Raw genomic sequence first — 56423 nt, 5'->3', positions numbered from 1 at the left:
TCAGCGACGCAATCGCGGCCGTTTTGCTGGCCGCGGATCTGGTCGTCGTCTGCGGTTCCGTGGTGCTGCGCTTCTGCTTCAACGCGCCGGTGGAGTGGTCCGATGACGTGGCGCGCGGCCTGATGGTCGGCTCGGCCTTCTTCGGCGCGGCGAGCGCGCTCGCGCGCGGCGAGAATGTCGGCGTCTCCTTCTTCCGCGACCTGGCGCCAGTCCGGCTGCGCGCGCTGGTCGATGCGGCCAGTGCATTGCTGGTGGTGCTGATTTCGGCCTATGTCGCCTACAATGCCATCAAGCTCGGCTCGCTGACGGCGGGGCAGACCACCGGGTCGGGCCTGCCGCTGGAGCTGACCTTCTACCCGATGGGCGCCGGCGCGCTGTTCATGACGGTGTTTGCGATCGACCAGCTCTGCGCCAGGCCGCTTCCCGATATCGTCAGAGGTCTCGTTGCGGTTGCCGTCGTGACCGGCCTCTATCTCGCCTGGGATTATCTGTCGCCCGCCACGGTGCCCTCGGCGGGCACGCTGATGCTGATCGGTTTCTTCGCGACGTTGGTCGGCGGGTTGCCGATCGGCTTTGCGCTGGCGCTGGCCGCGCTGATCTTCATCTGGGTCGAGGGCGCGCTGCCCGGCGTGATCTTCGCCCAGCAGATGGCGCGCGGCATCGACAATTTCGTGCTGCTCGCGATTCCCTTCTTCATTCTCGTCGGCTACCTCATGGAAGCCAACGGCATGTCGGTGCGGCTGATTGAGCTGTTGCAGCGCGGGGTCGGGCGCATGCGCGGCGGTTTGAACGTCGTGATGGTGGCCTCGATGGTGCTGTTCTCCGGCATCTCCGGTTCGAAGATGGCTGACGTCGCGGCGGTCGGCTCCGTGCTGATTCCGGCGGCGCGCCGCTCCAAGCAGAATCCGGGCGGCGCGGTGGCGCTGCTCGCGGCCTCCGCCGTGATGGCGGAGACCATTCCGCCATGCATCAATTTGATCATCCTGGGCTTCGTCGCGAACCTGTCGATCGGCGGCCTGTTCGTCGCAGGGCTGTTGCCGGCGGCGCTGATGGCGCTGGCCTTGATCGCCGTCTCGATCATCTTCGGCAAGACTCCGGCTGAGACTGCGGCTGATGCCGAGGAGGTCGCGCCGCAGATGCCGGTGTCGGGCCTGTGGAGCGGCGCGATCGCCTCGTTCGGCCTGATCTTCATGATCTTCTTCGGCTTCAAGAGCGGCTTTGCCACCGCGACCGAGATATCCGCCTTCGCGGTGGCCTATGCGCTCGTCGTCGGCAGTGTCGTGTTCCGCGAGCTCAGCTTTACATCGGCCGCGCACAGTTTTGTGCAGGGGGCGACGCGCGCGGGGCTCGTGCTGTTCATCGTTGCCGCGGCGCAATCGCTGGCGTTCACGCTGACCCTGCAGCAGGTGCCGCATGCGGTCGGCGATTTCATGCTGGGATTGTCCAAGACCAGCGGCACCTGGCTGTTCATCCTGCTCGCGATCGGCGTGCTGATCGTGATGGGCTCGGTGCTGGAGGGCGCGGCCGCGCTGATCATCTTCGGGCCGTTGCTGCTGCCGGTGGCCGTGCAACTCGGCATCGATCCCCTGCATTTCGGCGTGGTGCTCGTGATCGCGATGGGCATCGGCCTGTTCGCGCCGCCGCTCGGGCTCGGGCTCTACGGCGCCTGCCTGATCGGCAACGTGCCGATCGAGCAGACTGTGAAACCGATCATGGGCTATCTCGGCCTGTTGTTCCTTTGCCTGCTCGTGATCGCGTTCGTGCCATGGCTCAGCACGGCATTGCCTCGCGCGTTCGGCTACTGAGGGAGTGTTGCCGTGAAAGTCCTGCTGGCCCACACGCCGGAGATGCGCCGCAATTACTACGGTGATCGCAGCCTGAACGGTTTGCGCGCGGCCGCCGAGGTGATCCTGCACGAGAGCGAAGAGACGCTGGTCTCAGCCAGCCTCGTGCGCGCTGCGCAAGATGTCGACATCATCGTGGCCGATCGCATGACCGAGGGACGCGGCGAGATCTTTGCGCAACTGCCGCGTCTGCGCGCCTTCGTGCGTTGCGCCGTCGACATCCGCAATGTCGATGTCGAGGCCGCCTCGAACGCCGGCGTGCTCGTGACCCGCGCCGGGCCCGGCTTCGTGCAGGCGGTCGCCGAGCTCGCGCTCGGCTTCATGGTCGATCTTTCCCGCGGCGTGTCCCGGGCGACGGCCGACTACCACGCCGGCCGCGAGCCGGAAGCGCGGATGGGCCGTCAGCTCGCCGGCAGCAAGATCGGCATCATCGGCTATGGCAGCATCGGGCGTTACCTCGCCGACATCGCCAAGGTGATGCGCATGGAGGTGCTGGTCGCAGATCCGTTTGCGGCCGTGAGCGACAGCGCCATCCGGCAGGTCAGTCTCGACGAGCTCCTCGCCGCGTCCGACTATGTCCTCTGCCTTGCCATCGCCAATGAGCAGACCGAAAATCTGATCGGCCAGGCGGCGCTGGCGCGCATGCAGAAGCATGCGGTCTTCATCAATCTCTCCCGCGGCAATCTCGTCGACGAAGCGGCGCTGGCGAAGGCGCTGCTCGAGAATCGTATTGCGGGTGCCGCGATGGATGTCGGCCGCGCGCCCGACCAGATGCCAAGTCCTGAGCTCGCGAAGCTTCCCAACGTCATCGCCACGCCCCATGTCGGCGGACTGACGCCGCAGGCGATCGAATATCAGTCGCTGGAAACCGTGCGCCAGGTCGAAGCGATCGTCAAAGGCGAGATCCCGCAAGGCGCCGTCAACGCCGAGCGCTGGACGCGCCGGCCGTGATCCGGCTCTACAGCCGGTCCACCGCTTTGAACGTCCCGTCCTTCTGGATCACCGTCAAAAACACTTTTGGTGGCGCGTCGAGCATGCGCATGCCGACCGTGATGGTGCTGCCGCTGATGTCGAAGCGGCCGACATCGTTGATGGCGCGCAGCAGGCCCGCGCGCGTCGGTTGCGGTCCGGCTTGTTCCAGCGCCGCGGCCGCGAGACGGCCGGCGATATAGCCTTCGAGCGACACGAAATTCGGCGTCAGCGCCGGGTCGAACGCCGTCTGCGCCGCCTGGTAGTCGGCGACCAGCTTGAGCGAGCGGTCCCAGGGAAACGGCACGACCTGAGAGACGACGACGCCTTCGCCCTCGGGGCCGAGCTCCCGGGCGAGCGCCACGGCCCCGACGAAGGAGATGTTGACGAAGGTCGGACGAGCGCCGCTGCGGTGCGCGAGCTTGATGAACTCCGCGCAGGGACCGTAGGTCCCGACCATGACGATTGCCTCGGGTTCGACGCGCTTGATCGTGCGCCAGGCCGAAGCGACCGCGCGGGTGTTGCGCTCGAAGGTGCCTTCGGCGGCGAGCTCGAGGCCGCGTTTGGCAAGCGCGCGCTTCACGCCGGAAAGACCGTCGCGCCCGAAGGAATCGTCCTGGTAGAAAATGGCGATGCGGGTGAAATGGCGATCCTCCGTGAGGTGCTTGACCCATGCCTCGGCCTCGGCGCCATAGCTCGCACGGATGTTGACCACGTTCGCAAGCTCGAGGTCGCGCAAGAATTCAGCGCCGCTGAACGGACCGATGAAGGGCACGTTCCTCGCGCTGGTGATCGGTATGGTCGCCACCGCGGTCGGCGTGCCCACCGCGCCGATCAACGCGAACACCTTGTCCTCCTCGATCAGCCGCAGCGTCTGCGCCGCCGAGCGGTCCGGATCGTAGCCGTCGTCGCGGCTGATGAGCTGGAGCTTGCGGCCGTGGACGCCGCCCTTGGCGTTGACCTCGGTGAAGGCTGCGACGATGCCCTGCCGCATCCGCTGCCCGAGTGCGGAGGAGGGACCTTCGAGCGCTGCGGCCTGGCCGAACAGGATCGCATCCTCGCTGACGCCGATCTCGTCGGCTTTCGCCGGGAGCATGGTTGCTGCCAGGAAGACGACGGTCGTGACGAGGCATGTCGCAGATCGAGATCGATACATCAGGAAAAGTCTTGCCGGGTGCGGGGAGTGGTTTCGGGAAAGCTATCTCCGCAGGATGAATCGGCGATGTATCGGCTGCTCCGTACTACTCCGGGGAAAACCGGCAACTTATTGCGACAAAGTCCGCATCATCCTGCATTTCATTAACTAAGGCGGGTCATGCGGAACAGCCGTGTTCTGAAATTGTGCAGTTCTTAACCGCGGTCCTGTTCCGATAGTGGCTCCGGCGGCTCAACCAGAGGTTCGGTCGATCGGGAAGAGGGGACGGCGGTTTCTGGAATGGGCGGTCGGGATCAGAACGATCAGGATCGGAGGCGTATGACCGGATGGTGGCGTGCCGCGCCGCTGCTCGGGCTCTATCGTCCTGCGCTCGTTGCGGTCGGAATCGGTCTTTTGTTCTCGGTGGTGGCTGCGGCCGCCGTGGCGCGATGGGAAGGCCGCGTCAACAAGATCGAGTTCGAGAACGCGGCCGAGACCGAAGTGATCGTCATGCAGAACGGCATGAGCGAGTACATCTCCAGGCTCGTCGCGCTGCGCACGCTGTTCGAATCGACCAACCAGGAGATCACCCGCAGCGAATTCGAGACCTTCAGCGCCCGCCTGTTCGAGCGCCATCCCGGCATGCTGCGCATCTCCTGGGTCCCGCGCGTGAACCGCAAGGAGCGCGCCGAATACGAGGCCGCGGCAATCACGGATGGCGTGTCCGGCTATCGCATCAAGTCGCTCCAGGGCGATGCGTTCGCGACCGCGCCGCAGACCGACGAATATTTTCCGGTGCTCTACTCGACCCAGCCGAAGACGTCTCCGGTCTACGGCATGGACTACGCGACCGTTCCGGAGCGCCGCGCGGTCCTCGAGCGCGCGCGCGACACCGACCGCGTCTCGGCCATTCGCACCCGCCTCTACGAGCCGAAGGCGGGCGGCCGGTTGCCCGACGTACTCGTCGCCATTCCCGTCTACGCCAAGGGAACGTCGCGCGACACGGTCGTGGACCGGCGCCGCAATCTCGCCGGCTTCGTCGTCGGCGTCTTCGACCTGCCGCTGCTGATTCAGTCCATTCGCGTGACGACCGGGGCAAGCCCCGCGGTCAGCGTGAACGTCTATCCGCCGTTTACGGGGCAGATCGTCGGCCTGGAGGACATGCTGCCGGATTATTCGTCGGCCCCAACGGCGCCGCAGTCGATGCGGGACGTCGCGCGCGCCCTGCACTGGTCGGGCAATCTCAAGATCGGCGACATGGATTGGCAGGTGCGGGCGGTTCCGGCTGCCGGCGGTCCGCTGGAGACGACCTACGATCGCGCGGGCGCGGTGCTGATCGTCGGCATGCTGCTGACGCTGTCGCTTTCGACCTATCTCGTGCTCGCAAGCCGCAATTCGCAGCGGCTGTCGCTGGCGAACCGGCGGGTGCTCGAACTCGCCCAGACCGACATCCTGACCGGATTGCCGAACCGCGCCTTCTTCCTTGCCCGGCTCGACGAGCTCAATGGCCGTTTGAAGGACGGCGGTCCGACCTTCTCGATCCTGATGCTCGACCTCGACCGCTTCAAGAACGTCAACGACTCGCTCGGTCACGGTGCCGGCGATGTGCTGCTGCGTCAGGTCGCACAGCGGCTGAAATCGGCGCTGCGCCCCAGCGACGTGCTGGCCCGGCTCGGCGGCGACGAATTCGCCGTCATCCAGGAAGCTTGCGAGGATCAGCGCGTCTGCTCAACCGAGCTGGCGGGGCGGATCGCCAAGCTCGTGGCCGAGCCGTTCCTTCTTCCCGGACACCGCGTCGAGATCGGCACCAGCATTGGCATTGCGATCGCGCCCGATCACGGCAGCGATCAGGAGCAGCTGCTGAAGAAGGCCGACCTTGCGCTCTACCGCTCGAAATCGTCGGGCCGCAACTGCTTCACCATCTACGACAAGGCGATGTCGGCCGAGCTCGAGGCGCGCAGCACGCTGGAAGGCGATCTGCGCGACGCCATCGCGCGATGCCAGCTCGAGGTGCACTACCAGCCGTTTGTCGACGCCCTCAGCGGCGCGCGGCGCGGCTTCGAGGCGTTGGTGCGCTGGCGGCATCCGACGCGCGGCTTGATTGCGCCGGACCAGTTCATCCCGCTTGCGGAGGAGACCGGGCTGATCGTGCCGCTCGGCGAGTTCGTGTTGCGGCGCGCCTGCGCGGACGCGGCCGGCTGGCCGTCCGACCTCGCGGTCGCCGTCAACCTGTCGCCGATCCAGTTCAAGGAGGCCGAGCTGTTCGAGATGATCAGCGCGGCGCTCGCGGATTCCGGGTTGCCGCCGCAGCGGCTGGAGATCGAGATCACGGAATCCGTGCTGCTGGAACGTGGCGTCGAGAACCATGCCTTCATGGAGCGGCTGAAGAGCATCGGCATCGCGCTCGCACTGGACGATTTCGGCACCGGCTATTCGTCGCTCAGCTATCTGACCGCGTTCCCGTTCGACAAGATCAAGATCGACAAATCGTTCATCCGCAACCTCACGCATCAGCCGCGTAGCTCCGCCATCATCTCCTCGATCGTGACGCTGGCGCGCGGGCTGGACATGTCGGTCACCGCCGAAGGCGTCGAGACCCGCGAGGAGTACGAGCGGCTGAAGGCGCTCGGCGTCAATTTCGCGCAAGGCTATCTGTTCGGCCGCCCGCACCCCATCGAACGCATTTTATTCGACGCGCCGGTCAAACCGTCCCAGCGCGACGCCGCCTGAGCGCGCGCCTCGTCCTTCGAGACGACCGCTTCGCGGTCTCCTCAGGATGAGGCTAGGCGGCATCGGTGCCTGTTGAACTGCTGCCGTACACTCCGTCCTCATCCTGAGGAGCCCGCCTAAAGCGGGCGTCTCGAAGGATGGCCGCGGGGAAACCGCTCTCGAATGCGATCGCGCTCTCGCTCAACGGGCATGCGCGAAAAACGCTTGACCCGGGCAGTCCCGGATGGTCGGAAGGACCGTCCAGGGATGAAATACACAATGCGGCTTCCGTTCTTCTACGGCTGGGTCGTGGTCGCGGTGACCTTCGTCACCATGGCGATCGGCGTCAACGCGCGCACCGCCTTCTCGCTGTTCTTTCCTCCCATCATCTCCGAATTCGGCTGGGAGCGCGGCGTCACCGCGGGCGCCTTTTCCTTCGGCTTCGTGGTATCCGGCATGGTCAGCCCGCTGATCGGCCGGTTGATGGATCGCGCCGGCCCGCGCGCGGTGATGGAGCTCGGCGTCGTTCTGATGGGTGGCGGGCTGCTGCTCGCGCCGCTCACGAGCGAGCCCTGGCATCTCTATGTCACCATCGGCGTCATGGTCGGCGCCGGCTCGGTGTGTCTCGGCTATTCCGGCCAGTCGCTGTTCCTGCCGAACTGGTTCATCCGAACGCGCGGCCTCGCCATCGGCATCGCCTTCGCCGGGGTCGGCATCGGTTCGGTGACGCTGCTGCCGTGGGTGCAGCACATGATCGAAGGGACCGGCTGGCGCACCGCCTGCACGGCGATGGGCTTGATGGTCCTGATCGTGCTGGCGCCGATCAATCTGTTCCTGCATAGGCGCCCCGAGGATATCGGCCTGCGGCCTGACGGCGATGCCGCGCCGGCCGCAGGCGCCGCAAAACCCGTCTCCAACATCGTCGATCCCGTCTGGGCCGGGACCGAATGGACACTCCGGAAAGCGGTCGCCACGACGCGGTTCTGGTGGATTGCGCTCGGCTATTTCTGCGGCCTGTACATTTGGTACGCAGTGCAGGTGCACCAGACCAAATTCCTCCTCGACATCGGCTTCAGCCCGGGTGTTGCGGTGTGGGCGCTCGGCATCGTCAGCCTGCTCGGCATTCCCGGCCAGATCCTGCTCGGCCATGTCTCCGACCGGATCGGGCGGGAATGGGTGTGGGCGATCAGCTGCGCGGGTTTTGCGATCTCTTTCGCCGCGCTGATCGCACTGAAATTCCAGCCGTCATTGTGGCTGGTCTACCTCATGGTGTTCACGCAGGGCGCGCTCGGCTACGGCCTGACCTCGATCATGGGCGCGGTGGTCTTCGAGATTTTTCAGGGCAGGCACCAGGGCAGCATTTTCGGCACGATCATGCTGGCGGCATTGGCCGGCGGCGCGGCCGGTCCCTGGGTCACCGGCTTGCTTTATGATCGGGCCGGCGACTACACGCTCGCCTTTGGCGTTGCCATCATCGTGAGCGGATTGTCGGCGCTCTCGATCTGGCAAGCCGCGCCGCGCAAGGTGCGCGCCGTCGCCGGCAAGCTTCCGGCGGGCGCAGGTGCCGAATAGGTTCCGTACGCACCGAATTACCTTCGCGTCTTTTGCGGAACGTTAAGCATGTCGCGTCTTGGCGCGGTGCGAGCGGACTGCAAAAACGTCTTGGACACCATCGCGGCGCTAGCCTCGGTTGCCATATCTTCCCGATGCCTCCGGGTCTAGCGATGTCCGCCTCCGATCGTGCCATGACAGAAACTCCGGAAGTGCTGTTGGCCGCGCTCGAACGCGCCGACGAGGGCATCGTCATCGTCGACAGCGCGCATCGCATCACGCATTTCAATGCCGGTGCAGAGCGGATCTGGAAACTCGCGCGCGCTGATGTGCTCGGCCGCGACGCCGAGATTCTCACCCTCAAATGCCTTCAGGCCGATCCGGTTGCAGAATTCCGTGACGAGATCAGCCTCGTGCGAAACGACGGCAGCCGCATCCGCGCGGCCATCTCGCTTTCATCCATTGCAAGTGAAGGCATTACCTACCGCATCGTGTTCGCGCGCGATGTCACCGCGGATGCCGAGCGCCGCGCCAGAATCGGGCTGCTCCACGCCGTCTCCGACCAGACCAACCGCGCGGTGCTCATCACCGACACCGAGCAGAACATCGTCTACGTCAATGCCGCCTTCACGACGCTGTTCGGCTACACCAGCGAAGAAGCCGAGGGCCGCCGTGCCAGGGGGCTGATCGCCGGCCGCCACACCGATCGCAAGGCCGTTGCGAAGCTCGTCAAGCGCCTGATGGATGGCGGCCACCGCGGCGAGGTCGAGATGCTCGCCTATGACAAGGACGGCGAGGAGATCTGGGTCTGCGCCCGCATCGATGCCTTCCGCGACAGGAAGGGCCAGGTCAAGCACATCTTCGCGCTGCTCGAGGACATCACCGAGACCAAGCAGCTGCACTCGCTGCAGCAGCTCATCATGGGCGCGCTCGCTGATGAGGTTCCGATCGGCGAGATCGCAGACCGGCTGTGCCGCCGTGTCGAGCAGATGGCGCCCGACGTCGTCTGTTCGCTGCTGCACGTCGACGCCGCGGGCCTGATCCATCCGCTGGGCGGCCCAAGCCTGCCCGAGGACTATTCCCGCGCACTGGAGGGCGTTGCCATCGGGCCCAATGTCGGCTCGTGCGGAACCGCGGCCTTCTACGGCGAGCCGGTGCTGGCGACCGATCTGGAGACCGACCCGCGCTGGCAGCCTTACAAGGCGATGCCGCTCGCGATGGGCCTGCGCGCATGCTGGTCGACGCCGGTCAAGGCCAAGGACGGACGGGTCATCGCCACCTTCGCCTTCTACTACCGGGAGCCGCGCGCGCCGAGCAATTGGCACCGCCGCATCGTCGAGGCCTGCGTCAATCTCGGCGCCTTCGCGATCGAGCGCAAGGAAGCGCGCGCCGAGATCGCGCGGCTCGCCTATCACGATATCCTCACCGGCCTGCCGAACCGCGCGCAATTGCGGCGCCTCATCACCACCGCCATCGATGCCTGCCCGACCGGCAGCCACGTCGCGCTGGCCTTCCTCGACGTCGATCATTTCAAGGACGTCAACGACACGCTCGGTCATGCCGCCGGCGACGAACTCCTGATCCAGCTCGCGCAGCGCCTGCGCGAGCAGATCGGACCCGAGGACATGCTGGGGCGGCTCGGCGGCGACGAATTCGTGATCCTGCTGCCGCGGCGCAACGCCGAGGGTGCCGAGCGCGTCGCGGCCGGAATCACCGAAGCGCTGGCGGCGCCGCTGCGGCTCGGCTCCAGGCAGCTGCAAATGTCGGCGAGCATCGGCGTCAGCCTCTATCCCGATCATGCGACCGACATCGACACCCTGATGCAGCAGGCGGACGCGGCCATGTACATGGCCAAGCAGGCGGGACGCTCGACCCATCGCCTGTTCAGCGCCGAGATGAACGGGCTCACCGAGCAGCGGCTGGCCTTGATCGCGGCGCTGCGCCGCGCCATCGCCGAGGGCGCGCTGACCCTCCGCTACCAGCCGCAGATCCGCAGCTGCGACGGCGCGATCCATGGCGTCGAGGCGCTGGCGCGCTGGCATGATGCCGAGCTCGGCGACGTCTCGCCGGCAAAATTCATCCCGCTCGCCGAAGAGTGCGGCCTGATCGAGCAGATCGGCCTGTGGTCGGTGCGCGAGGCCTGCCGGCAGATGGCGAGCTGGCGCCGCGCCGGGCTCGACATTCCATCCGTGTCGGTGAACCTGTCGCCGATCAATTTCCGCAACGTCACGCTGGCCGCGCGGCTCAAGGACATCCTCGCCGAATACGAACTGCCGGCGGACGCGCTGATGCTCGAGATCACCGAGGGCGCGTTCATGCAGGACAGCGTCGCCGCGCTCGAGACGATGAACGCAATCCGGGAGCTCGGCGTCGGGCTTTCCGTGGACGATTTCGGCACCGGCTATTCCAGCCTCAGCCGGCTCGCCCATCTGCCGATCCGCGAGCTCAAGATCGACCGCAGCTTCATGCGTGACATCGAGCGTGACGCTGGCGCGCTCGCGATTGCCACCGCCGTGGTGCGGGTCGGGCAGGGCCTCGGCATGACCGTCGTCGGCGAAGGCGTCGAGACCGAGGCGCAGCGCAAGGTGCTGGCCGAACTCGGCTGCGACGTTGTGCAAGGCTTCCTCTACGCGCCCGCGCTCGCGCCCGTAGCGTTCGAACGCTGGCTGATCGAGCACTGCGCCGAGCAGGCGCAGGCGATGCTGGCTCGTCTCGACATTGCACCGGCCGGCGCAACCGCGGTGAAGCGGTCGGCGTAGGGCGTCCACTCTCAGTAGCCGCCACCGCAGCAACGACCGACTCGCCATCGAAATCAACGAAACGCGTTACTTCGATCGTGCCTGGGTCGATTTTGGTCGGCATTGACGCGGCAATGCATAGTGAACGGTCAGCAGACTTTCGTTCCTGTCATCGAAAATCAAATGATCGGTCAAGGCCATTTCCGCGCGCATAGCATTGCAGCAGAAGATCATCCATCGATTGAAAATGGGCAGCTGGCTCATGGACCGGTAAAGTTCGCCACACTCGATGGTCAGGTTCTGGCGGCCTTGCGCATTCGCCAATTCGAGCCGGGATCGAATCTCTTGCCGGAAACGATCCGTTGAAACCATGCGACATCCGATTGCCGAAAACCCTTCTGAGAGGGGGATCAGCCGGCCAGTATTGAAATCGAGCGATGAGCCCCGTCAACTCAGACGTCAGGCCGTGTGACCATAGAGTAACGCCAACACAAAGATACAGCTAATAAAGCCGATCTGGTTGATGCGCTCGTCTCGCTATTGGGCGACGGCGTTCCTATATACCGATATCGCCGCCCGCCCTTGGCAGTTATCGGTGACTGAGAGCATTGCGCTCCCGCCTCAACCACGCAGGCGGTCGGATGTCCGATATCTCAAAATGCCAATCTCCTGGACTGATTGGTATCTCCGGCGCCGGTGCGGGTCACTGCGTCGCCCTTCATGCATCGGAATCCATTTTCAATTGATCTGCAGCAGCGATCTCGCACGCAGATCGTCAGGAGGTTTACGTGGCAAACACAGCAACGATCCGAAATTCGAACGGGCTTCCGGCCACATTCACGGGATCGAAGACCGGGCAGGACGACGCTCCGTTTGTCTTCGTCAAAGTCGGCGATGAAGAGCGCCGCATGCGAAGGGCCGAATGGGATGCGCTTCCGCCCTGGACCGGCCCGCGCCCGGCACGAACGGTCAACGACTGATCGCACTGCCTTTGGGAGGCCCGCTTGACGATCGAACATGCCATCGTGCGAACCAAGCCGAAGCCCTGGGGCAGTCTCGATCTGCGGCCCTGGAGCCTGGCGTCGACGAGCGACGGCCCGATCGGGGAATTGTGGTTCGAGCGTCCGGGCCTTGCTGCGCCGAAGACGGCGTTGCTGCTCAAAATGCTCTTCACCACCGAGCCGCTGTCGATTCAAGTTCATCCGGATGATGCGTTCGCGCGCTCGATCGGGCTTGCCAACGGCAAGACCGAAGCCTGGTACATCGTCTCCGCGATCCTCGGTGCCAGGGTCGCGGTGGGGCTGAACCATCCGCGCTCCGCCGCCGAGTTGCGAACCGCGATCACCGATGGCTCGATCGCCGATATCGTGGATTGGCAGCCGGTTCATCCAGGCGACGTCATCTTCATTCCTGCTGGAACCGTCCATGCGATCGGCGCTGGCATCGTGCTCGTCGAAATCCAGCAGCACAGCGACGCCACGTTCCGGCTGTTCGACTATGGACGCGAGCGCCAACTGCACATCGACAATGCCGTCGCGGTGGCGACGGCGGGCCCACGCGGGATCCAAATGCCTTCCAAGCGCCTGAGCGCCGCGCGAACGGTCCTGACGGTCAATTCCTATTTTGCGCTGGAGCAAACTGACCTCGCTCCAGGCTCCGTTTGGATGCTCGACGCACCGAAAGAGACCTGGCTGCTGGCGATCGAAGGCCACGCCCAACTCGGTTCGACCAGGCTGGCGCCGGGGGAGGCGTTCTTCCTGGAAGCCGACCATGCGGAAATCGAGGTCGGTGCGAACGGGTTGAAGGCGCTGCTGGCCTATCCCGGCCCGAAGATAAACCCTGCTGCGTTGATAAAGCGCAGCGCCACCAGCGCCAGTCGCGTACCGCACGCCTTTCCCAGCCCCCTGGTCCCGTCTCCCTTCGAGACCGCCGCGCTCAAATAATCGGAGACGCCAAATTGGCTGCCGTAAATCGTATCGCATTCATCGGCAATTCGCTTCCCCGCCGCTGCGGCATTGCGACCTTCACCACCGACTTGCAGAGCGCCATTGCGGCGTCCCGGGGTGATCTGGAGACCGTCATCGTGGCGATGACGGATCACGGCCAAGTCTACGATTATCCTGCCACCGTGGGCCTGGAGATCAACGACAACCGGCAAGATGATTATGCCCGCGCGGCCGCCTATCTGAACGCCGGCGGCTTCGAGGCGGTTTCGCTGCAGCACGAATTCGGCATTTTCGGCGGCGAAGCCGGAGGCCACATCATGGCGCTCTTGTCGCGCCTGACCATACCAATCGTGACAACCTTGCATACAGTCCTGTCCGAGCCGACAGAGGCTCAGCGCGATGTCATCGCGCGCATCGTCGAGTGCTCGTCCAAGGTCGTCGTGATGGCTGAAAAGGGTCGGGAGTTGTTGCGCTCCGTCTATCACGTGGCTGACGAGAAGATCGAAATCATCCCGCACGGTATCCCGGAGTTTGCGTTCGTCGAACCCGACGCGGCCAAGGCTGCGCTCGGATTCAGCAACAAGTCGGTCATCCTGACCTTCGGATTGCTGTCGCCGAACAAGGGTATCGAAGTCATGATCGATGCGATGCCTTCGATTCTGAAGACCCGACCCGACGCCGTTTACGTCGTGCTCGGTGCGACGCATCCCAACCTCGTGCGAGACAGGGGTGAAGCCTATCGGGAGGCCCTGATGGCGCATGCGCGCCAAGCTGGCGTCGAGGATCACGTCGTATTCCTCGATCAGTTCGTCGACAAGAAAACGCTGCTCGAGTTCATCTCGATGTCCGACGTCTACGTGACGCCGTACCTCAGTGAGGCCCAGATGACATCGGGCACGCTGGCCTATAGTTTCGGCCTCGGTAAAGCCGTGGTTTCCACCCCGTATTGGCATGCCCGTGAACTATTGGCCGATGGCCGCGGCATCCTGGTTCCGTTTGGCGATGCGGCCGCGCTCGGCGTCGAAATCGCCAAGTTGCTCACCAACGACGTGCTTCGGCAGGCGATGCGCAAGCGCGCCTATTCGAGCAGCCGCGCGATGACGTGGGAAAGAACCGCCGAACGCTATATGTCGGTCTTCGAGAACGCCGGCCGACGGCATCGGCTCAAGACCATTGCGCGCACGGATACTGGTACGCTGCTGCGCGACAGCCGCGCCCCGCCGGAAATGCAGCTCGGTCATTTCCTGTCGATGTGTGACGACACGGGATTGTTTCAGCATGCCGTTCATAGCGTGCCGGATCGTGCCCACGGCTATTGCGTCGACGACAACGCCCGGGCGCTGCTCGTGGCCTGTGCGCTCAACAATCCGGGCGAAGAGCGGCTGCCGGAAGTCCTGACGGCGCGATTTGCCGCCTTTGTCCAGCACGCCTGGAATCCGGATACACGACGATTTCGCAATTTCATGGGCTTCAACCGCTGCTGGTTGGAGGACAGGGGGTCGGAGGATAGCCACGGACGCACGCTCTGGGCCTTGGGCGTGTGCGCGCTGACCGATGCCAGCCCGTCGCGGCGCTCATGGGCCGCGGCGCTGTTTTCCGAAGCGATGGCGACAGTGGAAAGCTTTCGTTCGCCCCGTGCGTGGGCGTTCGTATTGCTGGGCCTCGATGCTTACTGCTCGGCGGTCCCGGACGATGTCCAGGCGACCCGCCTGCGTGCCGTGCTTGCCGATCGGTTGGTCTTGATCTTCGACACCGTGGCCACCGGCGATTGGGTCTGGTTCGAGGACGGCTTGGCCTACGATAACGCCCGCTTGCCCCAGGCGCTGATCATGACCGGCCTGGCGAGCAAGACATCGCGTTATGTCAATATCGGTCTGGAGTCGTTGCGCTGGCTTGTGGAGCGCCAAACCTCAGCAAAAGGCCAATTCCGCCCGATCGGCACAGCGGGATTTGGCGATCGACGCCAGCCGTCGCAAGCCTTCGACCAGCAGCCGCTGGAGGCCGCGGCGACCATCGCGGCATGCCTCGCTGCGTGGCGGGCCGATCACGATGTCGAGTGGAAAGCCGAAGCCGCGCGGGTCTTTGCGTGGTTTCTAGGCAGCAACGATCTGTCGGCCTCGCTGGTCGATCTGGAAACCGGAAGCTGCCGGGATGGCCTGCACCCCGACCGTCCCAATGAGAATCGGGGAGGGGAATCCGTGGTGTCGTATTTGCTTGGTCTTTCCGAGATTCGGCAAATTGCCCGCCTCAGCGAAAGCCGGGCCAAACCTGCTCCTCTCGTCGCTTGACGGAGCAGGACTACGATTTCATCCTTCAACCCATCGAGGCCGTTTTGTCGCAATCTCCCTTCCTCAAACGCCAAGCCCTTCAGCTGCGGCCTGATCCGACCCGTGTCATCGTCCGGCCCTTCAAGCCGGCAACAGAGCCGCGCGACCTCAATCCGACGGACAAGACCCGCGCCAACCATATCGTCGAACGGGTCCTCGCGCTCGATCCCGAGACCGCTGGACGGCAATTGGCCGACGTTCTGGAGAACTTCCTCGGCCGTCACCGCAATCTGTTGCGGACCTTCGAGGCACGCGCCGCGGAAATGGAAGAGGCGCTGGCCGACCATGCTGTCTTCACGCAGGTGCAGCGCCAACTCGCGGGCGCCTATTTTCTCAACGAATATTCGTTTGAGGCCTCGGCATTGTTCAATCCGAGTATCGTGCCACATCCCGATCAATCCGGAACGCCGGAAGGCAGCCTCCGCTTCGTCCTGAGTCTGCGTGCGGTCGGCGAGGGTCATGTGTCTTCGCTGACATTTCGCTCGGGGCTTATTGCGGAAGACGGGACCGTGACCATCGACCCGACGGTGCGTCTGGCATCCAGCCCCGATCTCGTCAGGCTGACATCGGGCGCCGGCGGCGACGAGATTGCTGTTACTTTCGCGGCCGGCCAGGATCTGAGCGAGCGGGTGATTTTTCCGATCACCGAAGCGCAGTCGAACGGGATCGAGGATGCCCGCTTTGTGCAATTCAGCAACGCCGGCGAGACGATCTACTACGCGACCTACACTGCCTATAGCGGACGGGCGATCCGGTCGGAGCTGATCGAGACGTCCGATTTTGTATCGTTCCGGCTGTCGACCCTGAAGGGCAATGCCGCGCGCAACAAGGGCATGGCGTTATTCCCGCGCAAGATCGGGGGCAGATATGCGATGATCGCGCGCCAGGATAACGAGAACCTCTATCTGATCTTTTCCGACGATCTGCATACGTGGGATGGGGGCCAGCCGATTCTGAAGCCGCGATACCCCTGGGAGTTCGTGCAGATCGGCAATTGCGGATCTCCGATCGAGCTCGATGAGGGGTGGCTACTGCTGACGCACGGTGTCGGCCCTGTGCGGAAATATTCGATCGGGGCTGCGCTGCTGGACAAGAAGGACCCTTCGAAGGTGCTCGGTCGCCTGCGCGAGCCACTATTGCGCCCGGACCCTTCCGAACGCGAAGGATATGTTCCCAACGTCGTCTATACCTGCGGCGCGATGCGCCACCGCGACAAGATCATCTTCCCCTATGCGGTCTCCGACACCTTCTGCAATTTCGCGACCATCGAGATCGCGTCCTTGGTCGCGGCCATGGACAGTAGCGCATAGGACCTGCGCTGACCGTTCGCGACATCCATCCGGTGAGATGAAAAAAGCGTGAAGCGGTCGGCGTAGGGGGCGACTTTCGAATGGATCACCCCCAAACAAACCTCTTGTTAATCCTCTGGTGATCAGTTGATCGGCTGGTGATGTGATCCGCGTCTTCACAGGCCGAACCAGCCCCGGAGCCCCCGTCGATGGACCCCATCCTGCACGCCCCCAAGCCGCTCGATCGGATCACGCTTTCTGAACTGCTGGGTGCGCTGAGCCACGCACTCGATCTCTCCGAGGGGCAGCCGGCCGGACATTGCGTGCGATGCAGCCGCATCGGCGTCTTGATCGGCAGGGAGATCGGCCTCGACGAGGACGAGATCGTCGAACTTTACTACGCGCTGTTGCTGAAGGATCTCGGCTGCAGCAGCAACGCTGCGCGCATCTGCGAGCTGTATCTGACCGATGATCTCTCCTTCAAGCAGGACTTCAAGCTCATTGACGGCAGCCTGCCGCAGGCGCTGCGCTTCGTGCTGGGCCATACCGGGCTGAAAGCGGGCCTGGCCGAACGGTTTCGCGCCATCGTCAACATCTTCCAGAACGGCGGCGAGATCGCTCGCGAACTGATCGAGACGCGCTGCCATCGCGGCGCCGACATCGCCCGCAAAATGCGCTTCTCCGAGCCGGTCGCGGAGGGCATCAAAAACCTCGATGAGCATTGGGATGGCGGCGGCAAGCCGCTCGGCCTTCGCGGCGCGGCCGTCCCGATTTATTCCCGCCTCGCGTTGTTGGCCCAGGTGGTCGATGTGTTCTACATCGCGAACGGTCCCGAAGCCGCCCTTCGTGAGGCCCGGAATCGAGCCGGCACCTGGTTCGATCCAGAGCTGGTCGCCGCTTTTGAGCGCATCGCGGCGCAGCCTGGATTCTGGGACATGCTTGGCACTGAGGGTGGGTCCGAGACTGTTCCTCTGCTGCCGCAGCAAGCGAGCGTCCCGGTGGATGAGGACTATCTGGATGATATCGCGGCGGCCTTCGCCCAGGTGGTCGATTCCAAAAGTCCCTACACCAGCGGCCACAGCGAGCGCGTCACGCTGTTTACCGACATGATCGCGGAGCAGCTGGAGTTCACTGCCGAGCGGCGACGCTGGCTCAAGCGTGCCGCGCTGTTGCACGACATCGGCAAGCTCGGCGTCAGCAACGCAATCCTCGACAAGCCGGGTAAGCTTGACGACCACGAATGGGAGATCATGCGCAAGCATTCCGCGCATTCGGAAGCGATCCTGTCGCGCATCGGCGCGTTTGGCGATCTCGCTCCGATCGCCGGGGCGCATCACGAGCGGCTGGACGGCAAAGGCTATCCCCGCGGGCTCGCGGGAGACCAGATCTGCCTGGACACCCGAATCATCACGACCGCGGATATCTTCGATGCGCTGACCGCGGACCGGCCGTATCGGGCTGCGATGCCGGTGACGAAAGCTCTTGCGATCATGTCGGAGATGATCGGCACCCAAATCGACGCGGACTGCTTTGCGGCTCTTCGCCGGGCTCTTGGACGCGTGGACGAGACGCTCGCGGCTTGAGAGGGTCCGTCGTCATCCGGCTTGCAACGTCCGGCGCAACGCGCGTTCATGCCGCGGAAAGGAACGTCCGGCGTTTCCCCACGTTGTCGGCCCACCAGCGCAAACCGGGCCATACGATGAAAAAGATTGCCACCATCCTTGTGATGCTCTGTAGCTTGCCGGCTGCTGCCGGTGCGGAGAGCTGGAGCGGCTATCGTATTCCCGAGACCGGGACCAGCGTCGACATTCCCTCGTCGATCTTCACCGAGCAAGCCGGCCAGCCCGACGGCTATGGCATGCAGTACCGGACCAGCGACGGCCGCGCGGATTTGACGGTGCAGGCCGTTCCCAACGACGGCAGCTCACCGGCCGCTTTCCTGGCGCGGAAGAATCCGCCATCGGGGATCACGTATAAGCGCATCACGCCGCGTTTCTTCGTGGTCTCCAGCACCCGGGGCGGCAAGATCTGGTACGACCGCTGCAACTTTGGCCGTCGCTACGTGCATTGCGTGCTGATCAACTATCCCGCCGCCGAAAAGCGGCAGTGGGATGCGCTCGTGACCCGCGTCAGCCGCACGCTCAGCGGCGGTTGATCCGTTCACTAAGAAAAACCTGCTCACAAAGAAAAACTGCCCGCAAATCGCGGGCAGCAGTCTCGTGAGGATGGTTCAGCGCAAATTGGTCGATGTCGTCGACATGGTCGGCTTGGAGCCCGGCACGTGCGACATGGTCTTGGTGGTGGACCCGACCTCCTCGCCCGCCTTCACTTTCGTGCGGGTGTGGGAGCGGCTGAACGTGCCACCCTCGTGCGCCTGCGCGCGCGCATTGGAATTGAGCACCGGACCGTTGCCCTTGTTCATGCTTGTGCCGGACTGCGCCTTGCCGTTGGCGGACGCGGCGCTGCCGCCGGCTGCGATGGACGAGCCGGTCTGTCCGGAGCCCGACGTCGACGTGCCGCCGGTGCCGAGCGTGCTGGCCGAGGTGCCGCCGGCCGCAGCCGAGCCGCCGGTGCCGCCGGTCACGCTGGTTTGCGCCGACAACGGCGAGGCGGCGGCGAGCAGGAGTGCGAGCGACGAGGTCGCGATCAACATTCTCATCTGTGAAATCCTTTTGCTATGGCGACGATGTCGAGATGGTGCAGCCGTTGACCGTGACGGTGCTCGCGCTGGTCGAACCCGGGCCGCCGGCCGTCGAGGATGAGCTCGACACGTTGCCGCCGCCGGCCTGGACGTGCACCGACGATCCGCCGGCCGAGCTCGAGCTCGACAGCGAGCCGCTCGATGAGGTCGAGCCGGTTGTGCCGGAACCCGATGACCCCAGCGCGGTAATGCTGCCGTCGGGATGTTTTTCCACCGTGACCCGGCAGGTCTCGCCGGACGCGGTCTTGCCGGTTTTCTGCATGGTTTCCCCCACGGCGGCGCTGCTCATCAAAGTCAAAACTGCGATCGCAACGATTGATCTGTTCATGCCAGTCCTCCTCAGGAAGGACGAAGGAGCGGCATTGCTGCCGCTCCGCCGGCCGGGATGTGTCAGTCCTTGTCCTTCTTCATCTCGTCCTTGTGGTGGCCTTTGCCCTTGTCCATGCCCATGTCGCTGGCATGTCCCGCGGAGGAGCCGGCCGCTCCCACGGTCGAGCCGCTCTTGCCGCCGCCGGCCGAGGAGCCGCCGGTGCCGAGCGTCGATGCCGAGTTGGAGCCGGAGCCCGCCGCAGAGCCGCCGGTGCCGACGCTGGACGAGCTCTTGCCGCCACCCGCCGACGAACCGCCAGTGCCGAGCGTCGAGGCTGAGCCTGAGCCGCTGCCGGAGCCCGCAGCAGAGCCGCCGGTGCCGATCGACGAGCTGCTGGTGCCGCCGCCGGCCGACGAGCCGCCGGTGCCAAGCGTCGATGCCGAGCCCGAGCCGCTGCCCGAACCTGCCGATGAACCACCCGTGCCGATCGTCGAGTTGCTGGTGCCACCGCCGGCTGACGAGCCGCCAGTGCCGACCGTCGAGCTCGACTGCGCCATCGCGAGCGCCGTACCGGCCAGCAGCGCAGCTGCGGCCGCAGATAATTTCAGAATCCTCATCGCTGTCTCCTCCAAAGATCAAATTGCCAAAACAGGCTCGGGATAAAGTGGTAAGCCGCACAAACGTTCCTTGGATGGGTGCGACGAAGTGGAAAATGCGCGCGCATGATCCTGGCCAGGTTCCAGCCGCGAAGCGCAGCGAACGTGTCGAGCGGGAACAGCGAAGCTCGGCGATCCGAAGGAAAACAAACGCTAGTCCGACGCCAATCCCGTCCTGCGCCGCAGATCCGTGATCGCGCGCAAAAAGCTGTCGGCCGGCGTCGTCTCCGGATCGATCAGGCGGTGCAGGCGAAAGCCGTCTTCCAATGCCAGCACGACGGAGGCCATCCATGGCGGGTTCAGCGTGTCGCCCTTCGCGTTGCTCTTCAGCGTGGCCTCGACGATGTCGGCGACCAGCTTGCGCCGCGCGCGCAGGCGTTTTGCAAGCTCCGGCCGGCGCTTCTCGGCACGCGCGACGAAGAGGATCATCTCCATGTGCAGCAGCGGCGAGCGGCCGAGCGGGTCCTGCCGGGTGCGATCCATCGTCTTCAGCGCCGCGATGAAGTCGTCGAGATTGCCGTGCTGCGCGAGGATGTCCATGTTGCGCCGGATCGACTGCGCGACATGGTCCTCGAGCATGGCGATGATCAGCTCGTCCTTGCTCTTGAAGTTGGAATAGAACGCGCCGCGGCTGAATCCGGCCGCCGCCGCGATCGCCTCGATGCTGGCGCCGCCGATGCCGTCCTCCTCGAACACGCGCGCCGCCGCCTCGAACAGCTTGTCGCGCGTGTCGTCCCTGGTCGGTCTGGTTCTCACCCTTGACATCGGAGCAGGTTAGGGCAGAATGCAACTCGATACAACAATGTATCGAGTTGATAATTCGGGGATGGTTACGCTGCGCAAGAGGGGCTGCCCGGCGTATGCGATTCATGCGGCAACCGATATGAGGTCACCATGAACGAGCACGTGCAGGGCGCCGGCGGTCCGCTGTTCAATCCGCTGTCGCCGGACTTCATCCGCGATCCCTATCCGCATTATGACCGGCTCCGCGCGATCTTTCCGATCCACGTGACGCCGTTCGGCCAGTTCGTCACGAGCCGCCATGCCGATGTCAGCCTCGTGATGCGCGACAAGCGTTTCGGCAAGGATTTCGTCGAGCGTTCCAAGCGCCGCTATAGCGAGAAGATCATGGAGGAGCCGGTCTTCCGCAGCATGAGCCACTGGATGCTGCAGGCCGATCCGCCCGACCACACCCGCCTGCGCGGCCTCGTCGTGAAGGCCTTCACCGCCCGCCGCGTCGAGGACATGCGGCCGCGGATCCAGGAGATCGTCGACCAGACCATCGATGCCGTGATCGATCGCGGCCACATGGACCTGATCGAGGATTTCGCCTTTCGCCTGCCTGTCACCATCATCTGCGACATGCTCGGCATCCCCGAGGACCATCGCGAGACTTTCTATAACAGTTCGCGCGACGGCGGACGGCTGCTCGACCCCGTGCCGCTCTCGCCGGAGGAGATCGCCAAGGGCAACGCCGGCAACATGATGGCGCAGATGTATTTTCAGCAGCTGTTCGAGCTGCGTCGCAAAAATCCCGGCGATGATCTCATCACCCAGCTGGTGCAGGCCGAGGAAGACGGCAACAAGCTCACCAACGAGGAACTGACCGCCAACATCATCCTGTTGTTCGGCGCCGGCCACGAGACCACGGTCAATCTGATCGGCAACGGCCTGCTGGCGCTGCATCGCAATCCGGACCAGCTCGCGCTGTTGAAGGCACGGCCGGAGCTGATGGTGGGAGCGATCGAGGAATTTCTGCGCTACGATTCCTCGGTGCAGATGACCGGGCGGGTCGCGCTGGAGGATATCGACGATCTCGGCGGCGCGAAGATCCCGAAGGGCGAGACCGTGCTCTGCCTGCTGGGCTCGGCCAACCGCGACCCCGCGGTCTATCCTGACCGCCCCGACCGGCTCGACGTCACCCGCCAGAACGTGAGGCCGCTGTCGTTCGGTGGCGGCATCCATTTCTGCCTGGGGGCCCAATTGGCCCGGCTCGAGGCCGAGATCGCCATCGCCACGCTGTTGCGGCGGCTGCCCGATCTGCGCATCGACGACGTCGAAAACCCGGAATGGCGGCCGACCTTCGTGCTGCGCGGCCTGAAGCGGCTGCCCGCGAGCTGGTGATAGGTCACCGGCGTTAACCTCCGCGCGCAACAGTCGCTGTGACTTCGCCACACTTCCCCCTATATAAGGGGCTGTTCCGGTACGTCTGAGGCCCTGCGGCTCAGGCAAGGCCCGCATCCGGTTTGGCCGAGGGGAGACCCGTGCAGACGACGCTGCTCGGATTGGCGATTGCCTTTATCTTAGCGCTGCTGGCCGCTCTGATCGGTCCTTACTTCGTCGACTGGAACCAGTTCAGGCCCCAGTTCGAAGCGGAGGCCGGCAGGATCATCGGCGTGCCGGTGCGGGTGGCGGGCGAGCTCGACGCGCGGCTGTTGCCGGCGCCGACGCTGCGGCTGCGCGGGGTCACCTTCGGCGGCAACAACGATCTCGGGCGCCTGCGCGCCGACAAGCTCGACGTCGAATTCAGCCTGAGCTCGCTGATGCGCGGCGAATGGCGCGCCACCGAGCTTTCGGTCAACGGCATGGCGGTCGATCTCGGCCTCGACGCGCGCGGGCGGGTCGATCTGCCGTCCACCGCGAGCGGCAGCTTCAATCTGGCATCGCTGGCGATCGAGCGGCTGAACCTCACCGGCCGCATCGCCCTGCATGATGCCGCCAGTCGTTCGACACTGGAGCTCAACGACATCGCCTTCTCCGGCGACGTGCGCTCGCTGGCCGGCTCGGTCCGGGGCGACGGCAGTTTCACCGCCACTGGCGTCCGCTATCCGTTCCGCGTCTCCTCCGGCCCGAGCGCCGACGGCAACGCCACCCGCCTCCACCTCAACATCGATCCCGGCGAGCGCGCCATCCTGGCCGATCTCGAGGGCGTGCTTGCCTTCGACAACCGCCTGCCGAAATTCGAAGGCGCGCTGACGCTCGCGGTGCCGGCGCCGAAGAAGCCGGGCGAGGCGGGGCCGATGCCCTGGAAGCTCACCACGAAACTGAAGGCCGATCCGGCCGGCGCCAAGTTCGAGCAGGTCGACGCCAGCTTCGGGCCCGAAGACTCCGCGCTGAAGCTCGGCGGCGTCGGCGATATCAGGTTCGGCGCTTCGCCGCTGCTGCGCGCGGTGCTGTCGGCGCGCCAGGTCGATGCCGACAAGCTGACGGCCAAGAACGATGCCGAGCCGCAGCGCATCCTTCCGGCGCTTCGTGCGGGCCTCGCCGCAATCCCGCAGGCGCCGATCCCGGCGCAGATCGAGTTCAACTCCGACCAGATCATGCTCGGCGGGCGTCCTCTCCAGAACATTACGGCCGAGCTTGCGACCGACGGACGATCCTGGACCTTCCAGCGGCTCGAGCTGCGCGCGCCAGGCCAGACGCAGCTCTCGCTCAACGGCGCGACACCCGGCGCCGACAGCTTCAGCGGCCGTCTCAGCGTCGATTCCTCCGATCCCGATACGCTGGTGGCGTGGCTCCAGGGCCGCAACGAGGTCAACCGCCGCAGCACGCGGCCGCTGCGCCTTGCCGGTGACGTGACCATCGCCGCCAACCATTTCGCCATCGACAGGCTGAAGGCCGAGATCGAGGGCGGCGCGGTCGAAGGCCGCATCGCTTTCGTCCAGACCGGCGCGAGCAAGGGCTCGCGAATCGACGCGGAGCTCAGGGCTGACCGCCTCGACCTCGATGCCGCCGCAAGTTTTGCGCGCGCGCTTTCGGGGCCGCAGGGCGAATGGCCGGAGGAAGCGAAGCTTTCGCTCGATATCGGCCGCGCGATCTCGGCCGGGCAGGAGCTGCGGCCGTTCACCGCAAAACTCGGCTACGGCCCGGCGTCGCTCTCGCTGGAGCAGTTGCGGTTCGGCCAGGCCAGCGGCGTGACCACGGAAGCGAGCGGCAGCTTCGACCGCGCCAAGGCCACGGGCAAGTTCGCGCTGAAATCCTCCGCCAATTCGCTGCGCGATCTCACCGCACTGCTCGAGCCGTTTGCGCCATCGGTACGCGCGCGCTTCGACGCCATCCCGTCGCTGCCAGGTGCGACCCGCCTGAAGCTCGATCTCAGTCTCGACAAGAACGCCGAGCACGCCGATCGCAACGACGCGCGCGCGATGATCGAGCTCGACGCGCCGCAGCTTAAGGCCACCGCGACGCTGGCCGCGCAGACGCCGGTGGCCGCGGTCAACGGCATCGACATCGACCGTTTGCGCAACAGCGACTTCACGCTGGATTCGAAAGTCTCGACACCGCAGGCCAGTTCACTGCTGGCGTTGCTCGGGCTCGATCGCGTGGTGGCCGCAGGCGAGGGCGCTTCGCAGTTCGAAGGCCACTTGAGCGGCGCGTGGCGCCATCCGCTGCAATTGAATGCAAAGCTCAGCGGCGGCGGATTGGACGCGGACGCACAAGGCAACGTCGAATTGTCGGAGCCGAAAGGCAGCGTGAATTTGCGCGTGCGCCATGCCAATCTGGCCCCGCTGTTCGGGACCAGCCCGGCCGATAAATCGGTGCAGAGCGTCAATCTGTCCTCGCGCGTCGCCCTCTCCGGCAACCGCCTGACCTTCAACGATCTCGACAGCACTCTGGCCGGATCGCATTTACGGGGTCATCTGGCGGTGACGCTCGATCAGGAGAAAACCGTCGACGGCGAAGTCGGCCTCGATACGCTCGACCTCGTGCCGGCGCTCGCGATGGCTATCGGCGCGGCCGGACACGATGCCAATGAGTCGCTGAGTGCCGGCCTTCTCGGCGGCTGGCGCGGCCGCGTCGCCTTCCAGACATTGCACGGCACCTTGCCCGGCGGCATCGAGCTGCGCCCCTTCGGCGGTACGCTCCGCAGCGACGGTCAGTCGCTCGCGCTCGACGCAATGAAGGGCGGCCTCGGCGGCGGCGAGATGTCGGCGAGCCTCGATGCGCGCAATGGCGCCAATGGTCTGACGTTGAACGCGCGTATCGAGCTCGGCAATGTCGACGCGGCGGCGCTGCGCTACCGCGACCTCGCGCTGCCGAAGGGACGAGCCTCGGCGCAGATGGCGCTGACCAGCCAGGGCCGCAGCGTTGCTGCGCTCACCGGCGCGCTCGCCGGCAACGGCACGGTGACGCTCGAATCCGCTGAAATCTCCGGCCTCAATCCGCGCGCCTTCGAGATCGCCATCCGCGCCAGCGACGGCGGACAGGTTGCCGACGACAACCGGCTGCGGCAGCTGGTCGAGCCCGCGCTGTCGGCGGGTCCGATTGCAGTGGCCTCGGCGCAGATCCCGTTCACGATCCGCGACGGGCGCCTGCGCGTCGGCGCAACGTCGTTGGAGGCGAAGAACGCGCGTGCCATCGTCTCCGGCGGCTACGACATCCCCGCCGACCAGGCCGACATCCGCGCCAGCCTGACGCCGATCATGACCGGGCTCTCCGGCGCGCCGCCGGAGATCCAGCTATTCGCGGCCGGTCCCCCCGACAGGCTCAACCGCACCGTCGATCTCGGGCCGCTGTCGTCGTGGCTCGCGGTGCGCACGATCGATCGCGAGACGCGCCGGCTGGACGCCATCGAGCGCGGCGAGCCGCCGCCGGCGACCGCCGCGCTGCCGACCCTGGTGTCGCCCGACCCGGCGCCGGAGCCGTCGCTGCAGGATGTGCCGATGCCCGGCCGCGATCCGCGCCGTGCGCCGCCGCCGAAGCCCAAGGCCGATATCAGGGTCGCGCCGACACCCAAGGCGCCGCAGGCAGCTCCCGCGGCCCCAAGCCCGCCGCTTGCAAGCACGCAGATCGCGCCGCTGCCCCCGCCGATCGACGTCAGGCCGGCCCCGGGCCCGCCCCCCGCAAAGCCCAAGCCAAAGCCGCCGCTGGTGCTGACGCCGCAGAATCCGTGATTGGTCTGGAGGTCGGGCCGCTGGCCTTCTTAACCTCTCCCGCCTGCGGGCAGGGCTATTGCATATGACGTCTTGGCGGCGCCTGACCGAGCGCCTCGTCCTTCGAGACGACCGCTTCGCGGTCTCCTCAGGATGAGGCTTAGCTGAATCGGTCTCCGTTGAAATGCTGCCGCATACTCATTCCTCATCCTGAGGGCCCGCCGTAGGCGGGCGTCTCGAAGGATGGCTGCAGCTTCACCGGTAAACTCATTCCCTCGCATTTTAACGAATTTTGCTCGGCAAAACTGATCTGCCGACTTTACCGGATTCTTGCGTTTGTTCCCTAGTCTCTGTTCCCAGAGGAACTCGGCGTCCTGCCGGCACAAGCAGGATGGCTAGCCAAGAACTGGGGGCATCGGGATGAACGGCGCGACAACACTTCTGCAGGATCTGGACGACGCGATCGCACGCGGCACCGACGAAAGCCGGACCAAGGCGTTGTGGCACGCGACCGACATTCTGATCACCGGCCGCTACAGCGACGACGAGATCAGCACGTTCGGCGAGGTCATCGGCCGGCTCGCCGACGAGATCGAAGTTGCCGCGCGGGTGCAACTCTCCGAGGTGATGGCAGCCTGCGATCACGCTCCGCTCAATGTCATTGCGCAACTCGCGAGCGCCGACGAGATCGAGGTCGCCGGTCCCGTGCTGCGCGACTCCAATCGTCTCGACGAGAAGCTGCTGGTCGAGAGCGCCATGACCAAGAGCCAGTTGCATCTGCTCGCGATCGCCCAGCGCAAGTCGATCGGCGAGGCCGTCACCGACGTGCTGGTCAAGCGCGGCGACCAGGAGGTCGTGACGTCGGTTGCCCGGAACGAGGGCGCGCGCTTCTCCGGCTCGGGCCTGCTCCACATGGTTCGCCGTGCCGAGGGTGACTCGATTCTTGCCGAGCAGCTTGGGCTGCGCAAGGACGTGCCGCGCCACATCTTCCAGCAGCTGATCTCGAAGGCGTCGGAGGACGTCCGCCGCCGGCTCGAGCACGAGCGCCCCGAGATGATGGCGCAGATCCAGAGCTCGGTCAGCGACGTCACCGGCGACCTGCACTCCAAGTTCGGCCCGTCCTCGCGCAGCTATTTCGTCGCCAAGCGCGTGGTGACGACGCAGTACCGGCAGGGCAACCTCAACCAGGACTCGATCTCGAACTATGCGCGCCAGCACCGGTTCGACGAGGTGCAGATCGGCCTGTCGCTGTTGTCGTCGCTGCCGGTCGACGTGATCGAGCGTGCGATGATGGATCGCAATCGCGAGATGATCCTGGTGCTGTGCAAGGCGCTCGATTTCTCCTGGGACACCACGATGTCGCTGCTGTTCCTCGGCGCCAAGGATCATCTGATCACGGCGCGCGAGCTCCACGACAACGAACGCGATTTCGGCAAGCTCAAGATCGAGACGTCGCGCAGCGTCTTGAAGTTCTACCAGTCGCGCAAGACCGGCTCCGATCCCGTCACGGGTCGTCAGCCCGAGCTGCAGGTGCACTGAGCGGTACACCGAACAGGTACACCGAGCATCATCCGGGAATTGGCAGGGAGTATTTGCAATGTTGCCTCAATTCGGCACCGCCGTTCGCAAGAAGAACCTCAACAAGGCCGCAGCCGGCGAGATCGGCGGCGGAGCAGCGGACCAGGCCTCGGTCGATGCCGCCTGGCTCGTGCTGGAAGCCGCCAACGACCTCGGTGACCACGCTGCGATCGAAGCCTGCCGCCGCGTCATCGACGCCGAGCTGAACGGCACGACGGCCGGCAGCGCGGACGTCGATCTCGTGCTGGGCTATTTCAGGTAGCAGTCGTACCCGGTCGAAGATTGTCAGGCGCAATGAGCGGCAATCTACTTGCCGCGATATCGAAGAGCCTCGACGAGCAGCGAGAATGCCGGTGAAGGTTGGCGCCGACTGGGATAGTAAAGGTGATAACCCGAGAACGGCGGACACCAGTCCGACAGCACCCTGATCAGCCGGCCCTGTGAGATGTATGGCTGCACGTGCCCCTCGGTGAGGTAGGCAAGTCCGAAACCTTTGAGCGCGCCCTCCAGAAGAAGCCCTGCGCTATTGAACACAAGCTGTCCTTCCACGCGCACGTTGAGCTCTCGCCCGTTCTTCTCGAACTCCCACGCGTACAGGCTGCCGCCGTGGGTCGGAAGGCGCAGGTTCAGGCAATTGTGGCCCGTTAGATCCTGAGGCATCCTGGGCCGCTTGCGTTCGGCGAAGTAGGACGGCGATCCCACGACCGCCATTCGCAGATCAGGGCTGACGCGCACGGCGATCATGTCCTTGGCGACGAGCTCGCCCGGACGAATGCCCGCATCGACCTGCTGCGCCACGATGTTGGTGAGCCCGTAATCGATGATCACCTCGACGTGGATGTCTGCATATTGGGGAAGAATCTTCCCCAGCGCCGGCAGCAGGATTTCGGCGGCGGCATACTCCGTTGCCGTTAAACGCACGGTTCCAGCGGGCTTTTCCCGAAGCTCACTCAGCGCAGCGAGATCAGCATCCATCTCGGTGAATTTGGGCCCGACGCTCAGGAACAGCCGTTCTCCGGCTTGAGTTGGCGTGACGCTTCGGGTCGTTCGATTGAGAAGACGGACGCCGAGCCGTTCCTCCAATTTTCGGATGATCTGGCTCAGCGCCGATTGCGTCATACCAAGCTTGGCTGCGGCACGTGTGAAGTTGCGCTCCCTCGCCACAGCGAGGAAGGCCAGGATATCGCTGGCGTCGTCCCGGTTCATTGATAAGCCTGTCTTATGACTGCATTCAGATTTTATCACCTAATCGGGCGGAGGCGGAAGCCTTAGTTGCCCATCAGCATCGGGCGGCGGCCTGTGGCGGGACAAAAAGCGGCTGCAGTGGAAAGAACAACAATGCCCTCGTCGAGAAGCCCTCTCTCGATCGGCGATCAGCGGAGGCATGCGGTGACGACCCGCAGAGGCGTCCTCATTGGGGGGAGCGCAATCGCCATCGCCATCATCGAAGTTCAAAGGGCGCCGGCGCTCGCGTCCGAAGCACTGAAGGAGACTGCAATGGACATCGACATCAAGAGAAACGGGTCCCGTCCTTCCCAGAAGGGGCCCGAAGACTGGTTCACCGGGACGGTGCGTATCGACCCACTGTTCGCGGCTCCCGAGCCGGCACGCGTCAGCGGCGCTCAGGTCACTTTTGAACCCGGCGCACGCACGGCTTGGCACACGCATCCGCTCGGGCAGACGCTGATCGTCACGGCAGGGCTCGGCTGGGCGCAGCGGGACGGCGGGCCCGTCCAGGAAATCCGGCCCGGCGATGTCATCTGGTTTCCTCCGGGGTTGAAGCACTGGCACGGCGCGTCGGCCACCACAGCCATGACGCACATCGCCATCCAGGAATCGCAGGACGGACGAGCGGTCGATTGGATGGAGAAGGTCGGCGACGAGCAGTACCGAATGTGAAGACGCTTCATGCGCCGTATCGAACCCAGGCGAGCGCGCCCAGCCGATCGGAAGAGGTTTCATGAGCGTACAATTCGCAGCAAGAAATGAGACGCTGTCGCGCAGTCCGGCTTGGAGTGCGGTCTTTGCGCTGACCCTATGCGTCGGGACATTGATTGCGTCCGAGTTCATGCCGGTCAGCCTGCTGACACCCATCGGGACCGATCTCCAAATGACCGAAGGGCAGGCGGGCCAGGCCATCGCGGTCTCCGGGCTCTTTGCCGTCTTCACGAGCCTTGCGATAGCCTCGGTGACAAGGGGCATCGATCGACGCAGCCTTCTGCTGGGCCTCACCTCGCTGATGATCGTCTCGGGGCTGATGGTGGCGCTGGCGCCGAACGCGCTGGTGTTTATGGTAGGGCGCGCGCTGATCGGGGTCGTCATCGGCGGGTTCTGGTCGATGTCGGCGGCTACGGTCATGCGTCTAGTGCCTGAACAGCAGGTCGCGCCTGCCCTCAGCCTGCTCAACGGGGGCAATGCGCTGGCGACCACCATCGCCGCGCCGCTCGGGAGCTACCTCGGTCAGTTCATCGGCTGGCGTGGCGCCTTCTTCTGTGTCGTCCCGCTCGCGATCGTCACTCTGGTCTGGCAATACGCCACATTGCCCTCGATGCCTTCCGAGCGCGGTGCCGCGTGGAACGCACTCGGATTGCTTCGCCGGCGGGCGGTTAGCATTGGGATGCTTTCGGTCGCTCTCCTGTTCATGGGCCAGTTCGCGCTTTTCACCTATTTGCGCCCATTTCTGGAGACCGTGACGCGCGTAGACGTCTCGACCCTCTCGGCCATCCTGCTCGTGGTCGGCGTCGCGGGCCTGCTCGGGACCTACCTCATCAGCTTCCTTCTGAGAGGGGGCCTGTACGGTCTTCTGATTGGGATGCCGCTTGCGATGGCCGCCCTTGCCCTTGGCTTGATCGCCTTCGGAGGCTCAACCGTTGTTGTCACTGTGCTGCTGGCCGGTTGGGGCCTCATCGGCACCGCCGCACCAGTCGCTTGGTGGACCTGGATGAGCAAGACGCTGCCTGAGGATGCGGAGGCGGGCGGCGGATTGATAGTCGCGGTGATCCAATTGGCGATAACGGCGGGCGCCTCGCTTGGAGGGGTCTTGTATGACAGCAGTGGATACCGGAGCGCCTTCATTGCCGCCGCCGTCGTGCTCTGCGGCTCCGGGCTTCTCGCTTTTGGTGGCTATCGCCGAATTCGGTAGATCACGACGTCTTCGCCGTGACGGATCGTGCTTTTCTCAAGGAGATAGTTGGACTTCTCCAGAACGCGACGCGATGCGCCATTGCCGACATAGACCAGGCCGATGAGGGACGGCAGCTGGTGGTGCAACAGTCCGATATCCGTCAGTGCGGTCGCGGTCTCGCTTGCAAGGCCACGGCCCCAGACTTCGCGCTTGAACGCGTAGGCAATCTCGATCTCGTCGGTATCGTCCACCAGGATGTGCCGGATGCCCGCTCGCCCGGCGAATGCCCCGCATTTCGTTCGCAGCACCCACAGTCCGAAGCCATGCTGGTCCCAATGCGCCATGTTGGTGTCGAGATAGGTCTTCGTCCTCTCCGCCGGGCGCACGCCGCCGAGATATCGGGACACCTCGGCATCGAGATGCAAGGCGACGAGGTCGGCGAGATGATTTTCGTTCAGCCTCTCGGCAGTCAGGTTCTCGGTGCTGAAATGATCCATGGACCCGGATAGCGACTTTCGGAGCAGGGCAAGATGACGCGTCTTCGCCGCTCCTCATGATTTCTAACACATCCTAACGAGCAATTGCAGCGGCATCCGGTAAATGTCCCGATGGAAAAGAGGCCGGCATTTCCAAATATGCACGATTGTCGACGGAGATCGTATGACGTCCAAAACGGAAATCAAATCACCGCAACGGCCCGCGAGCGTCTCGCGCCGCGGTTTTGTGGGAGGCCTGTCGGCCGGCGTTCTGGGGGCGGTTGCGACCGAAGCAGCGGCCGCGCAAACGCTGGCCGAAATCCCTGATCGCGGGCCCGGCGCCGATCTCGGTGCGCACAGCGAACGATCGCGCTTCGTCAAGATCGATCGCATTCCCGAGGCAGGACCAGGCAAGCGCAACGTCGACTCCGGTGATGCCATCAACTCCAAGACGCCGCATCAGAAGTTGGTGGGCAACATCACGCCGACCGATCTGCACTACGAGCGCAGCCATTCCGGGGTGCCGGACATCGATCCCGCGCAGCACCGTCTGCTCATCCACGGCCTGGTTCAGAAGACGCTGGTGTTCAGCGTCGACGATCTCAAGCGGATGCCCTCCGTAACGCGCGTGGTCTTCATCGAATGCACGGGAAACGGATGGGAAAACTGGAAGAAGGCAGACCCTGATCTGACGGTGCAGAATACGCACGGCCTCGTCAGCACCAATGAGTGGACCGGCGTTCCGCTGAAGTTCCTGATTGGTCTTGCGGGCAAGGAGAATAACTCAAACTGGATGCTCGCGGAGGGAGGCGACGGCGCGGGCGTTGACCGCAGCATTCCGCTGACCGACGAAATCGTGAACGAGGCCTTTGTCGCCTACGGTCAGAACGGCGAACCACTACGCCCTGCGCACGGTTTTCCAATGCGGCTGGTGATGCCGGGCTTCGAGGGCAACCTCAACATCAAATGGCTGCGCCGTCTCAAGTTCGGCACGGAGCCCTGGATGACCCGCTGGGAAACTGCGCGCTACACGCAACTGCTTGCCAACGGCAAGGCCCGCCAATTCCAGCTGAGGATGGAAACCAACTCCGTCATCACGCATCCCTCGGGCACGATGCAGATCCAGCCCGGCTACAACATTATCTCCGGTCTCGCCTGGAGCGGCCATGGCAAGATCGCCAAGGTCGAGATATCGACCGACGGCGCGAAAATCTGGAAACAGGCGCAGCTGAATCAGCCGGTGCTGTCCAAGGCACAGGTTCGATTCCAGATGGACTGGGTCTGGGATGGCAAGCCGACACGGATCGTGAGCCGCTCGACCGACGAGCAAGGCAATGTTCAGCCGGACCGGCAGTCCTTCATCGCCGCGATGGGGAGCAATGCGTTGTTTCACTACAGCGCCCAGCAGACCTGGAGCATCGACGAAGCCGGGAGGGTCCATAATGTCCTCGCATGACAATCGGCTTGTCGCAGCGGCTCTCACGCTTGGCCTGCTCGCGGCGCCCGCATTTGCATTTGATTTCGGCCGTCCCGCGACTCCGGAGGAGATCAGGCTCTGGGACGTCGACGTCGCACCCGATGGCAAGGGTCTGCCTGTCGGCGGCGGCACGGTCGCGCAGGGTAAGCAGGTCTTCGCCGACAATTGCGCGGCCTGTCATGGCGACAACGGCCAGGGCGGGATCAAGGATCGCCTGGCCGGCGGGCAGGGCACACTCGCCTCCGGCGCGCCGGTCAAGACCGTGGGCAGCTTCTGGCCCTATGCGACGACCTTGTACGACTACATTCACCGCGCGATGCCATATCCCACACCGGGCTCGCTCAGTACCGACGACACCTATGCCGTCACCGCCTACATCCTGAGTCTGAACGGCATCGTTCCCCCCGACGGCAAGGTCGACAAGGACAGCTTGCCGAAGATCAAGATGCCCAACCGCGACGGCTTCATTCCGGAGCCGGAATTCGATCCGGCAAAACTGTTCCGCAGGAAATGAGCGTGTGATCATGAGGGTTTCGGCGCTGGTCAAGATCCTCGCTTTGGTTGCTGCGACATGTTTATGGGAGACCCAGGCAATGGCCGTCGACGGACTCATCACGATGAGGAGCAATTTCGGGCCTGAAGAGACGATGAAGCGGCTGGAAGCGGAAGTGACGGCCAAGGGCCTCACAATATTCGCCCATGTCGATCATGCCGCGGGCGCCGCCGCTGCCGGCCTGCCGTTGCGCCCGACCAATCTTATCATCTTCGGGAACGCCAAGGGTGGTACGCCATTGATGCAGCAGGCGCAGACCAGCGGCATCGATCTGCCGCTGAAGGCGCTGGTCTGGCAGGACGAACAAGGCGCGACATTGTTGTCCTACAACGATCCGGCGTATCTCGCCGGGCGTCACGGCATCGGCGAGCCGGTCAAGGCCGCAATTGTCGCCATGACGGCGGCCCTGCACGCGATCGCGACCAAGGTCACCGCACCCTAGCGCAGTGGGACGGCCGTGCGACGCGTGCGCCATGAGGAGAGATCCATGAACAGCACAGACGGGCAACCGGAATCACCCGCTCCCGGTGACGGCAAGATCGCCAGATGGGCGGTCATTGCGGTGTTATGCGCCTTCCTCGTCGGTGCCGGCGCGCTCGGCTTTCTCGGCTGGTTCAGCACGACGACGGAGGTGCCAGCATCGGGTTATGTCGCACTGGTGCTCGGCGTCGTGTTTTCGCTGGTCGTCGGCATCGGCTTGATGGCGCTGGTGTTCTACAGCAGCCGCAAGGGTTACGACGAACCGGCGGTGCTGATCCAGCAGCCGGAGAATGACTCGGACGATGACGGCGTCAGCTCAGGCTCCACCACACCGAGCGAACGCACTGAGCGAGTACGCTGAGCCGGATGCTGGCTTCGAGTTCGGGGTGGGTCTACGTCCTCTCCGCCGAACGGACGCCTCTGAAATATCGGGACACCTCGGCATGGAGATGCAATGCGACGAGGTCGGCCAGGTGATCCTCGCGAAGCCTCTCGGCGGAGAGCCCAGCCGTGCTGAATTGTTCCATTGGGAACAGATAGCCGCTTCCAACGTGGAGCGTCGAGTAACATTGACGCGGAATGACTTGGCTGGCAGTGCTTTTCACGTTGCAACGGCGCGCTTCAGTTGGGGTGACGGTCGTCCTGCGAATGTTCCGATGCGGAGTGGCAATGGATTTCGAGCGCGACATAGCCAGGGTCAGCGGAATCGCTGCGGTCTCGACCATCCTGGACGTGATCAGCCGGACCACCGGCATGGGGTTTACGGCCGTTGCCCGCGTCACCGAGGACAGGTGGATCACCTGTGCCTCGCGCGACCAACTCGCGTTCGGGCTGAAACCCGGTGACGAGCTCAAGGTCGAGACCACGATCTGCCACGAGATCCGGCAGAGCCGTGACGCCGTCGTCATCGAGAATGTCAGCGAAGACGCCGGCTTCAGCACGCATCACACGCCTGCGCAATATGGCTTCCAAAGCTACATCTCCGTGCCGATCATTCTTCCCGACGGATCATTTTTCGGAACTCTTTGCGCGATCGATCCGAAGCCGCGCAAGCTTCGGACGCCCGAGATCATCGGCATGTTCAAGCTTTTTGCGGAGCTGATCGCGTCTCACCTCGATGCGGCCGAACGCGTCGAGCTGATCGCGAACAGGCTCGCGCTGGAACAACGCAATGCCGAACTGCGTGAGCAGTTCATCGCCGTGCTCGGTCACGACCTCCGAAACCCTCTTGCCTCGATCCAGGGCGGCCTTCGGCTTCTGCACAAGAAGGTCGATGACGAGGGGAAGAACTGGATCAACCTGCTGCAGGGAAGCGTGGCCCGGATGGCGGGCCTGATCGACAATGTCATGGACTTCGCCCGCGCGCGGCTCGGCGCCGGGATGCAGCTCAAGCTGAGAGAACAGGCCCTCGAGCCTGTTATCAAGCAGATCGTCGCGGAGTTCGAGAACGTGCATCCGGATCGCGTCATCGAAACTGTCGTCAACGTTCCGGGACCCGTGAGAATCGACGCCGACCGCATAGGTCAGATGCTGTCCAATCTTCTCGGCAACGCGATTTCCTATGGCGCCGCCGACAAGCCGATCAGGGTGCTGGCGCAGACGACCGAAGCCGGCTTCGACATCAGCGTTGTCAACAAAGGCGCGCCAATTCCGGCTGATGCGATCCCGCGCCTTTTCACTGCGTTCGATCGCGGCGACGTTCTGCCGAACCAGAAAGGGCTTGGGCTCGGACTGTACATTGCCCAAGAGATCGTGCGCGCCCATGGCGGGTTGATCGTCGCGTCGTCGATGCTGGATGAGACGGTGTTCACCGCGTCGTTCCCGGCGAGCGGCTGAGAAGGCGTGCTACGCCGGCCTAGCTTGCCGTCACGAAGCGTCGCGCCAATTCCCCGACAATACGATCATGCGCCTGTTTTGCCCGACGGCGCAACCGGCGCCTTGTTGAGATGCCGGGTCTTGCGGACAAGGCATTGGGCCTCTTCCGAGGGAGCTGCACGAAAACTTCCAGAGGGTGTGAATTGGTTCACACACACGTGGTCGCTCCGGATTTACGGTACAGCCTAATTCCGCGTAGAGCGGCCCGTTCGAACTATCTCGCTCAAGAGGGAGTTCAGGCTATGGCTAGCATCGTGTTGGGAATTGTCATTTCCATTTTGCTGTCGACACAAGCCTCCGCAGATCAGGTCGGCGACGCCGCGTCCGACCTGGTTCCTTCGCTGGTGCGCTGGTCCATCACGTTGTTGGGCCTTGTCGTGGCAGGCCGGTTAGCCTGGCAGGCTTTTGGCCGCGCGGTCAACATTGCCGAAGTCCCGACTTTCCCGCGATACATGACGACCCGGCAGCAGTATCGATTGGGCGGGTTCATCTTTGTCGTATTCTCATGCGGCTTCTTCCTTCTTCTCATCCATGAGAACCGCGACGTCATTGCCCTGGCGCCGCTGGTTCCTGCAATCCCGGAGACGGTCATAGAGGCTGCGAAAAGTCAGTCTGCTCCGTACCTGACCGTCGTCGCAGCAATGGGGGCCGTGTATCTGTTCCTCCTGACGAAGGAGGCTCAGTGGAACGTCCTGCTGATGGTGCGCGATGTGATCCAGAGCTGGATCAGCGTGCCTCAGCTCGCGAAGCAGATCATGGCGCAAATCCGCTTTTCGCTGCGTGTGCCGCAGGATGTGCTCTCGAAAGTCATCGCGAATTCTCCGGATGTCGTCGATCAGGACTTCCGCAAGGACCCGAACACCCCGGATCGCATGTGGGCGGAAATCTGTTACATGAAATGGTGGCTGGCGCAGGGACGCGACACCGGAGATGACGCCACCTTCTTCACCGAGGACAGCTTTGGTTTCGACAAGCTGATGGCAGACTTCCAGCAGGCGGCGCCGACGATGAGCCAGTGGAAGGCTGGGACGTTGACGGGCCTTGCTGCGCCCCCGGCCACGCAATTGATCAAGGACCTCTACAATCGATTTGCCCGGCTTGTCGCGTGTTACCTGATCTATCGCAACGGCTCTCGCATCGACCTGCGCAACGAGGCCAGCAAATTCGGCATCGAAATCGATGCGCCCATTCACGACAATCCGCTACGGTACTGGATCGTCTATATCATTGCCTTGATCTGCTCCGTTTATCTGGGAGTGACCATTTCGGCCGTAATTTATGACGTGCTGCAAGGCAGAGGCGTTGTCTGGGCGCAGGACCCCAATCGCTCGATTGCATGGGTCATGTATTCGCTTTGCAATTATGGATTGGCAATCGTCGTAGTTCTCTTGCTTCGATTTGCGATGTCGTCTCTGGGAAGCAATTCAGATCAGTCCCACCTCACCACTTATTGCTGGAGCTTCCTGGTCGCGCTCGCCGTAGGGCCCGCTGGCCTGACGGTGGCCGTGCATAATTTTGGCGAGGGCAATTTGCGGGAAATGTCTCTTGCCAGCCTTTACTTTGCGATGTTGCGGTGGGGCCTCGGGCCGGCGCTCGTGACAGTCTATATTTCGTACTATCTCGACAGGCAGAGCTGCTCCGATCTGCCGGACATCGACAATTCGATGCGAACGGTCGCGTGGCGACTGTTCAATTGCTTCGGCTTTGCGGCAACCAACGTGTTCTTGCTTCTGCCCCAACTGCTGTCGCTGGTGGCACAGGAGGGGGCAATCTGGGACACCAATAAGCTGCGCTTCATTGCGGCTGGGACGACGTTCTGTCTGGCACTCGGCCTCGCATTGGCCGCACAGTTCGCGCTCAAGAAGGAGCGGATTGGAACGGTGCTGGCGCATAGACCGGCTTGACGCCAGATATGGTCGGTCATGGCGCTGATGGCATCATGCTCCTGTTTTGCTCGACGGAGCAACTGGCGCGGCCCTGCGGCCGGATGATTTTCGCCCACGCGTAAGTCATTGATTTTACAACGCCCGTCTACTGTGCATGGGGTTGTTTTCGCAATTTTTGTTTTGGGACCTATCCCGCCCCGAACGCGACCGCGACATTGTAGGTCAGAAGGCTCGCGGCATAGGCCAGCACCAGCATGTAGAAGAAGGTGACGGCCATCCAGGTCCAGCTTCCGGTCTCGCGCCGTATCACGGCGAGCGTGGATGCGCATTGCGGGGCGAAGATGTACCAGGCCAGCATCGACAACGCGGTCGCGAGCGACCATTTCGTCGCCAGCACCTGGCCGATCTGCTCGGCCGCTTCCTTGCCGCCTTCGATCGCATAGACGGTGCCGAGTGCTGCGACAGCGACCTCGCGCGCCGCCATGCCCGGGATCAGCGCGACCGCGAGCTGCCAGTTGAAGCCGACCGGCGCCAGCAGCGGCTCGAGTGCCTTGCCGATGATCGCGGCCAGGCTGAAGTCGATCGCCGGTTCGGTGGCGCCCGCTGGCGGCTGCGGGAACGAGGCCAGGAACCAGATCAGCACCATCATCGAGAAGATCGTGGTGCCGGCGCGGTGCAGGAACATCTTGGCCCGCGTGTAGACGCCGATCGCGATCGATTTCAGCCGCGGCATCTTGTAGTCCGGCAGCTCCAGCATGAACGGCGCCGGCGCATAGTCGCGCAGCATGAAGAATTTGATGAGGAACGAGACGGCAAGCGCGCTGATGATGCCGGCAGCGTAGAGGCCGAACATCACGAGGCCCTGGAGGTTGATGAAGCCCCAGACGTCTTTTGCCGGAATGAAGGCGGAGATGATCAGCGTGTAGACGGGGATGCGGGCCGAGCAGGTCATCAGCGGCGCGATCAGGATCGTGGTCAGCCGGTCGCGCTTGTTGTCGATCACGCGCGTCGCCATGATGCCGGGGATGGCGCAGGCGAAGCTCGACAGCAGCGGAATGAAGGCGCGGCCGTGCAGGCCGGCGCCGCCCATGATGCGGTCCATCAGGAACGCGGCGCGCGCCATATAGCCGAAATCTTCCAGCAGCAGGATGAACAGGAAGATGATGATGATCTGCGGCAGGAACACGATGACGCTGCCGACGCCTGAGATCACGCCGTTCTGCAGGAAGCTTTGCAGCAGGCCGGCGGGCAGGGTGGCGTGCACGAACTCGCCGAGCGAATCGAAGCCGGAATTGAGCAGCTCCATCAGCGGCTGCGCCCAGGCGAACACCGCCTGGAACATCACGAACAGGATCGCGGCGAGCACGATCAGCCCGCCGACGGGATGCAGCACGATCGCGTCGATCCGCGCGGTCCAGGTGTCGGGCCGGCTGGGCAGGCTGACGCAGTCGGCGATGATGCGGTCGGCTTCGCGCTGGGTGGCGCGCAGGTCGGCCACGCTGAGCGCCCGCCAATTGTTCTCTCCCGGCTCGGCGGCGAGCTTCGCCGAAATCTCGTCGGTCAGCGACAGCAGGTCGGCCGTGCCGCCCTTGCGCACCGCGATCGAGGTGACCACGGGCACGCCGAGCTCCTTGGCGAGCCGCTCGACGTCGACAGTGATCCCGCGGCGGGTCGCGATGTCGAACATGTTGAGCACGAGGATCATCGGCCGGCCGGTGCGCTTGAGCTCCAGCAGCAGGCGGATGGTCAGGCGCAGATTGGTCGAATCCGCCACGCACAGCACGAGGTCGGGCAGGGTCTCGCCGGTGGCCTTGCCGAGCACGAAGTCGCGAGTGATCTCCTCGTCCGGGCTGCGGCCGCGCAGCGAATAGGTGCCGGGCAGGTCGACCACGGAGACCTGACGTCCCAACGGCGTGACGAAGAAGCCTTCCTTGCGCTCGACGGTGACGCCGGGATAGTTCGCGACCTTCTGCCGGCTGCCGGTCAGCGCATTGAACAGCGAGGTCTTGCCGCTGTTTGGCGTGCCGACCAGGGCGAGGTGGAGTAGGGGCAATTCCATGGAATTGGGGTCCGGTCGCTTCAGGCGACGATAATGGCCATGGCTTCGCGACGGCGGACCGCGATGGTGATGCTGTCGACCCGCACGGCGATCGGGTCGCGCCCGACCAGCCCCTCGTGCAGGACTTCGACCCGGGCGCCCTCGACGAAGCCGAGCTCGATCAGCCGGCTCTCGAGTTCGATGTCCGAGAGCGCCGAGCCTGCGTCCTTGGGGGAAAGGTGCTGGATGACGCCGGTATAGCCGCGCTGGGCCAGGCCCAGCGGCATCTGCGGACGCGTATCATGGATGTCGGTCATGCCCTGTATTTTCAACGCAGGGCATCGAGGTCAAGCGCGCTCGGTCGCTGAAACTGCACCTTAGAGTGATTTTAAAGTACCAGCTTCGTGACGGAGGCGATTGGCGCCAGGATCGGCGTCAAAGCGACTGCTAGGCCGGGACCTTTTCCGCCTGGATGGCGGCCATGGCGCGGCTCTTGAAGTAGTCGAGCACGAACAGGCGGATCGCCGAGGACAGATTGCCCTGCTGGCGGTTGCCGTCGATCTCGCCGACCAGCTCGGACAGCGTCATGTTGCGCAGGCCCGAGATCTCCTTCATGCCGTTCCAGAACGCCTCTTCCAGGCTGACGCTGGTCTTGTGACCGGCGACGACGATCGACCGTTTCACGACGGGCGACTTCATGGCTGCTCCTCGCGATCGATCCGGTGCTGGTCCAGGTGCGCCTTCGCCTGGTCCGCGCGCGTCTCCTCCGCCGACCGCTCCGCCTTCGTGCGGCCGAACTTCGTTCGGTTGGCGTCCGCCTGCTTCGCCGTGGCTTCCCGCTCGGCGCGCTTCCGGAAACGATTCAGGTTGATGACGTTCGCCATGTCGCGTCTCCATCATCCGATCCTCCGTGGGCAGGATGAAACATTCAGAAACTGTGCGCCGCACTGCGCCCGATGAGACTTGATCGCCATTCGCTTGTCCTCGTCAATCGACCCTTGGGCCATCAAACGATGAATTCCGCCCCATGGGGACGGAGGGGCTGCGTAACACGCAATCCCGCCGCGACATTGACGGTAATCAAATCCCGTCCTTTAAGCCCTACATTTAATGGAGCTAGGGGCTCCGTATCATTACGGATGGCTATCGGAATTCGGAATTTATCCCGGGCTGGTCATCTTCTCGGGGCGCACCAGGCGGTCGAACTCCTCCGCCGAGACGAAGCCGAGCCGCAGCGCCTCTTCCTTCAGGGTGGTGCCGTTGGCATGCGCCGTCTTGGCCACCTTGGCCGCGTTGTCGTAGCCGATCTTGGGGGCGAGCGCCGTCACCAGCATCAGCGAACGCTGCATCAGTTCCTTGATGCGCTTCTCGTCGGCACGGATGCCGCTGACGCAATGCTCGGTGAAGGAGCGCGCGGCGTCCGCCATCAGCCGGATCGAGTGCAGCATGTTGTAGGCCAGCACGGGCTTGTAGACGTTGAGCTCGAAATGGCCCTGGCTGCCGGCGACCGTGATCGCGGTGTGATTGCCGAACACCTGGCAGCACACCATCGTCATCGCCTCGCACTGCGTCGGATTGACCTTGCCCGGCATGATCGAGGAGCCCGGCTCGTTCTCCGGCAGCATCAGTTCGCCGAGGCCCGACCGCGGACCCGATCCGAGCAGGCGGATGTCGTTGGCGATCTTGAACAGGCCTGTCGCGACCGAATTGATGGCACCGTGCGCCAATACATAGGCGTCGTTCGAGGCCAGCGCCTCGAATTTGTTGGCGGCGCTGGTGAAGGGCAGCTTCGTAATCCCGGCAACGTGCTTTGCGAACAGTTTTGCAAAGCGCGGCTTCGAATTGAGGCCGGTGCCGACGGCGGTGCCGCCCTGCGCCAGCGGATAGAGCTCCTTCACCGCGACCTTGAGCCGGGCGATGCCGCTTTCGACCTGCGCGGCATAGCCGGAAAATTCCTGGCCGAGCGTCAGCGGCGTCGCATCCTGGGTGTGGGTGCGGCCGATCTTGACGATCTTTGCGAACTCCTTCTCCTTCTTGCGCAGCGCGCGCAGCAATTCGCCGAGGGCAGGGACGAGATCGGCGGTGATGCGGCTTGCCGCCGCAATATGCATCGCGGTCGGGAACGAGTCGTTCGACGACTGGCTCATGTTGACATGATCGTTGGGATGCACCGGTTTCTTGGCACCGAGCTCGCCGCCCAGGAGCTCATTGGCGCGGTTGGCGATGACCTCGTTGAGATTCATGTTGCTCTGGGTGCCCGAGCCGGTCTGCCACACCACCAGCGGAAAATGATCGTCCAGCTTGCCCTCGATCACCTCGCGCGCGGCGCGGATGATGGCGTTGGCGCGGCGCTGGTCGAGCAGGCCGAGCTCCTGGTTCGATTGCGCCGCGGCGAGCTTGACGATGCCGAGCGCATGCACGAGCGAGATCGGCATGCGATCGGTGCCGATGCGAAAATTCTGGCGCGAGCGTTCGGTCTGCGCCCCCCAATAGCGATCGGCGAGGACCTCGATCGGGCCGAAGCTGTCGGTCTCGGTGCGGGTCGCCGGGCGTGAGGAACGGTCGGTCTTCGAGCGGGCAGCCTTCGAGCGGGAAATCTTCGAGCGGGAAGTCTTCGAGAGGGAAGTTTTGGCCATGAGCACATCCATTCCGCCGCACGAAATACCGCGCGGCCTCTTCATGTGCCTCTATATAGGGAGTTTGGCCGCCTGCGACGGGCGCCAGTCCGATCTAGATCATTTCTTGCGGAAACGATCCAATCGCACGACTTCGGCGCCGCCCTGGTTCGGAGCCGCCGGCTCCTCGCTGCCTTCCGCAGGTTCAGTGGCAGGGGCCACCGCGACTGCGGACGGGGCGGGAGCGGCCGGCAATGTCTCGGCCGAGAGGTCGGCGACATCGGAGGTGTCGAACTGGAGGCCGAATTTCACCGACGGATCGAGGAAGCTCTTGATGGCGCTGAACGGCACGATCAGCCGCTCCGGAATGCCGCCGAAGGACAGGCCGACCTCGAAGCGGTCTTCGAGCACGGTTAGATCCCAGAACTGGTGCTGCAGGATGATCGTCATCTCTTCCGGATATTGGGCCAGCAGCCGCGACGACAGCTTCACGCCCTCGGCCTTCGACACGAAGGTGATGAAGAAATGATGCTCGCCGGGCAGTCCCTGCGACGCGGCGTCGGTCAGCACCTTGCGCAACACGCCGCGCAGCGCGTCGCGGGCCAGCACATCGTATCGGATATGATCGGTCGCCATGGTGGTCCTGTTGCATTCCAGGAGCTGGGCCCTGCCGGCCCGACTCGCCAAGCCGCAATAGTACCGCGCCTGACGGGTCAGCAGGAGTCCCCGCGGGGTAGGAAATAAGAGGTAAGTGGAGGCTTCTGTTGCCAGGTGCCTCCGAACCCCGCCTAACGGAGCTTAACCCGTTAGGACTTCAGAATGGTCTTTCAAACTGCGTTACGCAGCCTGAGCAACCGGAGCAAAGTTGTCGTTGGCAACTATTGCATAGCCCGATAACGGCGGAACAATACCGGGAAAAAGAACGCCCTTTACGCCCTCGTCGATCCTATTTCGCCCCCGCCAAAGCCCGCTTCAGGGCCAGCCCGCTGGTGGGCTTTGGTGGAGGCGCCGGGTACCGCCCCCGGGTCCGAATGGTTTATTGCGACGACCGTTTATTTCCATAGCCGGCGGACCGGCACTCCCAATATAGGGGGCAAACGTTTCAAATAACAGGTGTTTCGAGCGATCATTCGGAGGTTCCGTCTGGATAGGTTCCCGGCAGGCTTGGCCGCGCGTCGGCCGGCGTTCTAAGCTCCTGACATGTCCGAGGATTCCGCACCGGCCGCCCAACAACCAGTTCAAGAGCCGGACCGGCCAGCCACTCGCGCCGTTCCGCCCGGGCTGCTCGCGCTGTTTCTGGCCTTCGCGCGGATGTCGCTGGCGGGCTTCGGCGGGGTTTTGGTCTTCGCCAGGCAGGCCATCGTCGAGCAGCACCGCTGGATGACGGCGGACGAGTTCAACGAGACGTTTGCGCTCTGCCATTTCCTGCCCGGGCCGAACATCGTCAATCTGTCGATGGTATTCGGCGCGCGGCTGCGCGGGATCGCCGGCGGCATTGCCGCTTTTGCGGGGCTGTTGCTGCCGCCCACGCTGATCATGACGGTGCTCGCGATCATCTATGCCCGGTTCGGCGATGTGGAGGTGCTGCGCCGCATCCTCGCGGGCATCTCCTGTTCGGCCGTCGGTCTCTTGATCGCGGTGGTCTTCCGGATGATGACGCCGCTGCTCAAGCGGCTGGACGCCGTCGCGCTCATCCTGATGCTGGGCGTCTTCCTCGCCATCGGCGTCCTTCGCCTGCCGCTCCAGGCCGTGCTTTTGGTTGCGATCCCCGTCAGTGTCGGCGCCATTTTCCTGATGCGGCGGAAGGTAGCAGCATGAACGCGGAGAACCCGATCTGGGCGCTGATCTCGGCCTTCGGTCTGATGTCGCTGTTCGCAGTCGGCGGCGCCGCCGCGGCGGTGCCCGAGATGCATCGCATCGCGGTCGAGGTGCATCACTGGATGACCGACAAGCAATTCGCCGACGCCTATGCGATCGCGCAGCTTTCACCAGGTCCGAACGTCCTTATCGTCACGTTAATCGGCTATGCGGTCGCTGGCATCCCCGGCGCCCTGGCGGCGACCTTGGCCATGTGCCTGCCCACCGCGCTGCTTGCCTATTATGTCAGCCGGCTCCTCAACCGGCCGAGCCAGTCGCGCTGGCCCGGGCTGATCCAGACTGCACTGGTTCCGCTCTCGATCGGCTTGATGGCGGCGAGCGCCCTGATCCTCGCCGAGTCGACCGATCGCACGCTTGCTGCGCTGCTTCTGACCGCAACAGTTGCAGTGGTCGCATCCGTCTCGCGCATCAATCCACTTTGGATTTTGCTCGTCGGGGGCTTGTTGGGTTTTGCTGGCATTGTGTAATGAAAATGGCTAGGCAGGGATCCGGGCGGGGGCATCGATTTCCAGCCGATTAGAACAACAGTGCTCGTGGCTTACGGGTCGCGGAGGAGACATGCATGGCCGATACGATGGGCCACTCGGCGACAGCCAACCGAAACACTTCGGTGGTGATCAGCTTTTGTCTGCTGGCCATAGCGCCGCAGATTTTCGAATTCATCTGGTCGTTCGGGACGATCTTTGGCTGGGGCGCCGGACGCGGCCCGGCGGCGGTGGTGATCAGCCACGCTACGGCGCTGCTCGCGGGCGCGCCCGGCGCGTTGCTCGGGGCGGTCGGCGGTGACACCAAGAAGGCGTCATCCGATGTGCTGCTGGCGCTGATCTATTCCTATCCGATCTTGGCCGTGGCGATTCTCACGATCTTCATGACGATCAGGTCGGCGCAGGACTATGTCGGCGGGATCGTGCTGATGGCGCTCGCCTTGTTCGCACTGTGGGCCTCCAGCGATTTGCAGGGCATGCGGGGCTTCTCCTTCGGCGCCGGCACGGCGCCGCGGATGTTTGGCGGGCTCCTGGTTGCACTTGGCGCCGGCATTGCGTTGACGGGACTGCTGACCGACGGGCCGGCGATGGCGCACTATGCCTGGCGCGGGCCGCTCTTCGTGATGATCTCGATCGTCTTCTTCGCCCTGGCGATTCGTCCACTTGGCGTGGTGGTGACGGCGTTCACGAGCTTCCTGATCTCGGCGATGGGCACGCATGAAACGCGCTGGGTCGAAGCGATCATCGTCGGCGCCTGCCTGACGCTCGGTTGCGCGCTGCTCTTCCCCTATGTGCTGGGGCTGCCGATGCCGATGTTCCCGCGCTTCCTGGTTCAGTGAGGGTGTGATGTTCGATCTCTTCCACAATCTGGGCCTTGGTTTCGGTGTGGTGTTTCAGATCTCGTGGTGGTCACCCTGGTGGCTCTACGGTTTGTCGCTGCCGATCTCGATCAACATTCTCATGTGCCTGATTGGCGCATTGGTCGGCACGCTGGTCGGCGTGCTGCCCGGTATCGGCACCGTCGCAACCGTGGCGATGCTCCTGCCGATCACGTTCGGATTGCCGCCAGTCGGTGCGCTGATCATGCTCGCCGGCATCTATTACGGTGCCCAGTACGGCGGCTCCACCACCTCGATTCTGGTTAATATTCCCGGTGAGGCGACCTCGGTCGTCACGGCCATCGACGGTCACCAGATGGCGAAGCAGGGCCGTGCCGGCCCGGCGCTGGCGATCGCGGCGATCGGCTCGTTCTTTGCCGGCTGCGTCGCGACCGTGCTCATCGCCGTGCTCGGTGCGCCGCTGACCAAGCTCGCGCTGGCGTTCGGCCCGGCCGAATATTTCTCACTGATGGTGCTCGGCCTGATCTTCGCGGTTGTGCTGGCAAAGGGCTCGGTTCTGAAGGCGATCGCGATGATCGTGTTCGGCCTGATGCTGTCGATGGTCGGCTCCGACATCGAGACCGGCGCCTCGCGCATGGCGTTCAACATTCCGGAGCTTGCCGACGGTCTCGGCTTTGCGACGGTGGCGATGGGCGTGTTCGGCTTCGCCGAGATCATCCGCAACCTCGACGCCGGCGCCGAGATGAACCGCGACCTCGTGCAGCAGAAGATCACCGGCTTAATGCCGACCAGGAAAGACCTGATCGACTCGGCGCCTGCGATCTTGCGCGGCACCGTGCTCGGCTCGATCCTCGGCATCCTGCCGGGTGGCGGCGCTGTCATCGCGTCCTTTGCGTCCTACACGCTCGAGAAGAAGATCGCCAAGAACCCGTCGCGGTTCGGCCGCGGTGCGATCGAAGGCGTGGCGGCGCCGGAAAGCGCCAACAATGCCGCGGCGCAGACCTCCTTCATCCCGTTGCTGACACTCGGCATTCCGCCCAACGCCGTGATGGCGCTGATGGTGGGCGCGATGACCATCCACGGCATCGTGCCGGGTCCGCAGGTGATGCAGAAGCAGCCGGAGCTGGTCTGGGGCATGATCGCCTCGATGTGGATCGGCAATCTGATGCTGATCATCATCAACCTGCCGCTGGTCGGAATCTGGGTGCGGCTGTTGCGCGTCCCCTACCGTTTGATGTTCCCCTCGATCGTGATCTTCTGCGCGATCGGCATCTACTCGGTGAACAACGCGCCGGTCGACGTCATCCTCGCAGGCGTGTTCGGTCTGGTCGGCTACTGGCTGATCAAGCACGATTTCGAGCCGGCGCCGCTGCTGCTCGGCATGGTGCTCGGACCGCTGATGGAAGAGAACCTGCGCCGCGCGCTGCTGATTTCGCGCGGCGACTGGAGCGTCTTCCTGACGCGTCCGCTGTCGGCCGTGCTGCTCGCGATTGCGTCTTTCCTCCTGGTGCTCACGGTGCTGCCCGCGTTGCGTGCCAAGCGTGACGAGGTGTTCACGGAATCCGAGAACTAAGGCGACCCGCCTCGTGTCGGGCGCGCCGTGGCTCGAACCCTAGCTGGCAAGTTGGCCAGCAGGATCAACCTGATAGACGAGGGGCGGGACGCCGAGTTCCGCCCCTTGTCGTTTGCACCGGGAACGCTCACTTTTCCGGGTATAATGCCCACGGACGGCGAATCGCCGCTGTCGCATCGCGGGGGCGGCCGCTAAATTCGCCGCCTCCCCAAAGGCCCACGCACATGCACCAGTATCAGGACCTGCTCGAGCGGATTCTTTCAGACGGCGCCGAAAAGACCGACCGGACCGGCACTGGCACGCTGTCGGTGTTCGGCCATCAGATGCGCTTCAATTTGTCCGCCGGTTTTCCGATGCTGACCACCAAGCGGCTGCCGCTGAAGGCGATCGTGCACGAGCTGTTGTGGTTCCTGAAGGGCGATACCAACATCAAATATCTGCGCGACAACGGCGTCACCATCTGGGACGAGTGGGCCGACGCCAATGGCGATCTGGGCCCCGTCTACGGCCATCAGTGGCGCTCCTGGCCCGCGCCGGACGGACGCAGCATCGATCAGATCGCGAACGTGATCGACATGATCAAGCGCAATCCGGACTCGCGCCGCCTGATCGTCTCGGCCTGGAATCCGGCCGAGGTCGACAAGATGGCGCTGCCGCCGTGCCACTGCCTGTTCCAGTTCTACGTCGCCAACGGCAAGCTATCGTGCCAGCTCTATCAGCGCTCGGCTGACGTGTTCCTCGGCGTGCCCTTCAACATCGCCTCTTACGCGCTGCTCACCATGATGGTGGCGCAGGTCACGGGCCTGAAGCCCGGCGACTTCGTGCATTCGTTCGGTGACACCCATCTCTATTCCAACCATCTGGAACAGGCGAAGCTCCAGCTCACGCGCGCGCCGCGCGCGCTGCCGGTGATGCGGATCAATCCCGACGTGAAGGATATCTTCTCCTTCCGTTACGAGGACTTTGAGCTCGTCGGCTACGATCCGCATCCGCACATCAAGGCCGCGGTCGCGGTCTGAAGTCGATGTCGCTCAACATCCGCCGTGTGTGTCCCGGTGAGGCCGGGCTTGTTCTCGCTTTCATCCGCGAACTGGCCGAGTACGAAAAACTTTCGCACGAGGTCGAGGCGACCGAGGACATGATTGCGGAGGCGCTGTTCAGTAGCAATCCGCAACTCTTTTGCGCCCTCGCCGAGTGGAACGGCGAGCCGGTCGGCTTCGCGGTGTGGTTTGCGAATTTCTCGACGTTCAGCGGCCGCCACGGCATCTATCTCGAAGACTTGTATGTGCGGCCGTCGCATCGGGGCAGGGGCCTCGGCAAGGCTCTGCTCGTGCACCTTGCCAGGGAATGCGTCGAGAACGGCTGGTCGCGGCTGCAATGGGCGGTGCTCGACTGGAACGCGCCGTCGATCGCGTTCTACAAGTCGCTCGGTGCCATCATGCTGGAGGACTGGACGCTGTGCCGCGTCACCGGTCCGGCGCTGACGCGGCTTGCCGGGAGCGCGACCTGATGGAGATCGTCTTCGTTGTCGCGATCGCGGAGAACGGCGTCATCGGCGCCGGCAACGCAATGCCGTGGCGAATGAAATCCGACATGGCGCGCTTCAAGGCGCTCACCATCGGCAAGCCCGTGATCATGGGCCGCAGGACCTTCGAATCCCTGCCCCGGCCGCTTCCCGGCCGCACCAATATCGTCGTCACGCGCGATGCGGATTATCGCGCCGCTGGCGCCATCGTCACGACATTGACTGCCGCCGCAGACGCCATCGCGCGCGGCGATGCCCTGCGGCGTTCGGTCGCCGAGATCGCCGTGATTGGCGGCGCCGAAATCTATCGGCAATGGCTCGATCGCGCCGATCGCCTCGAAATCACCGAAGTGCATGCCCGCCCCGAAGGCGATACGCATTTCGGCATCGACAGGGCAGAGTGGGATGAGGTTGAGCGCATCCGTCATCCAGCCGGACCCCACGACAGCGCCGACTACTCCTATGTGACATATCGTCGGCGGGCGGGCCATTAACCGCATTTGCCAATGTTAACATTGACTTTTCTGCCCCCGAGCTTAGCTCGGAGGGCGGCGAGGGCTGCGTTGTAAGGGACCTGCCTGTCCCCTATAAAGCCGGACCGGACAAAGCGGGCGGGGGGCAATTTCACCCTGCCGAGGAGAGCGTCGAATGCCGTGGAAGAATCAGGGCGGTGGCCCATGGGGCTCGGGTCCGAAGGGGCCATGGGGCAACGGCCCGCAACCGGTCGGGCCAAGGCCGCCGGATCTGGAAGACCTTCTGCGGCGCGGCCAGGATCGCCTCCAGCAGATCATGCCGGGTGGCTATTTCTCCGGCATCGGCATCACGCTGATCGTGCTCCTCATCGTCGCGTTCTGGCTGCTGTCGGGCTTCTTCCGGGTGCAGTCCGAAGAGCTCGGCGTCGTGCTGCGCTTCGGCAAGCATGTCCGCACCGTAGAGCCTGGCCTGAACTACCATCTGCCCTATCCGATCGAGACCGTGCTGCTGCCAAAGGCATTGCGCGTTTCCACCATCTCCATCGGCATGACGCTGATCGACGATCCGGCGCGGCGCGGCCGCTCCATTCGTGACGTGCCGGAAGAGAGCCTGATGCTGACCGGCGACGAGAACATCGTGGACGTCGACTTCACGGTGCTCTGGCGCATCAAGCCCAACGGCGTCGGCGATTTCCTCTTCAACATCCAGAATCCCGAAGGCACCGTGAAGGCGATCGCCGAGAGCGCGATGCGCGAGGTGATCGGCCGCTCTCAGATCCAGCCGATCCTGACCGGCGCGCGCAACGTCACCGAACAGGGCGTGCAGGAACTGATCCAGAAGACCCTGGACAGCTACGGCGCCGGCATTCAGATCAGCCAGGTGCAGATGCAGAAGGTCGACCCGCCGGCGCAGGTGATCGACGCCTTCCGCGACGTCCAGGCAGCGCGCGCCAATCTCGAGCAGTTGCAGAACGAGGCGCAGACCTATGCCAACCAGGTCGTGCCGCAGGCACGCGGACGTGCGGCGCAGATTATGCAGGCCGCCGAAGGCTACAGGGAGCAGACGGTCGCCGAGGCCAAGGGCCAGAGCTCGCGCTTCTTGAAGGTTTACGAGGAATACAAGAAGGCGCCCGACGTGACGCGTGAACGGATTTATCTGGAGACGATGGAGCGCGTGCTCGGCGGCTCGGAAAAGCTGATCTATGACGGCGGCCAGTCGGGCCAGGGCGTCGTGCCTTATCTGCCGCTCAGCGAATTGACGACCAAGCGGCCGCCCGCAACCGGCCAGCAGACGACCGGAGGCAACCGATGAGATCTCCGGTCACAGGCATCGTCACGCTGCTCGGGCTCCTGCTCGTCGTGATCGTGGGCTACATGTCCCTGTTCACGGTGGCGCAGACCGAGCAGACCATCGTGCTGCAGTTCGGCAAGCCCGTCGACGTCGTCACCGATCCCGGCCTGCACTTCAAGGCGCCGTGGAATTCGGTGATCAACATCGACAAGCGCATCCTCGATCTTGAGAACCCGTCGCAGGAAGCGATCGCGTCCGACCAGAAGCGGCTCGTGGTCGACGCCTTCGCGCGTTACCGCATCAAGGACGCGCTTCGCTTCTATCAGAGCATCGGCTCGATCCAGGCCGCCAACATCCAGCTCACCACGCTCTTGAACGCGGCGCTGCGCCGCGTGCTCGGCGAGGTCACCTTCATCAACGTGGTCCGCGACGACCGCGAGAAGCTGATGCAGCGCATCCGCGATCAGCTCGACCACGAGGCCGACGGCTACGGCATCCAGGTCGTCGACGTCCGGATCCGCCGTGCCGATTTGCCGGAGCAGAACAGCCAGGCGGTCTATCAGCGCATGAAGACGGAACGCGAGCGCGAAGCCGCCGAGTTCCGCGCGCAGGGCGGCCAGAAGGCACAGGAGATCCGCTCCAAGGCCGACCGCGAGGCGACCGTGATCGAGGCGGATGCGAGGTCGCTGGCCGAGCAGACGCGCGGCGTCGGCGATGCCGAGCGCAACCGTCTGTTCGCCGAAGCCTACGGCAAGGATGCGGATTTCTTCGCCTTCTACCGCTCGATGACGGCCTATGAGAACGGGCTGCGCGCGAACGACACCCGCTTCCTGCTGCGCCCGGACTCGGATTTCTTCCGGTTCTTTGGTAACCCGTCCGGCAAGACGGCGACCACGACGCTGGCGAAGCCGTAAGCGAGACAAGGGCGGCAGGTCCGGCCGCCCTTCGTCCAGACAAGAACAGCACAACGGGAGGTTCCAATCCGATGAGGTCCATTGCGTTCACCGACTTCCTCATCGGTTTGGGCATCCTGTTCGTGCTGGAAGGCTTGATGTTCGCGGCAAGCCCGGCCTGGATGCGCAAGGCCATGAAAAGCGCGATGGCCACGCCGGACAATGTCCTGCGGGCGGTCGGCATTGGTTCGGCCGTGGCCGGCCTGATCCTGATCTGGGTTATGCGACGTCCAATTTAGCCGTCGCACCAACGCCAAAGTGAAGGCGAGGGACCGGTTTTCGCCTTATTATCCGGGTTCTGAGGCCCGTTAAGGTCCGCGCTTGCGCCGTCCCCCCGTTCGAGCGCAGTCTTGACCTCGAATCCTTGTTTCCTGGAGATCACAATGACCGCTGCCACCATTGCCCCGACCCGTTTGCGCTTAGGGCTGGCCGCGCTCGCCTTTGGCGCTTTCAGCGCACTCGGCACACCGGCCCATGCGCGCGGACCGGATGGCATCGCCGACGTCGCCGAGAAGGTGATCGACGCGGTCGTCAACATCTCGACCTCGCAGACCGTCGAGGCCAAGGGTGGCGGCGGGAATGCCATGCCGCAACTGCCGCCTGGTTCGCCCTTCGAGGAGTTCTTCGACGACTTCTTCAAGAATCGGAAGGGTCCCGGCGGCGGCAGCAAGGGCGGCGAGAACGGCCCGGCGCCGCGCAAGACCAACTCGCTCGGAAGTGGCTTCATCATCGACACATCAGGCGTCGTCGTCACCAACAACCACGTCATCGCGGACGCCGACGAGATCAACGTCATCCTCAACGACGGGACCAAGATCAAGGCCGATCTGGTCGGTGTCGACAAGAAGACCGACCTTGCCGTGCTGAAGTTCAAACCGCCGAAGCCGCTGGTGTCGGTGAAGTTCGGCGATTCCGACAAGCTGCGCCTCGGCGACTGGGTCGTCGCGATCGGCAATCCTTTCAGCCTCGGCGGCACCGTGACAGCCGGTATCGTCTCGGCGAAGAACCGTGACATCTCGTCAGGTCCCTACGACAGCTACATTCAGACCGACGCCTCCATCAACCGCGGCAATTCCGGCGGTCCGCTGTTCAACCTCGATGGCGATGTCATCGGCGTCAACACGCTGATCATCTCGCCCTCCGGCGGCTCGATCGGCATCGGCTTCGCCGTACCGTCGAAGACGGTCGCGGGTGTCGTCGACCAGCTCCGCCAGTTCGGCGAGTTGCGCCGCGGCTGGCTGGGCGTGCGCATCCAGAGCGTCACCGACGAGATCGCCGAGAGCCTCAACATCAAGCCGCCGCGCGGCGCGCTGGTTGCCGGCGTCGACGACAAGGGCCCGGCCAAACCGGCCGGCATCGAGCCCGGCGACGTCGTCGTCAAGTTCGACGGCAAGGACGTCAAGGACCCCAAGGATCTCTCTCGCGTGGTCGCCGACACGGCGGTCGGCAAGGAGGTCGACGTCGTCATCATCCGGAAGAGTCAGGAGGAGACAAAGAAGGTCACGCTCGGCCGGTTGCAGGATCCCGAGAAGGTGCAGGCCGCAGTGAAGACCGACGAGCCTCCGCCTGAAAAGACCGTGACACAGAAGGCGCTCGGCCTCGACCTCGCGGCGCTGAGCAAGGATCTGCGTACGCGCTACAAGATCAAGGACAGCGTCAAGGGCGTTGTCGTCACCAATGTCGACGCCAATTCGGATGCCGCCGAGAAGCGCATCTCCGCCGGCGACGTCATCGTCGAGGTGGCGCAGGAGGCCGTCTCCAGCGGCGCCGATATCCAGAAGCGGGTCGACCAGCTCAAGAAGGACGGCAAGAAGTCGGTGTTGCTGCTGGTGTCGAACGCCGACGGCGAGCTTCGGTTTGTCGCGCTGAGCGTGCAGTAGGCGCACGAGCAGCCACACATTCACTGTCATGCTCCGCGAAAGCGGGGCATCCAGTACGCCGCGGCTTTTCCGTATCCTCGCGCTGTCTCGGGAATACTGGATCACCCGCTTTCGCGGGTGATGACAGCGGAGAGGAGACTACGCCTCCACGAATTCCTCCCGCCGATACCCCTGCGCGTACAGGAGCGCGGTGAGGTCGCCATGATCGATCCGGGCCGCCGCAGCCGCGGCCACCGCAGGCTTCGCATGATACGCCACGCCCAGGCCCGCCGCCTGGATCATCGCGAGATCATTGGCGCCGTCGCCAACCGCCAGCGAGTCCACGTCGTCGAGATCGAACGACTCCATTAGATCCACCAGCGTCGCGAGCTTTGCCGCGCGCCCCAAGATCGGCTCCTTCACCTCGCCGGTAAACTTGCCGTCGCGGACGACGAGCTCGTTGGCGCGGTTCTCCTGGAAACCGATCCTGGTGGCGACCGCGCTGGTGAACAGCGTAAAGCCGCCGGACACGAGACAGGCATAGGCGCCATGGGCGCGCATGGTCGCGACCAGTTCGCGGCCACCCGGCGTCAGCGTAATGCGCTTGGCCAGCACCTCGTTGACCGCACTGGCGGGGAGGTCCTTGAGCAGCGCGACGCGCTCGCGCAGCGCCGGCTCGAACTCGACCTCGCCGCGCATCGCGCGCTCGGTGATGGCTGCCACATGGGCCTTCACCCCGACGAAATCGGCGAGTTCGTCGATGCATTCCTGACCGATCATGGTGGAATCCATGTCGGCGAGAAAAAGCTTCTTGCGCCGGAAGCCGACTGGCTGCACGACGATATCGATGGGCAGGTCGCCTCGAATCTCGCGAAGTCGCTGCTCGATGGCGTGACGGTCGCCTTCGAGGTTACTGTCGGCACCGAAGGGGATATCGACTGCAACCCCGTCGAACAGCCAGTGCGCCGGAGCTGCCTGAGGCAGCACGGCGCGGGCGCCGTCGACGATGGTCGAGTCGAGCGCGGGACTATTCGGGTTGCAGATCAGCGTGGCGACGAGGGACATTTGAGGTTTTCGTGAGCGAGGGGCAAATCGGCAGAAGGCATGTTGGCAAGGCGGTGCTTATCGCAGGCCCGACCGCCAGCGGCAAGTCGGCGCTGGCGCTCGAGCTTGCGCTCGCTGCGGGCGGGGTCGTGATCAATGCCGATTCCATGCAGGTCTACCGCGACCTCCGCATCATCACCGCGCGCCCCACCCTTGGCGACGAAGCGCAGGTGCCTCATCGCCTGTACGGCCATGTCGACGCGGCCGTGAATTTTTCGGCTGGTGCCTGGGTGAGTGACGCGGCGAGGGCGCTCGAAGAGGCGCAAGCGGAGGGCCGCCTGCCGATCTTCATCGGCGGGACCGGGCTGTACTTCAAGGCGCTGACGGCGGGCCTTTCAATGGTGCCGCCGATCCCTGTCGAGGTGCGCGAGGACGTCCGGGCGCGGCTGGAGCGGAACGGCGTCGAAGCGCTGCACGCGGAACTCGCAGCCTCCGATCCGCGGGCGGCCGAGCGATTGAACCTGCGCGATCGCACGCGCATTGCGCGCGCGCTGGAAGTGCTCGAAGCCACCGGCCGGTCGCTGCTGGACTGGCACCATGAGGGCCAGCCGCCGCTCTTGCCCAGGGACAGTTTTCGCGCGGTGTTCCTCGCGCCCGAGCGCGACGAGCTCTATGCGCGCATCGACGCCCGCTTCGACGTCATGTTGGGGGCCGGCGCGCTGGAGGAGGTCGAGCGTCTCGCCGCCCGCAACCTCGATCCGCTGTTGCCGGCCATGAAGGCTCATGGTGTGCCGGCGCTGATCCGGCATCTGCGCGGTGAGCTCAGCCTGGAGCAGGCGGCTACCATTGGCCGGGCCGACACCCGCCATTATGCCAAGCGGCAGTTCACCTGGTTCCGGCACCAATTGCCCGAATTCGAGTGGGTGAAGCCGGAAGAGATTCGGGGCTGGCTGGCGGCGGCCGTGAACGCTGCCCGGGACCCCGGTTGACACGCTTTTGTGCCTCGGCTGCCGAATTTACCTCTCGCCCAATTCCGGGAACGCCGCTACACTGCCAAAATCGCGCGGGAACGGCCGCATTGCCTTGACATCGGGGCATTGGCCGCTATGTTTCGCGCAACCTTTGGGAAGCCGGGCACCTGCCATGCGTAACATTATTACCAAACTCCTTATCGCCGTCGTACCCAGGCACACCGCCGGGGGTGGCTAGCTGCCATCCACATGACAGGCGGTGTGCATGGGGCCCTCTTCGGGGCCTTTTTTATTTCCGAAAACCCGACACGAACGAAGCCGCTGACAACAGCGCATCCGGAGCAAGCCAATGAGCGACAAGAGCCACGATCCGAACCAGATGACCGGCGCCGCGATGATCGTCCGCGCGCTCATCGATCATGGCGTGACCGACATTTTCGGCTATCCCGGCGGTGCGGTGCTCCCGATCTACGACGAGATCTTCCAGCAGAGCGAGGTCCAGCACATCCTGGTCCGGCATGAGCAGGGCGCGGGCCACGCCGCCGAGGGCTATGCGCGTTCGACCGGCCGGCCCGGCGTTGCACTGGTGACCTCCGGTCCCGGCGCCACCAACATGGTGACGCCGCTCACCGACGCGCTGATGGACTCGATCCCGCTGGTCTGCATCTCCGGCCAGGTGCCGACGCATCTCATCGGCAACGATGCGTTCCAGGAATGCGACACTGTCGGCATCACGCGCCCCTGCACCAAACACAATTGGCTGGTGCGCGACGTCAACGATCTTGCAAAGGTGCTGCACGAGGCGTTTTACGTTGCGACCACGGGTCGACCGGGCCCGGTGCTCGTCGACGTGCCCAAGGACGTGCAGTTCGCGACCGGCACCTATCATCCACCGCGCAAGTCCGACGTGCATCGCTCCTACGCGCCGCGGGTGAAGGGCGATGCGACGCAGATCCGCAAGGCCGTGGCGCTGCTCGCAGGCGCCAAGCGTCCCGTGATCTACAGCGGCGGCGGCGTGATCAATTCCGGCCCCGAGGCGACCAGACTGCTGCGCGAACTGGTCGAGGTCACCGGCTTTCCGATCACCTCCACGCTGATGGGCCTCGGCGCATATCCCGCGTCGGGCAAGAGCTGGCTCGGCATGCTCGGCATGCACGGCACCTACGAAGCCAACATGACCATGCATGATTGCGACGTCATGCTGTGCGTCGGCGCGCGCTTCGACGACCGTATCACCGGCCGCGTCGACGCGTTCTCGCCGGGCTCGAAGAAGATCCACATCGACATCGACCCGTCCTCGATCAACAAGAACATCCGCGTCGACGTGCCGATCATCGGCGACTGCGGCAACATCCTCGGCGACATTCTCCAGGTGTTCAAGG

The 56423-nt window shown here is 64.2% G+C and carries 51 protein-coding genes, 1 other RNA gene and 1 pseudogene (2 of these 53 only partly in view); 37 read left to right on the top strand and 16 right to left on the bottom strand.

The genetic code is table 11. The features are described 5' to 3' along the window. Both BRA471DRAFT_RS27875 and BRA471DRAFT_RS27870 read left to right on the top strand, forming a co-directional pair. Positions 1-1805, top strand: partial view of a TRAP transporter large permease subunit gene (locus BRA471DRAFT_RS27875; protein ID WP_007613439.1) — the 3' portion only. The gene continues 61 nt to the left of window position 1, outside the view; 1805 of the gene's 1866 nt are visible here — the last part of the coding sequence; the start codon falls outside the window, past its left edge; the stop codon is at positions 1803-1805. Positions 1806-1817: 12 nt separating this feature from the next. Further along, a complete protein-coding gene (locus tag BRA471DRAFT_RS27870; protein ID WP_007613426.1) occupies positions 1818-2795 on the top strand; it encodes a hydroxyacid dehydrogenase in 978 nt (325 codons plus the stop codon). A 7-nt stretch (positions 2796-2802) separates the two neighbouring features. On the opposite strand, the gene BRA471DRAFT_RS27865 is transcribed toward BRA471DRAFT_RS27870, so the two are convergent. Beyond that, positions 2803-3969: an ABC transporter substrate-binding protein gene (locus tag BRA471DRAFT_RS27865; protein WP_007613425.1), complete on the bottom strand. Its 1167-nt coding sequence runs from the start codon at positions 3967-3969 to the stop codon at positions 2803-2805. Between the two features lie 318 nt (positions 3970-4287). Between BRA471DRAFT_RS27865 and BRA471DRAFT_RS27860 the strand changes: the two genes are divergently transcribed. The 10 genes from BRA471DRAFT_RS27860 (at position 4288) to BRA471DRAFT_RS27815 (ending at position 18663) form a co-directional block, all read left to right on the top strand. After that, a complete protein-coding gene (locus BRA471DRAFT_RS27860) occupies positions 4288-6678 on the top strand; it encodes an EAL domain-containing protein (RefSeq protein ID WP_007613423.1) in 2391 nt (796 codons plus the stop codon). A 258-nt stretch (positions 6679-6936) separates the two neighbouring features. Next, positions 6937-8229 (top strand): MFS transporter, encoded by a 1293-nt coding sequence (locus tag BRA471DRAFT_RS27855; RefSeq protein ID WP_088931182.1) that lies wholly within the window; start codon positions 6937-6939, stop codon positions 8227-8229. 152 nt (positions 8230-8381) lie between these two features. After that, on the top strand, positions 8382-10967 hold the full coding sequence (locus BRA471DRAFT_RS27850) for an EAL domain-containing protein (RefSeq protein ID WP_007613419.1): 2586 nt from the start codon (positions 8382-8384) through the stop codon (positions 10965-10967). A 120-nt stretch (positions 10968-11087) separates the two neighbouring features. Next, on the top strand, positions 11088-11312 hold the full coding sequence (locus BRA471DRAFT_RS38515) for a hypothetical protein (protein ID WP_157234102.1): 225 nt from the start codon (positions 11088-11090) through the stop codon (positions 11310-11312). A 422-nt stretch (positions 11313-11734) separates the two neighbouring features. After that, positions 11735-11926 carry a hypothetical protein gene (locus BRA471DRAFT_RS27840; RefSeq protein ID WP_035974339.1) on the top strand — a complete coding sequence of 64 codons (192 nt, stop codon included), beginning with the start codon at positions 11735-11737 and terminating at the stop codon, positions 11924-11926. A 24-nt stretch (positions 11927-11950) separates the two neighbouring features. Beyond that, positions 11951-12889, top strand: coding sequence for a class I mannose-6-phosphate isomerase (locus BRA471DRAFT_RS27835; protein ID WP_007613417.1), 939 nt, complete (start codon positions 11951-11953; stop codon positions 12887-12889). A gap of 14 nt (positions 12890-12903) precedes the next feature. Next, entirely contained in the window at positions 12904-15180 is a 2277-nt protein-coding gene (locus BRA471DRAFT_RS27830) for a glycosyltransferase family 4 protein (RefSeq protein WP_007613415.1), read from the top strand. Positions 15181-15224: 44 nt separating this feature from the next. Next, positions 15225-16529: a glycoside hydrolase family 130 protein gene (locus BRA471DRAFT_RS27825; RefSeq protein WP_035975183.1), complete on the top strand. Its 1305-nt coding sequence runs from the start codon at positions 15225-15227 to the stop codon at positions 16527-16529. A gap of 188 nt (positions 16530-16717) precedes the next feature. Then, positions 16718-18091 carry an HD-GYP domain-containing protein gene (locus tag BRA471DRAFT_RS27820; protein ID WP_007613408.1) on the top strand — a complete coding sequence of 458 codons (1374 nt, stop codon included), beginning with the start codon at positions 16718-16720 and terminating at the stop codon, positions 18089-18091. A gap of 116 nt (positions 18092-18207) precedes the next feature. Next, on the top strand, positions 18208-18663 hold the full coding sequence (locus BRA471DRAFT_RS27815; protein ID WP_007613406.1) for a hypothetical protein: 456 nt from the start codon (positions 18208-18210) through the stop codon (positions 18661-18663). Between the two features lie 75 nt (positions 18664-18738). Here the strand turns inward: BRA471DRAFT_RS27815 and BRA471DRAFT_RS27810 are convergent, their stop codons facing one another. The 4 genes from BRA471DRAFT_RS27810 to BRA471DRAFT_RS27795 form a co-directional block, all read right to left on the bottom strand. Then, positions 18739-19167, bottom strand: a complete 429-nt coding sequence (locus BRA471DRAFT_RS27810; protein ID WP_007613404.1) for a hypothetical protein — start codon at positions 19165-19167, stop codon at positions 18739-18741. Positions 19168-19183: 16 nt separating this feature from the next. After that, the gene (locus BRA471DRAFT_RS27805; RefSeq protein WP_007600942.1) at positions 19184-19537 is read right to left on the bottom strand and encodes a hypothetical protein; all 354 of its coding nucleotides are present in this window, start codon (positions 19535-19537) and stop codon (positions 19184-19186) included. Between the two features lie 62 nt (positions 19538-19599). Then, positions 19600-20136, bottom strand: a complete 537-nt coding sequence (locus BRA471DRAFT_RS27800) for a hypothetical protein (RefSeq protein ID WP_007613402.1) — start codon at positions 20134-20136, stop codon at positions 19600-19602. Between the two features lie 192 nt (positions 20137-20328). Beyond that, positions 20329-20940 carry a TetR/AcrR family transcriptional regulator gene (locus BRA471DRAFT_RS27795; RefSeq protein WP_007613400.1) on the bottom strand — a complete coding sequence of 204 codons (612 nt, stop codon included), beginning with the start codon at positions 20938-20940 and terminating at the stop codon, positions 20329-20331. Positions 20941-21069: 129 nt separating this feature from the next. Here BRA471DRAFT_RS27795 and BRA471DRAFT_RS27790 point away from each other — a divergent pair, with 129 nt between their 5' ends. From BRA471DRAFT_RS27790 to BRA471DRAFT_RS27775, 4 genes are all read left to right on the top strand, one after another. Continuing rightward, positions 21070-22299 carry a cytochrome P450 gene (locus tag BRA471DRAFT_RS27790; protein ID WP_007613393.1) on the top strand — a complete coding sequence of 410 codons (1230 nt, stop codon included), beginning with the start codon at positions 21070-21072 and terminating at the stop codon, positions 22297-22299. A 140-nt stretch (positions 22300-22439) separates the two neighbouring features. Continuing rightward, positions 22440-26069, top strand: a complete 3630-nt coding sequence (locus BRA471DRAFT_RS27785) for an AsmA-like C-terminal region-containing protein (protein WP_007613392.1) — start codon at positions 22440-22442, stop codon at positions 26067-26069. A gap of 399 nt (positions 26070-26468) precedes the next feature. After that, a complete protein-coding gene (locus BRA471DRAFT_RS27780) occupies positions 26469-27587 on the top strand; it encodes a DUF2336 domain-containing protein (RefSeq protein WP_007613391.1) in 1119 nt (372 codons plus the stop codon). Positions 27588-27645: 58 nt separating this feature from the next. Continuing rightward, positions 27646-27888 carry a hypothetical protein gene (locus BRA471DRAFT_RS27775; RefSeq protein WP_007613389.1) on the top strand — a complete coding sequence of 81 codons (243 nt, stop codon included), beginning with the start codon at positions 27646-27648 and terminating at the stop codon, positions 27886-27888. A gap of 44 nt (positions 27889-27932) precedes the next feature. On the opposite strand, the gene BRA471DRAFT_RS27770 is transcribed toward BRA471DRAFT_RS27775, so the two are convergent. Beyond that, entirely contained in the window at positions 27933-28832 is a 900-nt protein-coding gene (locus BRA471DRAFT_RS27770) for a LysR family transcriptional regulator (protein ID WP_007613388.1), read from the bottom strand. A gap of 297 nt (positions 28833-29129) precedes the next feature. Here BRA471DRAFT_RS27770 and BRA471DRAFT_RS27765 point away from each other — a divergent pair, with 297 nt between their 5' ends. Together BRA471DRAFT_RS27765 and BRA471DRAFT_RS27760 are read left to right on the top strand one after the other, a co-directional pair. Beyond that, positions 29130-29525, top strand: coding sequence for a cupin domain-containing protein (locus BRA471DRAFT_RS27765; protein WP_198287912.1), 396 nt, complete (start codon positions 29130-29132; stop codon positions 29523-29525). A 61-nt stretch (positions 29526-29586) separates the two neighbouring features. After that, positions 29587-30768, top strand: coding sequence for an MFS transporter (locus BRA471DRAFT_RS27760; protein ID WP_007613386.1), 1182 nt, complete (start codon positions 29587-29589; stop codon positions 30766-30768). Here the strand turns inward: BRA471DRAFT_RS27760 and BRA471DRAFT_RS27755 are convergent. Next, positions 30750-31247 (bottom strand): GNAT family N-acetyltransferase, encoded by a 498-nt coding sequence (locus BRA471DRAFT_RS27755; RefSeq protein WP_007613384.1) that lies wholly within the window; start codon positions 31245-31247, stop codon positions 30750-30752. The genes BRA471DRAFT_RS27760 and BRA471DRAFT_RS27755 overlap by 19 nt on opposite strands. 103 nt (positions 31248-31350) lie before the next feature. Between BRA471DRAFT_RS27755 and soxC the strand changes: the two genes are divergently transcribed. Genes soxC through BRA471DRAFT_RS27735 form a run of 4 tightly spaced genes read left to right on the top strand, consistent with a single transcriptional unit; the run spans position 31351 to position 34097 of the window. Continuing rightward, positions 31351-32682, top strand: coding sequence for a sulfite dehydrogenase (soxC, locus tag BRA471DRAFT_RS27750; RefSeq protein ID WP_371258292.1), 1332 nt, complete (start codon positions 31351-31353; stop codon positions 32680-32682). Further along, positions 32669-33217, top strand: a complete 549-nt coding sequence (locus BRA471DRAFT_RS27745) for a c-type cytochrome (RefSeq protein WP_007613380.1) — start codon at positions 32669-32671, stop codon at positions 33215-33217. Before soxC ends, BRA471DRAFT_RS27745 begins: the two co-directional genes overlap by 14 nt. A gap of 10 nt (positions 33218-33227) precedes the next feature. Continuing rightward, positions 33228-33698, top strand: a complete 471-nt coding sequence (locus BRA471DRAFT_RS27740) for a DUF302 domain-containing protein (protein WP_007613379.1) — start codon at positions 33228-33230, stop codon at positions 33696-33698. 45 nt (positions 33699-33743) lie between these two features. Next, positions 33744-34097, top strand: a complete 354-nt coding sequence (locus BRA471DRAFT_RS27735; RefSeq protein ID WP_007613378.1) for a hypothetical protein — start codon at positions 33744-33746, stop codon at positions 34095-34097. Positions 34098-34131: 34 nt separating this feature from the next. Here BRA471DRAFT_RS27735 and BRA471DRAFT_RS39865 read toward each other — a convergent pair. After that, a pseudogene (locus BRA471DRAFT_RS39865) lies at positions 34132-34263 on the bottom strand (N-acetyltransferase); the annotation flags it as partial. Between the two features lie 142 nt (positions 34264-34405). Between BRA471DRAFT_RS39865 and BRA471DRAFT_RS27730 the strand changes: the two are divergent. Together BRA471DRAFT_RS27730 and BRA471DRAFT_RS27725 are read left to right on the top strand one after the other, a co-directional pair. Then, the gene (locus BRA471DRAFT_RS27730; protein WP_007613376.1) at positions 34406-35572 is read left to right on the top strand and encodes a GAF domain-containing sensor histidine kinase; all 1167 of its coding nucleotides are present in this window, start codon (positions 34406-34408) and stop codon (positions 35570-35572) included. Between the two features lie 281 nt (positions 35573-35853). Next, a complete protein-coding gene (locus BRA471DRAFT_RS27725) occupies positions 35854-37515 on the top strand; it encodes a hypothetical protein (RefSeq protein WP_007613375.1) in 1662 nt (553 codons plus the stop codon). Between the two features lie 169 nt (positions 37516-37684). Here BRA471DRAFT_RS27725 and BRA471DRAFT_RS27720 read toward each other — a convergent pair whose 3' ends face one another. The 7 genes from BRA471DRAFT_RS27720 to ssrA form a co-directional block, all read right to left on the bottom strand. Then, complete coding sequence (locus BRA471DRAFT_RS27720) at positions 37685-39556, bottom strand: ferrous iron transporter B (RefSeq protein ID WP_007613373.1); 1872 nt, start codon at positions 39554-39556, stop codon at positions 37685-37687. 20 nt (positions 39557-39576) lie between these two features. Continuing rightward, positions 39577-39852, bottom strand: coding sequence for a FeoA family protein (locus tag BRA471DRAFT_RS27715; protein ID WP_007600961.1), 276 nt, complete (start codon positions 39850-39852; stop codon positions 39577-39579). Positions 39853-39982: 130 nt separating this feature from the next. Continuing rightward, positions 39983-40234 (bottom strand): ribbon-helix-helix domain-containing protein, encoded by a 252-nt coding sequence (locus BRA471DRAFT_RS27710; RefSeq protein ID WP_007613372.1) that lies wholly within the window; start codon positions 40232-40234, stop codon positions 39983-39985. Then, on the bottom strand, positions 40231-40419 hold the full coding sequence (locus BRA471DRAFT_RS27705) for a DUF4169 family protein (protein ID WP_007600963.1): 189 nt from the start codon (positions 40417-40419) through the stop codon (positions 40231-40233). The genes BRA471DRAFT_RS27710 and BRA471DRAFT_RS27705 overlap by 4 nt, the downstream gene beginning before the upstream one ends. Positions 40420-40695: 276 nt before the next feature. Beyond that, the gene (gene fumC / locus BRA471DRAFT_RS27700; protein ID WP_035974335.1) at positions 40696-42183 is read right to left on the bottom strand and encodes a class II fumarate hydratase; all 1488 of its coding nucleotides are present in this window, start codon (positions 42181-42183) and stop codon (positions 40696-40698) included. Between the two features lie 87 nt (positions 42184-42270). Then, entirely contained in the window at positions 42271-42786 is a 516-nt protein-coding gene (locus BRA471DRAFT_RS27695; RefSeq protein ID WP_007613370.1) for an SspB family protein, read from the bottom strand. Positions 42787-42900: 114 nt separating this feature from the next. Continuing rightward, positions 42901-43266: a transfer-messenger RNA gene (gene ssrA, locus BRA471DRAFT_RS35945) on the bottom strand. Positions 43267-43350: 84 nt separating this feature from the next. On the opposite strand from ssrA, the gene BRA471DRAFT_RS27690 reads away from it, so the two are divergent. The 11 genes from BRA471DRAFT_RS27690 (at position 43351) to BRA471DRAFT_RS27640 (ending at position 53047) form a co-directional block, all read left to right on the top strand. Next, positions 43351-43968, top strand: a complete 618-nt coding sequence (locus tag BRA471DRAFT_RS27690; RefSeq protein WP_007613368.1) for a chromate transporter — start codon at positions 43351-43353, stop codon at positions 43966-43968. Next, positions 43965-44495, top strand: a complete 531-nt coding sequence (locus BRA471DRAFT_RS27685) for a chromate transporter (RefSeq protein WP_007613367.1) — start codon at positions 43965-43967, stop codon at positions 44493-44495. The genes BRA471DRAFT_RS27690 and BRA471DRAFT_RS27685 overlap by 4 nt, the downstream gene beginning before the upstream one ends. Before the next feature lie 95 nt (positions 44496-44590). Next, positions 44591-45352, top strand: a complete 762-nt coding sequence (locus BRA471DRAFT_RS27680; RefSeq protein WP_007613365.1) for a tripartite tricarboxylate transporter TctB family protein — start codon at positions 44591-44593, stop codon at positions 45350-45352. Positions 45353-45359: 7 nt separating this feature from the next. Then, positions 45360-46925, top strand: a complete 1566-nt coding sequence (locus BRA471DRAFT_RS27675; protein WP_007613363.1) for a tripartite tricarboxylate transporter permease — start codon at positions 45360-45362, stop codon at positions 46923-46925. Positions 46926-47149: 224 nt separating this feature from the next. After that, entirely contained in the window at positions 47150-47944 is a 795-nt protein-coding gene (locus BRA471DRAFT_RS27670; protein WP_007613362.1) for a thymidylate synthase, read from the top strand. A gap of 5 nt (positions 47945-47949) precedes the next feature. After that, positions 47950-48435, top strand: a complete 486-nt coding sequence (locus tag BRA471DRAFT_RS27665) for a GNAT family N-acetyltransferase (protein WP_007613361.1) — start codon at positions 47950-47952, stop codon at positions 48433-48435. Beyond that, a complete protein-coding gene (locus BRA471DRAFT_RS27660) occupies positions 48435-48944 on the top strand; it encodes a dihydrofolate reductase (protein ID WP_007613357.1) in 510 nt (169 codons plus the stop codon). Before BRA471DRAFT_RS27665 ends, BRA471DRAFT_RS27660 begins: the two co-directional genes overlap by 1 nt. A 154-nt stretch (positions 48945-49098) precedes the next feature. After that, positions 49099-50235, top strand: a complete 1137-nt coding sequence (hflK, locus tag BRA471DRAFT_RS27655; RefSeq protein ID WP_007613356.1) for an FtsH protease activity modulator HflK — start codon at positions 49099-49101, stop codon at positions 50233-50235. Next, on the top strand, positions 50232-51128 hold the full coding sequence (gene hflC, locus BRA471DRAFT_RS27650; RefSeq protein WP_007613353.1) for a protease modulator HflC: 897 nt from the start codon (positions 50232-50234) through the stop codon (positions 51126-51128). Before hflK ends, hflC begins: the two co-directional genes overlap by 4 nt. 71 nt (positions 51129-51199) lie before the next feature. Continuing rightward, a complete protein-coding gene (locus tag BRA471DRAFT_RS27645; RefSeq protein WP_007613351.1) occupies positions 51200-51406 on the top strand; it encodes a DUF2065 domain-containing protein in 207 nt (68 codons plus the stop codon). Positions 51407-51550: 144 nt separating this feature from the next. Continuing rightward, positions 51551-53047, top strand: coding sequence for a Do family serine endopeptidase (locus tag BRA471DRAFT_RS27640; protein WP_007613350.1), 1497 nt, complete (start codon positions 51551-51553; stop codon positions 53045-53047). Between the two features lie 138 nt (positions 53048-53185). On the opposite strand, the gene serB is transcribed toward BRA471DRAFT_RS27640, so the two are convergent. Beyond that, positions 53186-54091, bottom strand: a complete 906-nt coding sequence (gene serB / locus BRA471DRAFT_RS27635) for a phosphoserine phosphatase SerB (RefSeq protein WP_007613348.1) — start codon at positions 54089-54091, stop codon at positions 53186-53188. Positions 54092-54102: 11 nt separating this feature from the next. Between serB and miaA the strand changes: the two genes are divergently transcribed. After that, positions 54103-55059 carry a tRNA (adenosine(37)-N6)-dimethylallyltransferase MiaA gene (miaA, locus tag BRA471DRAFT_RS27630; RefSeq protein WP_007613347.1) on the top strand — a complete coding sequence of 319 codons (957 nt, stop codon included), beginning with the start codon at positions 54103-54105 and terminating at the stop codon, positions 55057-55059. Between the two features lie 331 nt (positions 55060-55390). After that, positions 55391-56423: the 5' portion of an acetolactate synthase 3 large subunit gene (locus BRA471DRAFT_RS27625; protein ID WP_007613345.1), read on the top strand. It continues 743 nt past the right edge of the window; only the first 1033 of its 1776 coding nucleotides appear in the window; the start codon lies at positions 55391-55393; the stop codon falls past the right edge of the window.

This window comes from Bradyrhizobium sp. WSM471 (genome assembly GCF_000244915.1).
Classification (GTDB): Bacteria; Pseudomonadota; Alphaproteobacteria; order Rhizobiales; family Xanthobacteraceae; genus Bradyrhizobium.
This window is presented reverse-complemented; position numbering and strand designations above follow the sequence as displayed.

Bases quoted from the DNA above. Each gene is read 5' to 3' on its own strand.
- BRA471DRAFT_RS27730 (WP_007613376.1), top strand. From the start codon at position 34,406: ATGGATTTCGAGCGCGACATAGCCAGGGTCAGCGGAATCGCTGCGGTC.
- BRA471DRAFT_RS27800 (WP_007613402.1), bottom strand. From the start codon at position 20,136: ATGAGGATTCTGAAATTATCTGCGGCCGCAGCTGCGCTGCTGGCCGGT.
- BRA471DRAFT_RS27715 (WP_007600961.1), bottom strand. From the start codon at position 39,852: ATGACCGACATCCATGATACGCGTCCGCAGATGCCGCTGGGCCTGGCC.
- BRA471DRAFT_RS27675 (WP_007613363.1), top strand. From the start codon at position 45,360: ATGTTCGATCTCTTCCACAATCTGGGCCTTGGTTTCGGTGTGGTGTTT.
- BRA471DRAFT_RS27860 (WP_007613423.1), top strand. From the start codon at position 4,288: ATGACCGGATGGTGGCGTGCCGCGCCGCTGCTCGGGCTCTATCGTCCT.
- BRA471DRAFT_RS27660 (WP_007613357.1), top strand. From the start codon at position 48,435: ATGGAGATCGTCTTCGTTGTCGCGATCGCGGAGAACGGCGTCATCGGC.
- BRA471DRAFT_RS27690 (WP_007613368.1), top strand. From the start codon at position 43,351: ATGTCCGAGGATTCCGCACCGGCCGCCCAACAACCAGTTCAAGAGCCG.
- BRA471DRAFT_RS27665 (WP_007613361.1), top strand. From the start codon at position 47,950: ATGTCGCTCAACATCCGCCGTGTGTGTCCCGGTGAGGCCGGGCTTGTT.
- BRA471DRAFT_RS27770 (WP_007613388.1), bottom strand. From the start codon at position 28,832: ATGAACCGGGACGACGCCAGCGATATCCTGGCCTTCCTCGCTGTGGCG.
- BRA471DRAFT_RS27805 (WP_007600942.1), bottom strand. From the start codon at position 19,537: ATGAACAGATCAATCGTTGCGATCGCAGTTTTGACTTTGATGAGCAGC.
- hflK (WP_007613356.1), top strand. From the start codon at position 49,099: ATGCCGTGGAAGAATCAGGGCGGTGGCCCATGGGGCTCGGGTCCGAAG.
- BRA471DRAFT_RS27790 (WP_007613393.1), top strand. From the start codon at position 21,070: ATGAACGAGCACGTGCAGGGCGCCGGCGGTCCGCTGTTCAATCCGCTG.
- BRA471DRAFT_RS27815 (WP_007613406.1), top strand. From the start codon at position 18,208: ATGAAAAAGATTGCCACCATCCTTGTGATGCTCTGTAGCTTGCCGGCT.
- BRA471DRAFT_RS27755 (WP_007613384.1), bottom strand. From the start codon at position 31,247: ATGGATCATTTCAGCACCGAGAACCTGACTGCCGAGAGGCTGAACGAA.
- soxC (WP_371258292.1), top strand. From the start codon at position 31,351: ATGTCCCGATGGAAAAGAGGCCGGCATTTCCAAATATGCACGATTGTC.
- fumC (WP_035974335.1), bottom strand. From the start codon at position 42,183: ATGGATGTGCTCATGGCCAAAACTTCCCTCTCGAAGACTTCCCGCTCG.
- serB (WP_007613348.1), bottom strand. From the start codon at position 54,091: ATGTCCCTCGTCGCCACGCTGATCTGCAACCCGAATAGTCCCGCGCTC.
- BRA471DRAFT_RS27850 (WP_007613419.1), top strand. From the start codon at position 8,382: ATGTCCGCCTCCGATCGTGCCATGACAGAAACTCCGGAAGTGCTGTTG.
- BRA471DRAFT_RS27855 (WP_088931182.1), top strand. From the start codon at position 6,937: ATGCGGCTTCCGTTCTTCTACGGCTGGGTCGTGGTCGCGGTGACCTTC.
- BRA471DRAFT_RS27865 (WP_007613425.1), bottom strand. From the start codon at position 3,969: ATGTATCGATCTCGATCTGCGACATGCCTCGTCACGACCGTCGTCTTC.
- BRA471DRAFT_RS27745 (WP_007613380.1), top strand. From the start codon at position 32,669: ATGTCCTCGCATGACAATCGGCTTGTCGCAGCGGCTCTCACGCTTGGC.
- BRA471DRAFT_RS27695 (WP_007613370.1), bottom strand. From the start codon at position 42,786: ATGGCGACCGATCATATCCGATACGATGTGCTGGCCCGCGACGCGCTG.
- BRA471DRAFT_RS27640 (WP_007613350.1), top strand. From the start codon at position 51,551: ATGACCGCTGCCACCATTGCCCCGACCCGTTTGCGCTTAGGGCTGGCC.
- BRA471DRAFT_RS27720 (WP_007613373.1), bottom strand. From the start codon at position 39,556: ATGGAATTGCCCCTACTCCACCTCGCCCTGGTCGGCACGCCAAACAGC.
- BRA471DRAFT_RS27685 (WP_007613367.1), top strand. From the start codon at position 43,965: ATGAACGCGGAGAACCCGATCTGGGCGCTGATCTCGGCCTTCGGTCTG.
- BRA471DRAFT_RS27645 (WP_007613351.1), top strand. From the start codon at position 51,200: ATGAGGTCCATTGCGTTCACCGACTTCCTCATCGGTTTGGGCATCCTG.
- BRA471DRAFT_RS27760 (WP_007613386.1), top strand. From the start codon at position 29,587: ATGAGCGTACAATTCGCAGCAAGAAATGAGACGCTGTCGCGCAGTCCG.
- BRA471DRAFT_RS27775 (WP_007613389.1), top strand. From the start codon at position 27,646: ATGTTGCCTCAATTCGGCACCGCCGTTCGCAAGAAGAACCTCAACAAG.
- BRA471DRAFT_RS27705 (WP_007600963.1), bottom strand. From the start codon at position 40,419: ATGGCGAACGTCATCAACCTGAATCGTTTCCGGAAGCGCGCCGAGCGG.
- BRA471DRAFT_RS27735 (WP_007613378.1), top strand. From the start codon at position 33,744: ATGAACAGCACAGACGGGCAACCGGAATCACCCGCTCCCGGTGACGGC.
- BRA471DRAFT_RS27680 (WP_007613365.1), top strand. From the start codon at position 44,591: ATGGCCGATACGATGGGCCACTCGGCGACAGCCAACCGAAACACTTCG.
- BRA471DRAFT_RS27810 (WP_007613404.1), bottom strand. From the start codon at position 19,167: ATGAGAATGTTGATCGCGACCTCGTCGCTCGCACTCCTGCTCGCCGCC.
- BRA471DRAFT_RS27795 (WP_007613400.1), bottom strand. From the start codon at position 20,940: ATGTCAAGGGTGAGAACCAGACCGACCAGGGACGACACGCGCGACAAG.
- BRA471DRAFT_RS27780 (WP_007613391.1), top strand. From the start codon at position 26,469: ATGAACGGCGCGACAACACTTCTGCAGGATCTGGACGACGCGATCGCA.
- hflC (WP_007613353.1), top strand. From the start codon at position 50,232: ATGAGATCTCCGGTCACAGGCATCGTCACGCTGCTCGGGCTCCTGCTC.
- BRA471DRAFT_RS27820 (WP_007613408.1), top strand. From the start codon at position 16,718: ATGGACCCCATCCTGCACGCCCCCAAGCCGCTCGATCGGATCACGCTT.
- BRA471DRAFT_RS27725 (WP_007613375.1), top strand. From the start codon at position 35,854: ATGGCTAGCATCGTGTTGGGAATTGTCATTTCCATTTTGCTGTCGACA.
- BRA471DRAFT_RS27670 (WP_007613362.1), top strand. From the start codon at position 47,150: ATGCACCAGTATCAGGACCTGCTCGAGCGGATTCTTTCAGACGGCGCC.
- BRA471DRAFT_RS27740 (WP_007613379.1), top strand. From the start codon at position 33,228: ATGAGGGTTTCGGCGCTGGTCAAGATCCTCGCTTTGGTTGCTGCGACA.
- BRA471DRAFT_RS27710 (WP_007613372.1), bottom strand. From the start codon at position 40,234: ATGAAGTCGCCCGTCGTGAAACGGTCGATCGTCGTCGCCGGTCACAAG.